Genomic DNA, 56842 nt, shown 5'->3' with positions numbered 1-56842 from the left:
TCCGCCCCGGGAGCGGCCCCCCGCCGGCCCCGATGACGAGGGAGGACGCGGTCTCCAGCTCGTCGCCTGCACGGCCCGGCGGTGGGGTACGCGTCATGGCAGAACGGGCAAGACGGTGTGGTTCGAGCTGGCTCTCCCTGGTTAGAAGAGTGAAGGGACAACGATCACCCGGCGGACTTCCTTCCCGGCCGAAAAGGAACGAGACCGTGCTGTGATCGTGAACGCCGTGCGGGTTGTGACCGTAGTGCTGAATACTGCGGGCAGGACCGGTCCGGTGCGTGGAGCTGGAGGGGACGGTCGTGTGAAAGAGATACCAGCGGCAACGGGCGACGTGACGTGGCAGAGCAGCGCGCCCGGTTCGATCTACGACTACATCAGAGTCGCCTCGTTCTCGATCGGCCCCGGCGGACTGGTGGAGCAGTGGAGTCGGCGTGCCGAAGAGCTGTTCGGCCTGGTCGCGCACGATGTCGTGGGCAAGGACCCGGTCGAGGCGTTCCTGCCTGCCGAGCTGCGGTTGCGCGGACACCGCCGGGTCGCGGAGATCCTCGACGGCAGGGAGTGGACGGGCCTCGTCCCCTTCCGGATGCCCGAGCGCGACGGTGCGCACGGGATCGCCGAGATCTACGTGATGCCCAGCACCACCGCCGACGGCGGACGAGCCGCGCTGTGCATCGTCGTGGACGTCCGCGCGCTGCGCCGGATTGAGACCGACCTGGCCTCCTCGCAGGCCATTTTCGGCCAATCTCCCTTCGGATTCCTGCTGTTCGGTACGGACCTCACCGTCCAGCGCGCCAACAAGCGCTTCGCCACCGTCTTCGGCGGCGGCGCGGAGGACCACCGCGGCCGGACCGTGCACGACTTCCTCCCGCGCCCCGAGGCCGACCGGTTGACCGCTGCCCTCAAGCGGGTTCTGGCCACGGGGGAGTCCGTCACCGACATGCAGATCGTCGGTACGACGCCCACCGAGCCGGGGCCCAGGCACTGGTCGGTCAACCTCTACCGGGTGCACAGCGGATCGGGCCGGCCCATCGGCGTCGCCGGGCTCGCCACGGATGTGACCCGCCGCCAGGTCGCCGCCCGGGACGCCGCCGACGCCCGCCGCAACCTCGCGCTGCTGAACGAGGCCGGCGCTCGTATCGGCAACTCCCTTGACCTGGAGACCACTGCCCGCGAACTCCTCGACGTGGCCGTCCCCGGCTTCTGCGACCTCGCGTCCGTCGACCTCTACCAGGGCCTCCTCGCCGGTGACGAAGCGCCGCCCGGCCGAGCCGACGCCAGCGCCGAGCTGCGCCGCGTCGCGTTCGCCAGCGCCGTGTCCGACGGGCCGCTGACCGCGCCGGGCCGTCTCGCCGACGCCGAAGCCGACGGCGACGGCGATGAACCGGGCCCTGTCGAGGTAGGCGACGTACACCGCTACCCCTTCAACTCGCCCTGCGCGAGCGCCCTGCGCACCGCCCGCCTCCAGGTCGTGTCCGGCGAGGACGGCAGCCTCGTCCACACCACGCTCGCCGTGCCGATGGTCGCCCACGACACCGTCGTCGGGCTGGCCCAGTTCTCCCGCGCCAAGGGCAGCGAACCCTTCGGAGACCGCGACCGGGCCCTGGCCACCGAACTCGCCGCCCGCGCCGCCGTCTGCATCGACAACGCCCGCCTCTACCGGCGCGAACACGAACGCGCCCTCATCCTCCAGCGCAGCCTGCTGCCGCCCGGAGACCCCGAGGCCGCCGGACTGGACATCGCGTGCCGCTACCTGCCCGGCAACACGGCGACCGAGGTCGGCGGCGACTGGTTCGACGTCATCGAACTGCCCGGCCACCGCACGGCGCTGGTCGTCGGCGACGTCATGGGCCGCGGTCTGCGCGCCGCCGTCGCCATGGGCGAACTGCGCACCGCGGTGAGGACGTTGGCGCTCCTCGACCTGGAGCCCGCCGAAGTCCTGTCCGCGCTCGACGAGATCGCCCGCGGCCTCGGCACCCCCAGCGGCGCACAGCACGCCTCCCGCGCCGCGCACAAGGCCCGCGAGGCCGACCTCTCGGAGGTCTATCTCGCGACCTGCGTCTACGCCGTCTACGACCCGGTCACCCGCCGCTGTACGTTCGCCAACGCCGGCCACCTGCCGCCCATCCTGGTCGAACCCGGCGAGGAGGCGCTGCTCCTCGACGTACCGCCGGGCATGCCGCTTGGCGTCGGTGGGGAACCCTTCGAGGAGGTCGAGGTCGAAGTGCCCGAGGGCGCCCTGCTCGCGCTCTACACGGACGGGCTCGTCGAGTCCCGGGACCAGCCGCTCGACGAGGGGCTGCTGGCCTTCCGGGCGGCCCTCGCCGACCCGGTGCGCCCCCTGGAAGACGTCTGCGACCACGTCCTGAGCACCCTCGACACCCGGCACGGCGAGGACGACATCGCCCTGCTGCTGGCCCGCATCCAGGGGCTGCCCGCCGGATCGGTCGGCGACTGGTCGCTGCCGCGCGAACCGCGCTCGGTCGGCCGGGCGCGCGAACTGGCGCGCGGACAGCTGCTGTCCTGGGGCCTCGAAGACCTGGTGGACACCACGGAGCTGCTGGTCAGCGAGCTGGTCACCAACGCGTTGCGGTACGGCGAGGGGGAGATTCGGCTGCGGTTGCTGCTGGACCGGACCCTGGTGTGCGAGGTCTGGGACTCCGGCCTGGTGCAGCCGAGGCGCCGCCGCGCCCGTGAGACAGACGAGGGCGGGCGCGGGCTGCAGCTGGTGGGACTGCTCAGCGCCGCGTGGGGGTCACGGCGTACCCCTCGCGGGAAGACGGTCTGGTTCGAACTCGCCCTGCCGAACGGACAGGTGGCGCAGGGCGAGCTGACCGCCGACCAGCTGCTGAGCCTGTTCTGACGCACGTTCTGGTGCTGACGCAGTACGGCGGCAGGCGACCGTCAGGCCGTGGCCTCAGGCTGTGACCTCAGGCTGTGGCCTTCATCGCGGCCAGCCTCGCCGTGATCTCCGCGCCGTCGTCCAGGCTGTCCAGCTGCTCGAACTGGGCGTCCAGCGACGAGGCGGCCAGCTCCTGCTTGCCCATCGCCCGGGCCTCCTCGCGGCGCACCTTGTCCTCGAACCGGCTGAGCTCGCTCGTCGGGTCCAGGACGTTGATGTTCTTGACGGCGTCCATCATCTGGTTCTGTGCCTGTGCGGACTTGGCGCGGGCCACCAGCTCGTCGCGCTTGGAGGTCAGCTCGACAAGCTTCGCCTTCATCTGGACCAGACCGGCCTTCAGCTTGTCGACGACCTCCGTCTGCGCGGCGATGACCGGCCCGGACGTCTTCGCCTCCTTCTCGGACTGGAGCTGGCGCTGCAGGGCGACCTTGGCCAGGCCGTCGAAGGTGTCCGCCTCGGCGGCCGACCCCGCCGCGCGCAGCTGATCGGCCTTCTTACTGGCGGCGAGCGCCTTGCCGCCCCACTCGCCGGCCGCCTCGACATCCTCCTTGTGGTCCAGCTCCAGCAGCCGCAGGTTGCCGATGGTCGACGCGACGGCCTCCTCGGCCTCGGTGATGTTGTTCGAGTAGTCGCGGATCAGCTGGTCCAGCATCTTCTGCGGGTCCTCGGCCTGGTCGATGAGAGCGTTGATGTTGGCCTTCGCGAGCTGGGTCACGCGGCCGAGGATGGTCTGCTTGGTCATGCCGTGTCTCCTTGGGTGAGTGGTGTACGCAGTCGCTGGTACGGGGGGCGGGGGGTCAGAAGCGGCCGCCGCCTCCCCTGCGGCCCCGCGTGCCGCCGCCGCCGAAGCTGCCGGGACCGCCGCCGAAGCCGCCGCCGCCCATGCCTCCGCCGCCCATGCCTCCGCCGAAGCCGCCGCCGAACCCCCCGCCCCGGCCGCCTCCGCCGCCCAGCAGACCGCCGAGGATGATGCCGCCGAGGACGGCCCCGTTCAGGCCGCCCCCTCCGCCGCCCATGCCGCCGCCGCGCTGGTCCCCGTATCCGCCGTAGCCGCGTACGTCCTGTTCGGCCAGGCTCTGCGCCTGGCGGGCCAGCGCGTCCGCCTGCTGGGCCTCGGCGAGCGCGGCCGGGGCGTCGGACGGCTCGGCGGCCGCCGACTGTTCGAGGTGGCGCTGTGCCTCCGCGAGCCGGGTACGGGCCTCGCTGCCGACCGCGCCCCGGTGGGTGGTGATGTAGTCCGCCGCCGCCCCGATCGTCGCCCGCGCCGTGAGGGTGGCCTGGCTGAGCAGGGCGCGGGCCCGCTGCCCCGAAGCCTCCCGCTGCCGGGCCCCCGCGAGCGCCTCGTCGAGCACCGCGTCGGCCTCCTCGACCCGGCGCAGGGCGTCGATCGGGTCGTACCGCCCGGACTGCTCCTCCTGGCGTACGTCGGCGACCACCGTCCGGGCGCGCGCGATACGGCCCTGGAGGTCGGCCGTCGAGACGCCGCCGCTGCCCACCGCGTCTTTCAACCCCGCCAGCAGGCCGAGTGCGTCGGCCAGGTCCGTCTCGGTCTCCGTCAGCGCGCCTGCGAGCCCGCCCGCCGCCTCCGCGAGTTCGCGGGCGCGCCGGTCGACCGCGTCGACGAGCGTCGCCGCCTGGCCGACGGCGCCCTCCACGGCCCGTACGAACACCGCCGCCTTCCCCGTCTCGCCCGCCGCGACCGCCTCCCTGGCCCGGTCGAGGCTCCCGGACGCGAAGAGCAGCCGGTCCTCGGCCTGCGTGGCGTGACCGGCGACGGGCGCCGTGGCGGAGTCGGCGTACCGCGACCGCAGGGCGGTCAGGGTCGCCTCCGCCGTGTGGGTACGCCCGCTCAGCTCGCGGAACGCGGTCTCGGCGGCGGCCAGCGCCTGCGGGGCGTTCTTCTCCAGGGCTCGCAGCCGGTCGAACGACTCGGACTCGGCGTCGAGCCGGGCGTTCGCCTGCTCGCAGCGGGCCACGATCTCGTCCAGCATGCGGCGCCGGGTCGTGTCGTCCTCCGGGTAGGCGTCGTCGAGTTGCTGGCGGACGCGGAAGGCGGCGCCCAGTTCGTTCTTGGCGTAGCTGAGGGCGTCCTCGAAGGGGCGGGCCGCTTCCTCGCCGAACTGGGCGGAGGCGAAGCCCAGTTCCTCCTCGCTGGTGCGGATCGCGTCGTCCGCCTCCACCAGCTCCCGCTTGGCCCGGGAGTCGAGCTCGGGCAGCGGGGTCGGTGGCGGGGCCGGCGGCGGAGCGGCGGGGGAGCCGACGCCGGGCCCGCCGGGCGTGGTGCGGGTGGCGGCGCGCCGCTTGCGGCGGGTGTAGGCGTACGCCGCCAGCACCCCGGCCGCGCCGACCGCGACCACCGGCAGCAGCAGGTCGCCACCGCCACCGCTGCCGCTGCCGCCCGGGTCGGCGACGCCGGGGGTGATGGTCGGCGTGGGCACCGGGTCTCCGACGAGCACTGCGTTGTAACCGTTCGCCGCGCCGACGGCCGCGCCCGCCCAGTCGTTCTCCCGCAGGGCGGGCTCGATCGCGGTCCTGGCGACGTCGGCGAGCGCGGCGTCGGACAGCCGCGCGTCCTGGTCGACGGAGTAGGCGTACTGGCGGTCACCGGTGGCGACGGCCAGCAGCACGTCGTCCCGTCCGAGCCCGCTGCGCTCGGCGGTGGCGTCGGCCCAGCCCTGCGGGGACCTGCCGGAGAAGTCCCGGACGTACGCGACGAACAGCTGGACGCGCCGGTCGTCGTAGAGCCGGTCGAGCGCGGTCTCCACGTCGTTCGTGCGGGCGCCGAGCGCGTCCACCCGGTCGGTGACCTGGCTGTCGCTCGACAGCCGCAGAGGGTCGTCGGCGTGGGCCGCCCGGGTGCCTGTGCCCTGCGGGCCGGGCAGCGCGAGGCAGCAGGCCGCGGCCAGTGCGGCGAGGAGGAGCCGGGCGGCTGTTCGCGTCACGTTCGTGAGGCTATGTCCCAGTGTGGGGGTGCGCGACCGGACGCCCGCGGCCGTGTCCTCAAAGGCCTCACAGCCCTCACAGCCTCAAACTCCGGACGAGCTCGCTGCTGCCTCCTGCGCGCCCCGGCGTTCGAACTGGGTGCGGTACAGCTCCTCGTAACGGCCGCCCGTGGCCAGCAGTTCCGCGTGCGTACCGCGTTCGGCGATCCGGCCGTCCTCGACGACCAGGATCAGATCGGCGGCCCGTACGGTCGACAGCCGGTGGGCGATCACGACGGCGGTGCGGCCCGCCAGGGCCTCCGTGAGGGCTTCCTGGACGGCCGCCTCGGAGGTCGAGTCGAGGTGGGCGGTCGCCTCGTCGAGGATGACGACCCGCTGGCGCGCCAGCAGCAGCCGGGCGATGGTCAGGCGCTGCCGTTCGCCGCCGGACAGCCGGTAGCCCCGCTCGCCCACCACGGTGTCCAGGCCGTCGGGCAGTGACGCCACCAGCTCCTCCAGGCGGGCCCGTCGCAGGGCGTCCCAGACGTCGTCCTCGGTGGCGTCGGGCCGGGCGAGCAGCAGGTTGGCGCGGACGGATTCGTGGAAGAGGTGGCCGTCCTGGGTGACCATGCCGACCGTCGCGCGGATCGAGTCCGCGGCGAGGTCGCGTACGTCGACGCCGTTCAGCCGTACGGAACCGGTGTCGGCGTCGTACAGCCGCGGCAGGAGCTGCGCGATCGTGGACTTGCCCGCGCCCGACGAGCCGACCAGCGCGACCATCCGGCCGGGTTCGGCACGGAAGCTGACATCGTGCAGCACCTGTGTGCCGCCGCGGGAGTCGAGGGTGGCGACGTCTTCGAGGGAGGCGAGGGAGACCTTGTCGGCGGAGGGGTAGCCGAAGCGGACCCCGTCGAATTCCACGGACACCGGCCCGTCCGGCACCCGGCGGGCGTCCGGCTTGTCGGCGATCAGCGGCTTCAGGTCGAGGATCTCGAAAACCCGCTCGAAACTCACCAGGGCGCTCATCACCTCGACGCGGGCACCGGCCAGCGCAGTCAGCGGGGCGTAGAGACGGGTGAGGAGCAGGGCGAGGGCGACGACGGCGCCCGCGTCCAGGCTGCCGCGCAGCGCGTAGTAGCCGCCGAATCCGTAGACCAGGGCGAGCGCCAGCGCGGAGACCAGGGTGAGAGCGGTGATGAAGACGGACTGCGCCATCGCGGTACGGATGCCGATGTCGCGCACCCGGCGCGCACGGGCGGCGAACTCGGCGGACTCCTCGGCGGGCCGCCCGAAGAGTTTGACGAGGGTCGCGCCGGGTGCGGAGAAGCGTTCCGTCATCTGCGTGCCCATGGCCGCGTTGTGGTTGGCGGCCTCGCGCTGCAGCCCCGCCATGCGGGCGCCCATCCGGCGGGCGGGGATGACGAAGACCGGCAGCAGGACCAGGGCGAGCAGGGTGATCTGCCAGGAGATGCTGAGCATCACGACGAGCGTAAGCAGCAAGGTGACGAAGTTGGAGACGACACCGGAGAGGGTGTTGCTGAAGGCCCGCTGCGCGCCGATGACGTCGTTGTTGAGCCGGCTGACCAGTGCCCCGGTGCGGGTACGGGTGAAGAAGGCGACCGGCATCCGCTGCACATGGTCGAAGACCGCGGTGCGCAGATCGAGGATCAGCCCCTCGCCGAGCGTCGCCGACAGCCAGCGCGTGACCAGACCGAGCGCCGCCTCGGCGACCGCGATGCCGGCGATCAGCAGCGCGAGCCGGGTGACCGTACCGGTGTCCCTGCCCTGCACGATCGCGTCGACGACCCGGCCGGCCAGCAGCGGCGTGGCCACCGCGAGCAGGGCGGTGACCACGCTGAGCAGCAGGAAGCGGTAGAGCTGCCGGCGGTGCGGCCGCGCGAAGGCGGCGATACGGCGCAGGGTGGCCCGGGAGAAGGGCCTGCGGTCCTGCTGAGCGGTCATCGCACTGTGCATCGATGTCCACGCGGTGACTTCCATGCTCACGGGGTGCCTCCGGTATCTGGTCGGGACGACGCGGTTCCCGTCGGCCGGTGTGGCCCGGGGCGTACACCGAACGCTAGAACCTGAAGCGGACTTGAGGTCAACTGGCGGGCGTCAGTCGGTCAGTTTCGCGACCAGCAGTCCCGCGTCCGCAGGGGTGAGCTCGACACCGAACACGTCCGCGATGACCTTCGGCACCTCCGCCGCCTTCAGCTCCCGCACCTCCGGCGGGCCCGGTGTGCCGGCCCGGCCCGGTCGGATCGTTGTCAGCGTGCGGTTGTCCAGGACATGCAGGCGGTCGGGGTGGACGCGCTGGAGGAAGGGGCGGGTGCTGAAGGGGGAATTCGGGCTCGTGGCGATGAAGTGGTTCGCCATCCGGAAGTCGACCGGGTACTGCGGGTCCAGGGTGAAGGTGTGCCGCGCCATCCACCCGTCCCCGGTGTCGTGACTGCCGCCCTCGCCGGCCGGCTGGTAGAGCGTCCACCCCTCGGCCCCCGGCGTGACCTCGCCGCTGCGCAGCCGGTACGCCCACACCCCGTCCGAGGTCTCGGCGCCGTCCGTCAGCTCGATCGGCTCCAGCGGGCTCGCGCCGAAGCCGATGTCGCTCAGCCAACGCCGGCCGTCGTCGAACTCGACGATCATCATCGCGTGCGTGGTGGGCAGCAGTTTGGGCGCGCCCATCCGGACCCGCCCCAGCACCGCGAAGAACCGGAAGCCGAGCCGCTCCAGGGCGGCGGCGTACAGCATCGCGTGTTCGAAGCAGTAGCCGCCGCGCGGGTTGCCGACCAGCTTGCTCTGGAGTGTGGCCAGGTCGAGCGGTACGTCGCCCCGCAGCAGCGCCTCCAGGTTCTCCCAGCGCACCGACAGCACGTGCGCGCGATGCAGCGCGCGCAGCGTCCGAAGGGTGGGTGCGCGGTCCCCGTCGTATCCGAGGTGGGCCAAGTAGGCGTCCAGATCGAGTGCGTCACCGTTCCACATGTCAGATGCAGCGCGGCGGGGGCCCCCGCTATTCCGGCTGTGATGGGCCGCACGGGTGGGTTTGAGGGGGCGCCCCGCCGTGTCGCCGACGGCTCACGCGCGAGGTCCCTTTCATTTGAAGAGCAGTAGATGTGATCAGCTGCATATGCCGCCAAAAGCGAAAAACCAGGCCCATCCCGGCAGGGGGTGGGCCGGGCCGGCCCCGGAGGTACCAGCCATGTTCCACGTCGGCGTCCCAGGCGGGACGGCATCCCGCAGGCCCGAGCGAACCCGGCTCGTCCGCTGCCTCGCGCTCGTCACCGCGGGGGTCCTCGCGGTGCCGCTGCTGGCCGGATGCACGTCGGACGACGACGACACGGTGCGGGCGCTGGCAGCCCCCCAGGACATCGCTCCGGCCGCCCGCGAACGGCTCGCCGACGGTGGCACCATGCGCTGGGCCGTCGACACGACGCCCGCCACCCTCAACGCCTTCCAGGCCGACGCGGACGCCTCGACCACACGGATCGCGGGCGCCGTACTGCCCTCGCTCTTCACCCTCGACGACCGCGGCCGCCCGCAGCGCAACCCGGACTACCTGGAGTCCGCCGAGATCGTCGAGCGCGAGCCCCGGCAGGTGGTGCTCTACAAGCTCAACCAGAAGGCCGTCTGGAGCGACGGCCGGGGGATCGGGGCCGCCGACTTCGTGGCGCAGTGGCGGGCGCTGAGCGGCCGGGACTCCGCGTACTGGACGGCCCGCAACGCCGGCTACGAGCGGGTCGAGAAGATCGAGCGCGGCGCCAACGACCTGGAGGTCAGGGTCACCTTCGGCAAGCCCTACGCGGACTGGCGCTCGCTGTTCACGCCGCTCTACCCCAAGGACGTGATGGGCAAGCCCGACACGTTCAACGACGGGGCGCGGGGCAAGCTCGCCGTGACGGCCGGGCCCTTCACGCTCAAGGAGCTGGACCGGCCGGGCGGCACGGCGACGCTCGTACGCAATCCCCGCTGGTGGGGGGAGCCCGCCAAGCTCGACACGCTCGTCTTTCGCACCATGGCCCGCGACAAGCGCACCGCCGCACTCGCAGCCGGTGAACTCGACCTCGCCGACATCGGGCGCGGTACCGCGGACCGGGTCGCCCTCGCCGACCGGGACGGCGGCGCGGCCGGGCAGCCGCTGAACCACGGCCCCGGCGGGGCGATCACCCCCGCCTCCGCGCTCAGATCCTGGGCCGTCGCCAACGGCTCGTCCGAGGAGGAGGCCGAGGCCGAGCAGGAGGCCCGCGAGAAGACCCGCGCTGCGGTCACGAAGTACGCCGTGGAGCAGTCCGCCCTGCGCGGCTTCGACATTCGCAAGTCCCTCGAACCGGCCTACACGCAGCTCGCCCTGAACGGCACCTCGGGCCCGCTCACCGACGCCCGGGTGCGCCGCGCGGTGGCCCGCGCGCTCGACCGCAAGGAGCTCGCGGAGGTCGTACTGAAGCCGCTGGGCCTGCCCGCCCAGCCGCTGGGCAGCCATCTGGCACTGGCCGGCCAGGAGGCCTACTCCGACAGCAGCGGTGCGCTCGGCGACCAGGACACCCAGGCCGCGCAGGCGCTCCTCGCGGACGCGGGCTGGACACGGGGCGGCGCGTCGGGGCGGACGGAGGACGGCACGAAGGCCGGCAGCGAGCCGCAGGCGTCGGGGAAGCCGGGGGCATCGGGTGAGCCGGGTGAGCCGGGTGCGTCGGGTGAGTCCGGTGAGTCCGGTGAGTCCGGTGAGTCCGGTGAGTCGGAGAAGCCGGCGGAAAAGAAGAAGAACACGGAAAGCGAAGCCGACGACGGCATGTACATCGTGGGCGACGAGGACGACACCGACCCGAAACCGGGCGACCGCGCCCCCGCCCTGGACCCCGGCACCTACATTCTCGCCCCGCCGCCGTTGGCCGACCGCCAGGACCGCCGCCCCCTGCGCCTGCAGGCGTACTTCACGGACCACGGTCAGACCGGGCCCGAGGTCACGCAGAAGAAGCCCGAGGTCACGCAGGAGAAGAGCGGCGTCGCCGGCGCCTACGCCCCGCGCGGGACCGCCGCGCCCGCCCCGGCCGTCGCCCCGCGCGGCCCACTGACCAAGAACGGCAAGGAGCTGACCCTGCGCTTCGTCCTTCCGTCAGGGCCTGGCTCGGAGTCGCTGCGCGCCGTCGGCACCAAGATCGCGCAGATGCTGGAGGGGATCGGCGTACGGGCGGACATCATCAAGGTCGCCGACGCCAGCTACTTCAAGGACCACATCGCCTCGGGCGACTACGACCTCGCCCTGTACTCCTGGCCGGCCACGGCCTACCCGGCCACCGACGCCCGCCCGATCTTCGCCAAGCCGGAGCCGGCCGCCGACGGATCGCTGCTGGTCGAGCAGAACTACACCCGGGTGGGCACCGACCACATCGACCAGCTCTTCGACCAGGCAATGGCCGAGCTGGACGACAAGGTGGCGCGTGACCTGGTGAAGCGGGCCGACGCCCGGATCTGGGCCGCGGCCGGATCCATCCCGCTCTACCAGCGCCCCGAGGTGGTCGCGGCCAAGCCGTCCATCGCCAACGCGGGCGCCTTCGGCTTCGCGACCCCGCGCTACCAGGACATCGGCTTCAAGCGGGCCGGGGCCGCGGGGGCCCCGTAAAGAAGAAGTAGCAGGTCACAACCCTCAGAATTGCCTCAAGTCCCTTGCCCGCCGGAGCCCCCGGCGGGCAAGCTTGCGTACACCCATTGACCCGTGGCCCTGCCCCCTCACCCACCCCCACAAGCACCCACCGGCCGACGCCGGGTTGTCCGGGCCCGTACCATGGGGGGTAGCCGTGGCGCGTCCGCCCGGCGGGCGTATGAGGAACGAACCGAATACGACGCCCGATCCCACGATCGAGAGAAGCGCAAGTCACCCATGCCCACGCGCCACGACATCCGTAACGTAGCCATCGTCGCCCACGTCGACCACGGCAAGACCACTCTGGTCGACGCCATGCTCAAGCAGGCCGGCGCCTTCGCCGCGCACGCCGCCGAGCACCTCGACGATCGCATGATGGACTCGAACGACCTGGAGCGTGAGAAGGGCATCACGATCCTGGCCAAGAACACGGCCGTGAAGTACCACCCGAAGGCCGGCGGCGACGTCATCACGATCAACATCATCGACACCCCCGGCCACGCCGACTTCGGTGGTGAGGTCGAGCGCGGCCTGTCGATGGTCGACGCGGTCGTGCTGCTCGTCGACGCCTCCGAGGGCCCGCTGCCGCAGACGCGTTTCGTGCTCCGCAAGGCCCTGCAGGCCCGGATGCCCGTCATCCTGTGCATCAACAAGACGGACCGCCCCGACTCCCGGATCGACGAGGTCGTCAACGAGACGTACGACCTGTTCCTGGACCTGGACGCGGACGAGGAGCAGATCGAGTTCCCGATCGTCTACGCCTGCGCCCGTGACGGCGTCGCCTCGCTGACCAAGCCGGAGAACGGCACGGTCCCGCAGGACAGCCAGAACCTGGAGCCGTTCTTCTCCACGATCCTGGACCACGTCCCGGCCCCGCAGTACGACGAGTCGGCCCCGCTCCAGGCGCACGTCACCAACCTGGACGCCGACAACTTCCTCGGCCGTATCGCGCTGTGCCGCGTCGAGCAGGGCGAGCTGCGCAAGGGCCAGACCGTCACCTGGATCAAGCGTGACGGCACGCAGTCCAACGTCCGCATCACCGAGCTGATGATGACCGAGGCGCTCACCCGCAAGCCGGCCGAGAAGGCAGGACCGGGCGACATCTGCGCGGTCGCCGGATTCCCGGACATCATGATCGGTGAGACCCTCGCCGACCCCGAGAACCCGATCGCGCTCCCGCTCATCACCGTCGACGAGCCCGCGATCTCCATGACCATCGGTACGAACACCTCGCCGCTGGTCGGCAAGGGCGGCAAGGGCCACAAGGTCACCGCCCGCCAGGTGAAGGACCGCCTGGACAGGGAGCTCATCGGAAACGTCTCGCTCCGCGTCCTCGACACCGAGCGCCCCGACGCCTGGGAGGTCCAGGGCCGCGGTGAGCTCGCGCTGGCCATCCTGGTCGAGCAGATGCGCCGTGAGGGCTTCGAGCTGACCGTCGGCAAGCCCGTCGTTGTCACCAAGCAGGTCGACGGCAAGACGTACGAGCCGATCGAGCGCATGACGATCGACTCCCCCGAGGAGCACCTCGGCGCCATCACGCAGCTGATGGCGACCCGTAAGGGCCGCATGGAGACCATGACGAACCACGGTTCGGGCTGGATCCGCATGGAGTGGATCGTCCCGTCGCGTGGCCTCATCGGCTTCCGTACGGAGTTCCTGACGCAGACCCGCGGTACGGGCATCGCGCACTCCATCTTCGAGGGCCACGAGCCGTGGTTCGGCGAGCTGCGCACCCGTAACAACGGCTCGCTGGTGGCGGACCGTTCGGGCTCCGTGACGCCGTTCGCGATGATCAACCTGCAGGAGCGGGGTGTCATCTTCCTGGAGGCCGGCACCGAGGTCTACGAGGGCATGATCATTGGTGAGAACTCGCGTTCCGACGACATGGACGTGAACATCACCAAGGAGAAGAAGCTCACCAACATGCGTGCGGCTGCCGCCGACAACACGGAGAACGTGGTGCCGGCTCGCAAGCTCTCGCTGGAGCAGTCGCTGGAGTTCTGCCGCGACGACGAGTGCATCGAGGTGACCCCGGAGACCGTGCGTATCCGCAAGGTCGTCCTGGACCAGAAGGAGCGCGGCCGCACCGCGTCGCGCGCCAAGCGCTAGTCAGGCTGGAGTACTGGCCGTCTGGTCGGTCAGCTCGGCCGAGGCCGGTTCCCTTCACCCCTTGCGGGGTTGGGTGCCGGCCTTCGCCGTGTCCGGATGTCACCACCGGAAGGAGCCGGGGCTGGTGACACCTGTGATCTTCGCAGTCAAGTGCATTTCGCACAGCAGGTGTCCGGATATCGGCCGGCGCTCTCCGGAAGCTGGGTTAACAGTCCGTTTCGCGGGTGTCTGTCTGGGCTCATTTTGTCCGGATTTCGGGCAGGTCTGCCCGGTCGATGTTGTCAAAACGAGACCCTTTAGGTGTGGTTTACGGCCCGGTGTTACTCAATAGTTGGCTCCATTGAGCTCGGGTCAATGGGTCAAGCACTGTGGGGAGTGCGACTCACGAGCACACTCGGGGTACATGCGACTCGTTGCCGTCAGGGGTGTCGGCGACCGTCTGCGTACCCCTCTTGTAGTGATCAGTGGACTCATGAGGAGGAACCCATGCGCGGTGCCAACAGCGCCAAGTGGGTCGCAGGTGCGATAGTCGTGGCTCTGGCTGCGACGGCATGTGGCGGCAGCGACAGCGGCAACGAAGACGCCAAGTCGACGGAGAAGGGCAAGCCCGCGGGCTATGTCTCGATCGACGTCGGTGAGCCGCAGAAGCTGCTCGTCCCGTCCGACACGAACGAGTCGCTCGGCAGCTACGTCGTCCAGTCGCTCTTCACCCAGCTGCTGGACTTCGACTCCAAGGGCGAGATCGTCTACACGAACGCCGAGTCGGTGGAGACCACCGACTCCAAGACGTGGACGGTCAAGCTCAAGAAGGGCTGGAAGTTCCACAACGGCGAGGACGTCACTTCCGAGTCCTACATCAAGGCCTGGAACTGGGCCGCGAACATCAAGAACAAGCAGCAGAACTCGTTCTGGTTCGAGGACATCAAGGGCTACGAAGACGTCGCCCCGGCCAAGGGAGACCCCAAGGCTGACGCGATGTCCGGCCTCAAGGCCGTGGACGACCACACCTTCACGATCGAGCTCTCGAAGCCGGTTCCGTACTTCAACTACAAGCTCGGCTACGCCACTTGGGCCCCGCTGCCCAAGTCGTTCCACGACGACCCGAAGGCCTTCGGCCTGAAGCCCGTCGGCAACGGCCCCTACGTCTTCGAGAAGTGGGACCGCAAGAAGAAGATCCAGGTCAAGGCCAACCCGGACTACACCGGTCCGAACAAGGCCAAGAACAAGGGTGTCCTCTTCAAGAACTACGCGACCGTCGAGGCCGCGTACCAGGACCTCCTGTCCGGCAACCTCGACATGATCCGCCAGGTCGGTCCGAAGGACCTGCCGAAGCTCAAGTCGGACCTGGGCGACCGCGCGATCGAGCAGGAGTACGCGGCGATCCAGTCGCTCGTCCCGACCTTCTACAGCAAGACCTTCAAGGACATCGACCCGAAGGTCATCCAGGGTCTGTCGATGGGCATCGACCGCGACACGATCACCAAGACGGTGCTCAACAACACGCGTACGCCCGCGACGAGCTTCACGCCGAAGGGCGTCCAGGGCAACCAGGCCCTCGACACCGAGATCTTCACGTTCGACGCGAAGAAGGCCAAGGCTCTGGTCGAAGAGGGCGGCGGCGTCCCCGGCAACAAGATCTTCATCCAGTACAACGCCGACGGTGGCCACAAGGAGTGGGTGACCGCGGTCTGCGAGTCCATCCGCAACACCACCGGGGTCGACTGCCTCCCGGACGCGAAGCCGGACTTCCAGACCGACCTGGAGGCACGTGACAACGACCAGGTCAAGTCCTTCTACCGTGGTGGCTGGGTGGCCGACTACCCGCTGAACGTCAACTTCATGCGGGAGCTGTACGGCACCACCGCCGAGGCGAACAACGGCCGCTTCTCCGACAAGGAGGTTGACGCCGCGTTCAAGAAGGGCGACAACGCCAAGTCGTTGGAAGAGTCCATCAAGCTCTACCAGGAGGCCGAGAACCTCCTCGTCGAGAAGATGCCGGCCATCCCGCTGTGGGAGTACCGCATCAACGGTGGGCACTCCAAGTCCGTCAACAACGTGGAGGTCGACTTCCACGGCGACTTCGAGATCACGGGCGTCACCACCAAGTAGTCCGCCCGCGGACCACCCCCCACTCGGTCTGTACCCGCCACCGCACCGGCGGTAGGCACGGGGGCCGCTCCCTCGATCAGGGAGCGGCCCCCGTCCCGCAGTTATCCACACGGAGGCAAACATGGGGCGTTATGTCGCGCGGCGACTGCTCCAGATGATCCCGGTCTTCATCGGGTCAACCTTGCTGGTCTTTATGATGATGTACGCCCTGCCCGGCGACCCCGTGCGCGCGCTCGCCGGCGAGCAGGCCGTGAATCCCGCGCAGATCGCCGCGGTCAAGAAGGACCTCGGGCTCGATCTGCCGATCTGGCAGCAGTACTGGAACTACCTGATCGGTCTGTTCCAGGGCGACTTCGGCACCCAGATCGCCACCCAGCGCCCGGTCGCCGACGTGATCGCGGACGCGTTCCCGATCACCATCCGGCTGGCGCTGTTCGCGTTCGTCTTCACGGCGGTCGTCGGCATCTCCCTCGGCATCTTCGCCGGTCTGAAGGCCGACACCTTCAGGGACCGGGGACTGCTGGTGCTGACGCTCCTGCTGATCTCCGTGCCTTCCTTCGTACTCGGCTTTCTCGCCCAGTACTTCTTCGCCCACAGCCTGGGCTGGGTCGAACCCAATGTGAGCGCGGTGGCCGATTCGCAGGAGCTGATCCTGCCCGCAGTCGTCCTCGGTTCACTCTCCCTGGCCTACGTCGCCCGGCTGACCCGTACGGCGATCGCGGAGAACCTGCGGTCCGACTACATGCGCACCGCGGTGGCGAAGGGCCTGCCCCGCCGCCGCATCATCGGCGTCCACCTGATGCGCAACTCCATGATCCCCGTGGTCACCTTCCTCGGCACGGACATCGGTGCCCTGATGGGCGGCGCGGTCGTCACCGAGGGCATCTTCAACGTCCAGGGCGTCGGCTACGCCGTCTTCCAGGCGCTGAAGTCGCGCGAGGGCTCCACCGTGGTCGGCATCGTCACCCTCATCGTGGTCGTCTATCTGGCCGCCAGCCTGCTCGTCGACCTGCTCTACGCGGTCCTGGACCCGAGGATCCGTTATGCCTGACGCGCTCGAAGCAACCGTCATGGACGACCCGGCGAAGGCCGCAGACGCCCAGGCCAAGGCCGCCAACGTCTCCAAGGCCGAGAAGCCGCGCAGCCTGTGGTCCGACGCCTGGCACGACCTGCGCCGCAACCCGCTCTTCTTGATCTCGGCGATCCTGATCGCGCTGCTGCTGACCATGACCGTCTTCCCGGGCCTGTTCACCAGCGCCGACCCCCGGTACGCGGACCTGGCCAAGCACTACCTGCAGCGGCCCAACTGGGGCAACTTCTTCGCCGAGGACTGGTTCGGTTACGACGTCCAGGGCCGTTCCGTCTACGCCCGCGTCATCTACGGCGCCCGCGCCTCGATCACGGTGGGCGTCGTCGTGACGCTGCTCGTCACGATCGTCGGAACGATCACCGGCATGCTCGCCGGCTACTTCGGCGGCTGGTTCGACTCCGTGATGTCCCGCGTCACGGACATCTTCTTCGGCATCCCCTTCATCCTCGGCGCGATGGTGGTCCTGACCTCCTTCGAGGACCGTCAGGTGTGGGTCGTGATCCTCGCGCTCGCGTTCCTGGGCTGGACCCAGATCGCCCGAGTCGCCCGCGGCTCGGTGATCACCATCAAGCAGGCCGACTACGTGATGGCGGCGAAGGCGCTCGGCGCCTCCACCACCCGCATCCTGCTCCGGCACATCCTCCCCAACGCGATGGCCCCGGTGATCGTGGTCGCCACCATCGCGCTCGGCGGCTACATCTCGGCCGAGGCCACGCTGTCCTTCCTGGGCATCGGCCTGGAGGCGCCGACCGTCTCGTGGGGTGTGGACATCTCGTCGGGCCAGGAGCAGCTGCGCAACGAGCCGTTCGTCCTGATCATCCCGTCGATCTTCGTGTCGATCACGGTCCTGGCCTTCATCATGCTCGGCGATGCGGTACGCAACGCCCTCGACCCCAAGCTGCGCTGAGGGAGGCGTACGTACATGACGATCATCGACAAGACGGCGGATGTTCCCGCCCCCCGAGGTTCGGTCGACAGCAGCGGACCGCTGCTCGACGTCCGTGACCTGCACGTGGAGTTCAAGACCCGCGACGGCGTCGTCAAGGCCGTCAACGGCGTCAACTACAGCGTCTCGGCCGGCGAGACCCTCGCCGTCCTCGGCGAGTCCGGCTCCGGCAAGTCCGTGACGGCGCAGGCCATCATGGGCATCCTCGACATGCCGCCCGGCCGTATCCCGCAGGGAGAGATCCTCTTCCGCGGCGAGGACATGCTGACCATGGGGTACGAGGAGCGGCGCAAGATCCGCGGCCAGAAGATCGCCATGATCTTCCAGGACGCGCTGTCCTCCCTCAACCCCGTGCTCACCGTGGGCTACCAGCTCGCGGAGATGTTCCGCGTCCACCAGGGCCTGTCCAAGAAGGACGCCAAGGCCAAGGCCATCGGCCTGATGGACCGGGTGCGTATCCCGGCGGCGAAGGAGCGGGTCGACGACTACGCGCACCAGTTCTCCGGCGGTATGCGCCAGCGCATCATGATCGCGATGGCGCTGGCCCTGGAGCCCGACCTGATCATCGCGGACGAGCCGACCACGGCGCTCGACGTGACCGTGCAGGCGCAGGTCATGGACCTGCTCGCGGAGCTTCAGCGCGAGTACAACATGGGCCTGATCCTGATCACCCACGACCTCGGCGTGGTCGCCGACGTCGCGGACAAGATCGCGGTCATGTACGCGGGCCGGATCGTCGAGACCGCCCCGGTCCACGAGCTGTACAAGCGCCCCGCGCACCCGTACACGCGTGGTCTGCTGGACTCGATCCCGCGCCTGGACCAGAAGGGCCAAGAGCTCTACGCGATCAAGGGCCTGCCGCCCAACCTGCTGAGGGTCCCGTCCGGTTGTGCCTTCAACCCGCGCTGCCCGAAGGCGCAGGACATCTGCCGTACGGACATCCCGGCCCTGCTGCCCGTCACGGAGCGGGACGGCGGCGAACTGCCGGGCCGCGGCAGCGCGTGCCACTTCTGGAAGGAGCAGATCCATGGCTGACCTCAGCAAGAACGGCGAGGCCCTGGACGCGACCCCCAACGTCACCGCCGTCGAGACCTTCGACGCCTCCACCACCCAGGAGGCCGTCGCCGCGATCGAGGCGCCGGTGGAGCGCGGGGAACCGATCCTCCAGGTCCGCAACCTGGTCAAGCACTTTCCGCTGACCCAGGGCATCCTGTTCAAGAAGCAGGTCGGCGCGGTCCGGGCGGTCGACGGCATCTCCTTCGACCTCTACCAGGGCGAGACGCTCGGCATCGTCGGCGAGTCCGGCTGTGGCAAGTCCACCGTCGCCAAGCTGCTGATGACGCTGGAGACGGCGACGGCCGGCGAGGTCTTCTACAAGGGTCAGGACATCACCAAGCTGTCCGGGCGCGCGCTGAAGGCGGTCCGGCGCAACATCCAGATGGTGTTCCAGGACCCGTACACCTCGCTCAACCCCCGTATGACGGTGGGCGACATCATCGGGGAGCCGTACGACATCCATCCGGAGGTGGCGCCGAAGGGCGACCGCCGCCGGAAGGTCCAGGAGCTGCTGGACGTCGTCGGGCTCAACCCGGAGTACATCAACCGCTACCCGCACCAGTTCTCCGGCGGGCAGCGGCAGCGGATCGGCATCGCGCGCGGCCTCGCGCTCCAGCCGGAGATCATCATCTGCGACGAGCCGGTGTCGGCGCTGGACGTCTCCGTCCAGGCCCAGGTCATCAACCTGATGGAGAAGCTCCAGGACGAGTTCAACCTGTCCTACCTCTTCATCGCGCACGACCTGTCGATCGTCCGGCACATCTCGGACCGGGTCGGCGTCATGTACCTCGGCAAGATGGCCGAGATCGGTACGGACGCGGAGATCTACGACCACCCGACGCACCCCTACACCCAGGCGCTGCTGTCGGCGGTCCCGGTCCCCGACCCGGAGGCCCGCGAGGGCCGCGAGCGGATCATCCTCACCGGCGACGTGCCGTCCCCGGCGAACCCGCCGTCGGGCTGCCGTTTCCGTACGCGCTGCTGGAAGGCGCAGGACAAGTGCGCGGAGGAGATCCCGCTGCTGGCGATCCCCGAGCGTTTCAAGTCCTCGGACACCCCGGCGGCGCACGAGTCGGCGTGCCACTTCGCCGAGGAGAAGAACGTCGTGCACGCGGTGTAGCTGCCTCACCCTTGAGCCCCGACGGGTTCAGACCGACGCTCGGCTGGGGTTTCCCGGCCGAGCGTCTTGCTTGGGCGGCTGCTGAGTTCGGCGCCGACGCCTTCCCTCGCGCGTCAGTCGTCGATTCGCTCGTCGTCGATGTCGACGGTCACGGTGCCCGGGGGGTAGTCGTCGACGCGGTCGGTTTCGATGTGCGCGCGCGGACGGGTGCGGTCGGCGTGCGTTGCATGCCCGTTCGGGGTGCTATGGGTGCTACGTGAGACCTCAAGGACCCCAGGAGGGATCCCCATGCGCGGAGCCACGCAGGTCAAGTGGGCCGCAGGTGCCGTAGCCGTCGCGCTCGCGGCGACGGCGTGCGGCGGGAGCGACGACGGTGGTGGCAGTGGCACGGCGGGGGTGGTCAGTTCGTCGTGGGGCGACCCGCAGAACCCGCTGGAGCCCGCCAACACCAACGAGGTGCAGGGCGGCAAGGTCCTCGACATGGTCTTCCGCGGCCTCAAGCGGTACGACCCGAAGACCGGCGAGGCCCAGGACTGGGTGGCCGAGAAGATCGACACCACGGACTCGCGGAACTTCACCGTCACGCTGAAGGACTGGACGTTCAGCAACGGCGAGAAGGTCACCGCCAAGTCCTTCGTCGACGCCTGGAACTACGGCGCCGCCCTGAAGAACAACCAGAAGAACGCCTACTTCTTCGGCTACATCGAGGGGTACGAGGACGTCCACCCGGAGGAGGGCAAGGCCACCGCCGAGACCATGTCGGGGCTCAAGGTCAAGGACGACAAGACCTTCACCGTGAAGCTGACACAGAAGTTCTCCACCTGGCCCGAGACCCTCGGTTACGCCGCCTTCGCCCCGCTGCCCAGGGCCTTCTTCGACGACCACGACGCCTGGCTGTCCAAGCCGGTCGGCAACGGCCCGTACACCGTCGACTCCTACGCCAAGGGCTCCCAGATGAGCCTGCGCACCTGGAAGGAGTACCCGGGGCCGGACAAGGCGCGTAACGAAGGGGTGGATCTGAAGGTCTACACCGACAACAACACCGCCTACACCGACCTCACCGCCGGAAACCTCGACCTCGTCGACGACGTGCCCGCCTCGCAGCTGAAGAACGTGCAGGCCGACCTCGGTGACCGGTACATCAACACCCCGGCCGGCATCATCCAGACCCTCTCCTTCCCCTTCTACGACAAGAAGTGGGACGCGGACGGCGTGGAGAAGGTCCGCAAGGGGCTGTCCATGGCGATCAACCGGGAACAGATCACCGACACGATCTTCCAGAAGACCCGCACCCCCGCCAAGGACTGGACCTCCCCCGTCCTCGGCAAGGACGGCGGCTTCGACGACTCGCTGTGCGGCGAGGCCTGCGAGTTCAACGCGGCCGAGGCGAAGAAGCTGGTCAAGGAGGGCGGCGGGATCCCCGGCGGCACGATGACGATCACGTACAACGCGGACACCGGCTCCCACAAGGAGTGGATCGACGCCGTCTGCAACAGCATCAACAACGCCCTGGACCAGGACAGGGCCTGCACCGGCAACCCCGTCGGCACCTTCGCCGACTACCGCAACCAGATCACCCAGCTCAAGATGTCGGGTCCCTTCCGGGCCGGCTGGCAGATGGACTACCCGCTGATCCAGAACTTCCTGGAGCCGCTGTACTACACCAACGCCTCGTCCAACGACGGCAAGTGGACCAGCGAGAAGTTCGACAAGCTGGTCAACGCCGCCAACGCCGAGGAAGACCCCGCCCGGGCCGTCGAGAAGTTTCAGCAGGCCGAAGAGGTCGTACGCGACGAGATGGCCGCCATCCCGCTCTGGTACCAGAACGGCAGCGCAGGCCACTCGGACCGGATCAGCAACGTGGAGCTGAACCCGTTCAGCGTGCCCGTCTACGGCGAGATCAAGGTCGGCTGACACGGCGAGAAGCTGACACGGCGAAGAGGCGGTCGGTCCGGCGTACCCCGGCGCGCCGGGTCCCCGCGCTTCCCCCGAGACATTACGACCCCCGGAACCGGACGGAGCCCTCATGGGACGCTATGTGATCCGGCGTCTGCTGCAGATGATCCCGGTCTTCTTCGGCGCCACCCTGCTGATCTTCCTGATGGTGAACGTGATGGGCGACCCCATCGCGGGCCTGTGCGGCGACCGGCAGTGCGCCCCCTCCACCGCGGCTCAGCTGCGCGCCGATTTCGGCCTCGACAAGCCGGTGTGGCAGCAGTACCTGACGTACATGGGCAACGTCTTCACCGGCGACTTCGGCACCGCCTTCAACGGCCAGGAAGTCACCGAGCTGATGGCGACCGCGTTCCCCGTCACCATCCGGCTCACCCTCGTCGCCATCGTCTTCGAGATCGTCATCGGCATCACCCTGGGCGTGCTCACCGGCCTGCGCCGCGGCCGCCCCGTCGACACCGGGGTGCTGCTGCTGACGCTCGTGGTGATCTCGATCCCCACCTTCGTCACCGGCCTGCTGCTCCAGCTGCTGCTCGGAGTGAAGTGGGGGCTCATCAAACCGGCCGTCTCGCCCCAGGCCACGATCGACGAACTGCTGATCCCCGGCCTGGTCCTGGCCTCGGTCTCGCTGGCGTACGTCACCCGCCTCACCAGGACCTCCGTCGCCGAGAACCGCCGCGCCGACTACGTCCGCACCGCCGTCGCCAAGGGCCTGCCCAGGCGCCGGGTGGTCTCGCGCCATCTGCTGCGCAACTCGCTGATCCCCGTCGTCACCTTCATCGGGACCGACGTGGGCGCACTGATGGGCGGCGCCATCGTCACCGAGCGGATCTTCAACATCCACGGGGTCGGATACCAGCTCTACCAGGGCATCGTCCGCCAGAGCTCCCAGACCGTCGTCGGCTTCGTCACGGTCCTGGTGCTGGTCTTCCTGCTGGCGAACCTGGTCGTCGACCTCTTGTACGCCGTACTCGACCCGAGGATCCGGTATGCCTGAGCCCCGCCATGAACCGGACGAAGCGATCTCCGCGGCCGGCGCCGGCGGTGCGATTGACCTCGCGATGCAGGAGGGGGAGGCGATCGAGGGCGCGGCGGGGACGCCGGGCGGCCCACAGGGCACCGGGCCGGCGAACAAGCCGCGCAGCCTGTGGTCCGACGCCTGGCACGATCTGCGCCGCAACCCCGTCTTCCTCGTCTCCGGGCTCGTCATCGCCTTCCTCGTGGTGATCTCCCTGTGGCCCTCACTGATCGCGAGCGGCAACCCGCTCCAGTGCGATCTGGCCAAGGCACAGGAGGGCTCCCAGCCCGGCCACCCCTTCGGCTTCGACGGCCAGGGCTGCGACGTCTACACCCGGACCGTGTACGGCGCCAGGACCTCGGTGACGGTCGGCGTCTGTTCCACGCTCGGGGTGGCCCTGATCGGCAGCATCCTCGGCGGGCTCGCCGGGTTCTTCGGGGGCGGCTGGGACGCCCTGCTGTCCCGGATCACCGACGTCTTCTTCGGCATCCCCGTCGTCCTCGGCGGCCTCGTCTTCCTGTCGGTCGTCACCAGCACCACGGTCTGGCCGGTGATCGGGTTCATCGTGCTGCTGGGCTGGCCGCAGATCGCCCGCATCGCGCGCGGCTCTGTCATCACGGCCAAGCAGAACGACTACGTGCAGGCGGCGCGGGCGCTCGGCGCGAGCAACGCGCGGATGCTGCTGCGGCACGTCACGCCCAACGCCATCGCCCCGGTCATCGTCGTGGCGACGATCGCCCTGGGTACGTACATCGCGCTGGAGGCGACCCTCTCCTACCTCGGCGTCGGCCTGAAGCCCCCCGCGGTGTCCTGGGGCATCGACATCTCGGCGGCGTCCCCGAACATCCGCAACGCACCCCACATGCTGCTCTGGCCGGCGGGCGCGCTGGCGATCACGGTGCTGGCCTTCATCATGCTCGGCGACGCGGTACGCGACGCCCTCGACCCCAAGCTGCGCTGAGGAGCCCGGATGCCCGCGACGCCCGTCACGCCCGCCACGCCCGCCACGCCGGCCGGTCCCGCCACGCCCGCCTCGGCGGCGCTGCTCGAAGTGCGCGATCTGCACGTGGAGTTCCGGATGCGCGACGGGGTCGCCAGAGCCGTCAACGGGGTCACCTACTCGGTGGCGGAGGGCGAGACGCTGGCGGTGCTCGGCGAGTCGGGGTCCGGGAAGTCCGTCACCGCGCAGGCGGTCATGGGGATCCTCGACATGCCGCCCGGGAAGATCACCGGCGGCGAGATCCTCTTCCAGGGCCGCGATCTGCTGAAGCTGGGGGAGGACGAGCGCCGGAAGGTCAGGGGCCGCGAGATGGCCATGATCTTCCAGGACGCGCTGTCCTCGCTGAACCCCGTGCTGAGCGTGGGCGCACAGCTCGGCGAGATGTTCGTCGTCCACCAGGGGATGTCCCGCAAGGACGCCAAGGTGAAAGCCGTCGAGCTGATGGACCGGGTGCGCATCCCGGCGGCCAAGGAGCGGGTGGGGCAGTACCCGCACCAGTTCTCCGGCGGTATGCGCCAGCGCATCATGATCGCGATGGCGCTGGCCCTGGAGCCCTCGCTGATCATCGCGGACGAACCCACGACCGCGCTCGACGTGACCGTACAGGCGCAGGTCATGGACCTGCTCGCGGAGTTGCAGCGCGAGCTCGGCATGGGGCTGATCCTGATCACCCACGACCTGGGCGTCGTCGCGGACGTCGCCGACAAGATCGCGGTCATGTACGCGGGGCGGATCGTCGAGACCTCCCCGGTGCACGAGATCTACCGGGCACCGGCCCACCCGTACACCAAGGGCCTGCTGGCGTCGATCCCGCGCCTCGACCAGAAGGGGCAGGAGCTGTACGCGATCAAGGGCCTGCCACCGAACCTGATGCACATCCCGCCGGGCTGCGCCTTCAACCCGCGCTGCCCGCTGGCCCGGGACGTGTGCCGCAGCGAGGAACCGCCGCTGTACGAGGTGTCCGAGGAACGCGGAAGCGCGTGCCACTTCTGGCAGGAGGCGCTCCGTGGCTGAGCCGATTCTTCAGGTGCGCGACCTGCACAAGCACTACCCGCTCACCCAGGGCGTCCTGTTCAAGAAGCAGGTGGGCACGGTCCGGGCGGTCGACGGCGTCGATCTCGACCTGGCGGCGGGCGAGACGCTGGGCGTGGTGGGGGAGTCGGGCTGCGGGAAGTCCACCCTCGCCAAGATGCTGGTGCACCTGGAGCGTCCGACGTCCGGGTCGATCCGGTACAAGGGTCAGGACATCACCAAGCTGTCCGGGCGCGCGCTGAAGGCGGTCCGGCGCAACATCCAGATGGTGTTCCAGGACCCGTACACCTCGCTCAACCCCCGTATGACGGTGGGCGACATCATCGGGGAGCCGTACGACATCCATCCGGAGGTGGCGCCGAAGGGCGACCGCCGCCGGAAGGTCCAGGAGCTGCTGGACGTCGTCGGGCTCAACCCGGAGTACATCAACCGCTACCCGCACCAGTTCAGCGGCGGGCAGCGGCAGCGGATCGGCATCGCGCGCGGCCTCGCGCTCCAGCCGGAGATCATCGTGGCGGACGAGCCCGTGTCGGCGCTCGACGTGTCGGTCCAGGCGCAGGTCATCAACCTGCTGGACAAGCTGCAGAGCGAGTTCGGTCTGAGTTACCTCTTCATCGCGCACGACCTGTCGATCGTGCGGCACATCTCCGACCGGGTCGCGGTGATGTACCTGGGGCGGATCGTCGAGACCGGCAGGGACGCGGAGATCTACGACCACCCGACGCACCCGTACACCCAGGCGCTGCTGTCGGCGGTCCCGGTGCCGGATCCGCAGGCGCGGGAGCACCGGGAGCGGATTCTGCTGTCGGGCGACGTACCGTCGCCGGCGAACATTCCGTCGGGGTGCCGGTTCCGCACCCGGTGCTGGAAGGCGCGGGACCGGTGCGCGCTGGAGGTGCCGTTGCTGGCGGTGCCGGCGGAGTTCCGGGATACGCGGGGACCGGCGGCGCACGACTCGGCGTGCCACTTCGCGGAGGAGAAGCGGGTGGTGCCGGCGGAGGGGGCGGGCCCGTAGCCGGGCCCCTCGGATCCGGGCCCCTCGGACCCGGCGCCGCGCCCGAAGGACGCCCCGGGAGCCCGCTAACCCAACCCCAGCGACCGCTTCAGGAAGTCCACCTGGAGCAGCAGCAGGTTCTCCGCGACCTGCTCCTGCGGCGTCATGTGCGTCACCCCGGACAACGGCAGCACCTCGTGCGGCCGCCCCGCCGCCAGCAGCGCCGACGAGAGCCGCAGCGTGTGCGCCATCACCACGTTGTCGTCGGCCAGGCCGTGCACGACCATCAGCGGCCGATACGGACCGACTTCGGCAGCCCCGGACAACCCCTCGTCGGTGACCAGCGAGTTCGCCGCGTACACCTGCGGCCGCGCCCCCGGATCACCCAGGTAGCGCTCCGTGTAGTGCGTGTCGTACAGCCGCCAGTCGGTGACCGGCGCACCCGCGATGCCCGCATGGAAGACGTCCGGCCGGCGCAGCACCGCGAGGGCCGCCAGGTAGCCGCCGTACGACCAGCCGCGGATCGCCACCCGCCCGAGGTCCAGCGGAAAGTCCGCCGCCAGCCCCCGCAACGCCTCGATCTGGTCGTCGAGCGTCAGCGTGAGGTCGTCCCTGACCGCCTTCTCCCAGCCGGGGGAGCGGCCGGGGGTGCCACGACCGTCGGCGACGACCACCGCGAAGCCCTGGTCGGCGAACCACTGCGAGGTGAGGTGGGCGTTGTGCGCGGCGACCACGCGCGCACCGTGCGGCCCGCCGTACGGGTCCATCAGCACCGGAAGCGGCCCGTCCCCTTCCGTGTACGTCGAGGGGAGCAGGACGGCGCACGGGATCCGCCGCGCGCCCCCCTCGGTGAGCCGCACCCGCGCCCGCAGCACCGGTTGATCGGCGTACGACGCGACCTCCGCCTCACCCTTGCCGTCCCGCAGTACCCGAACCACCGTGCCGCTGCTTTCCGGCCGCGCCGACGCCAGCACCGTCACCCCGCCCGCCCGGACCGCCGTGTGCACCCCGGGGCCCTCCGAAAGCCGCTCCACGCCCAGCTCGTTGACCCGGTAGACGTGCACCTCTCCGGTCTGCGCCTCGGCCGCCTCCGCGCCCGCCGACGCCGAAATCAGCACGTCACCGTCCGATACGTCCAGCACCGCCCGCACCTGCAACTGCGGGCCCGTCAGCGCGCGGTCGCCCACGGCCAGCACCCGCGCCCCGCCCTCGTCCGCGATCCGTACGAGTCGCCCGTCCGGCGCCCAGACCGGGACCCCGTCGAAAAGATCCAGCCATACCGGGTCCTCGTCCACGTGGACCATCCGGGTGGCCCCGGACTCCGTGTCCACCGCCAGGTGCAACTGGCTGCGCTGATCGCGCGCCTGGACCAGCAGCAGCGGTGCCCCCGCGTCCGACCAGTGGACCCGCGCCAGATACGGATACCGGGCGCGGTCCCACACCACCTCGGTGCGGGCCCCGTCCAGCCCGTACACGAAGAGCCGCACCTCGGCGTTGGGCGTCCCCGCCGCCGGGTACGCCACCCGCTCCGGCTCGCGCTCCGGATGCGCCGGGTCCGCGATCCACCAGCGGCCCACGGCGGCGTCGTCCGCGCGGGCGACCAGCAGGCGGTCCGAGGCGGGCGACCACCAGAAGCCGCGCGAGCGGGACATCTCCTCCGCCGCGACGAACTCCGCGAGCCCGTACGTCGTGTGCGCGTCCTCCGGCTCGGCGAGCACCCGGTCCCCGTCGCCCTCCGCGCCGATCACCCGCAGGGCGCCCCCGGCGACGTACGCCACCTGCCGCCCGTCCGGCGAGGGGCGCGGGTCGAGAACCGGCCCGGCCGCGGGCAGCTCCCGCGCGCTGCCGGCCCGCAGCTCGGCCGCGAACAGCCGCCCCGACAGGGCGAACACCGCCAGCTCGACGGCCGCGTCCACGGCGTACGAGACGATCCCCGCCGCCCCCTCGCGGCTGCGCTCACGGCGGGCCCGCTCCCGCGCGGACAGCCGTTCCGCCGCGCCCCCGAGCAGCTCGGCGGGGTCCGCGGCGATGCGCTCCCGCGCGCCCCCCTCCAGGCCGAGCACCCAGAGCTTGTTGGCCCGGTCGGTGCCCGATGAGGAGCGGAGGAACACCACACGGGTCCCGTCCGGCGACACCGTGAACGCGCGCGGCGCCCCGAGGGTGAACCGCTGGGTCCTGGCGTGCTGCCGGGGGAAGGAGAGCTGCTGCGACATCATGCGCCCGAAGCTACCGCCCCGGCCCGGGGGCGCCCCCTCCCATGCGCCCCTCGTGCTGCTGTGCACCGAACAATGCGTAGGCACGGATAGTTATGATCCGTAGCGCTTGGTGGGTATGAACCCGCCGGCGACTGACGTCATGCCCGATCCATGCCTGATCCGGCCGGAACAAGTGGAGGTGAACCGCCGTGGCACTCTCGATTTCGGCGGTAGTGCTGTTGGCGATCATCGTCATCCTGATGGTCAGGAAGTCGGGCCTGAAAGCCGGACATGCGGTGGTCTGCGTCCTGCTCGGCTTCTACCTCGCGAGCTCGTCCGTCGCCCCGACGATCAACGAACTGACCACGAACGTGGCAGGGATGCTCGGCGGCATCAAGTTCTGAGCGGAGCCTCGTAGGGTGGTCCCCATGACGGACCACCCTGCCCGTCGTCTGCTTCTGGTGCACGCGCACCCGGACGACGAGTCGATCAACAACGGCGCCACCATGGCCAAGTACGCCGCCGAGGGCGCCCAGGTCACCCTGGTGACCTGCACCCTCGGCGAAGAGGGCGAGGTCATCCCGCCCGCCCTCGCCCACCTGACGGCCGACCGCGACGACACCCTCGGCGCCCATCGCATCGCCGAACTGAGGGCCGCGATGCGGGAACTGGGGGTCACCGACCACCGCTTCCTCGGCGGCCCCGGCCGGTTCCGCGACTCCGGGATGATGGGCACCGACCAGAACCGCCGCGAAAACGCCTTCTGGCGCACGCCGGTGGACGAGGCGGCGGCGTACCTCGTCGAGGTGATCCGTTCCCTACGCCCGCAGGTCCTGGTCACCTACGACCCGAACGGCGGCTACGGCCACCCGGACCACATCCAGGCCCACCGGGTGGCGATGCGCGCCGCGGAGCTGGCGTCCTACGCCGAGTTCCGCCGCGACCTCGGCGCACCGCACACCATCGCCAAGATCTACTGGAACCGGGTCGAGCGTGCCTTCGCCGAGGACGGCTTCGCACGGCTGCGCGCCACCACGGACTTCCCCGCCGCCGGCGCGGTGGACGACATCCCCGGCGTGGTCGACGGCGCGGAGATCACCACGGAGATCGACGGTACGGCGTACGCCACCGCGAAGACCGACGCGATGCGCGCCCATGCCACCCAGGTCGCCGTCGACGGCGCCTTCTTCGCACTCTCCAACAATCTGGGACAGCCCATCCTCACCACGGAGTTCTACGAGCTGGCCCGCGGCGAACGCGGCGACAACCCCGCCGACGGCCGCGAGAGCGACCTCTTCGCCGGAGTCACGCCGTGACCCCGGCGCGCGTGGCCGCGTACGCCCTCCTCGTCCTCATCGGCGCACTCGCCGGCGCGGCGGGCGTACTCGTGCACGCGGCGTGGGCGCCCGGCGGCCTGCTGCTCGCGCTGCTCGCCACGGCGGCCGCCTTCTACGGCGGCATGTCCGCGATGGGCGCCAAGTCCGGTGTCGGCGCGGCCGCAACCGGCTGGCTCGTCGCCGTCATCGCGATGACCGTCAGCCGCCCCGAAGGCGACCTGCTCATCGGCGGAACCGGTATCTCGTACGCCTACATGCTGGGCGGCATGGGCATCGCTGTGATCTGTGCCACGGTGCTGTCGCTTCCCCAACCGGCCATGGGGAGCGCCCGACTTGGCAAATGACGCACCACTTGAGTCCGTGAACAGACCGTGAATTCGTCGCGAATCGACCGCTCGTGCGACGCGCCCGAGCAGCCGCCGGAGCCCCGCGGGCCGGGGTACGGGGCGCCTTTCGGCCTCGGCCAGTATGGTGGTGCGCGCCGCCGAGCCGCCCGCAGTACCAGGTAAGAGCGGGCGAGCGGAGCTAACCGGGAGAACCTGCCTTGAGTCGTGAAACTGACAGTTCGTCCTCCGGCCCCCAGGGGCGTGGCGGAGCCGCGTACCCCTCGGGCACGCCGCCGTACGGATCCCGCCAGTATCCGTCGCCGCATCCCGCGCAGGACGCTCCGGAGGAGACGCCGGTGGAACCGGACGAGCCCAGGACCGAGACCACGCTGACCACGCGCATCCGGATCAACATTCCCGGGTCGCGGCCGATCCCGCCGGTCGTCATGCGTACGCCCATGGGTGACGTCGATCCGCCGTCATCACCCACCTCGGCCGCCACGCCGTCCGCCCGCGCCTCCGCGCCTTCCGCGGGCCCGCGTGTCGGACGCCCCGCCGGGGAGGGCGAGCACACCGGAAGCCCCCCCCGCCCGCCCGAGCCGAAGCGCGACGCGCCGCCCGCCGCGCCTGCGGCAGCGCAGCGGACCGAGACCGGGCCGGGGGAGGACCTGCCGCCGGCCAGCGACTGGTTCGCCCCGCGCAAGTCGTCACCGGGTCCCGTCGCGGCCTCGGCTGCCCCATCCGCCCCGGCGCCGGGCGGCGACCGCCCCGACCTCCCGTACTTCACGCCGGAAACCCCGCAGGGCGGGGCCGAGCCACCGCTGCCGCGCCGCACCGCCGGTCCAGTGGGTGCCGCGGGTCCTTCCGGTCCCACGACGGGCCCCGTGACCGGCAGCTCGCCCTTCGCGGGCCCTGGCGCCTCCGCCGCCGCTGCCTACCCCGGCCCCACGCTCGACGACGCGCCTGCCCCGGCGGGTTCGCCCTACCGCGGCGGCCCGGTGGCCGCCGACGCCCCGTCCGCGCGGCCCCTCGCCGGGCCCCGCCCGGCCGATGGCGTACGTCCGCCGGGCGCCTCCGGCGCTCCCGTCCCGCCCCGGATGTCCGACGACACGGCGGTACTGACCCCGCAGACCCCGGCGCCCGGCGCCCCGGCGGGCGGCAACGTCTCCGGTGACACGCTCACCAGCGGCGTTCCCGTGGTCCCGTCGGCGGGCCGGCCCTCCCCCTTCGCCACCACCCCGATCCCGCACCCGGACGACCGCACGGCCGCGCCTGCCACCCCCACCACACCCCCCGCCACCACCTCCCGCCCCTCCGCCAAGCAGGGCCGCTCCAAGCTGGTCCTGGCCTCGGTGGGTGTGGTGGGCCTCGTGGGTGTCGCCTACGGTGCGGGGCTCCTGATGAACCACTCCGACGTACCCAAGGGCACCACGGTCCTGGGCGTCGACATCGGCGGGGGCACCCGGGAGGAGGCGGCCGGCAAGCTCGACGCGGCCTTCGGTAAGCGGGCCGCGGCGCCGCTCGTGCTCACCGTCGACGGCAAGCAGACAGAGCTTCCGCCGTCCAACGCGGGCCTCACCCTGGACAGCCAGGAAACCGTGCGGGGCGCGGCGGGCAGCGATTACAACCCCGTCTCGGTGATCGGCTCCCTCTTCGGCCGTGAGCGGGTCGCCGAACCCGTCATCCCCGTCGACGAGGAGAAGCTGAGCGTCGCGCTGGCGGACCTGGCCGGCAACTCGGGCACGGCCGGCGAGGGCACGATCAAGTTCGTACCCGGCAAGGCGGTCGCCGTACCCGGCAAGGCGGGCAAGCAGCTCGACGTGGCCCGGTCCATGATCTCGGTCAAGGACGCGTACCGCGCCCAGGTGGAAACGGGCAGGCCGAACACGGTCGAACTCCCCGTCGTCGTCAAGGAACCGTCGATCGGCCAGGTCGAACTCGACCGCGCCATGGCGGAGTTCGCCACACCGGCCATGTCCGGTCTGATCACGATCAAGGCGGGCGGCAAGCAGATCCAGTTCGGCCCGGAGAGGTCACTGCCGAAGATCCTCTCGATGAAGCCGATCGACGGCCGCCTGGTGGATGTCTACAACAAGCCGGCGATCGAGCAGCTCCTGGAGGGGGTGTTCGACGGCGTCGAGATCACCAAGGGCGACGGCAACAAGTACCCCGTGACGGCGGACGACGTAGCCCAGGCGATGCGCCCCGCACTCCTGGGCAAGACCCCGGCGGACCGCATCCAGGAGATCAGCCTCAACCCGAACTGACGGGCCGGGGTTTTCCTGCGGGTCCCGCCCGCACGGCTGCGGCGCGATGAACGGCCCCCGCGGGGGCGGGAGCAGCCCGGCCCCCGCCCGGGCGGACGCCGCCGCACTGGCGAGTAGCACCTCTGCCCGGGCAGCTCCGTGTCCCGCACGTGTCCACCGGCGTGAGGGGGTGGGTCGCGGAGGGGGTGGTGTTCGGGACGTAGAGCGTGATGTGTGGCGCAGGGAGTGGGCGTCGCCTTCCGTGCCCCCGGATCGCGCCTAAATCATGCAGTCCCGAATACCGCCCCCGTAGCGGCCCGCCCCCGCCACCCCCACCGGGCCCGCCCCGCCACCCCACCGGGCCCGCCCCGCCACCCCACCGGGGCCCACACCGGGCCCGCCCCCGGCACCTGGGCCACCCAGGGCCCGCCCCCCACCGGGCCCAGCCACTCGCAGCCCGCCGCTCAAGGCGCCCGCTCAGTTCAGGCGGGCCCGCGCCGCTCCCGCCCGCCTCCGCACCGACTCCGCCGCAGCAGGCTCCGCCTCCGCCAGGATCTCCGCGTACGCCTCCATCTCCGCCGCCCCGCCCAGGAAGTCCCCCCGCTGCGCCAGCAGCTGCCCGCGTTCGTACCGCAGCCGCGCCGGATGCGCCGGCAGCAGCAGTGACAGCTCCACCGCCCACAGCTGTACGTCGGTACGCTCCGGCCGCGCCGCCGCCCACGCCCGGATGTTGTTCAGGATTCGCAGCACGATCTCCAGCGGATCCGCCGGCCCCAGCATCGAACGGTCCAGCGGCACCCCCGTGGCCCCCGCCACCAGCAACTCCGCATCCGCCCCCGTCAACAGCCGCCCCCCGTCGAAGGGGTCTACCAGCACCTGGTCCTCGGCCGCCCCGGAGCCCGCCGCCCCGAAGCCCACCACGAAGTGCCCCGGCAGCGCGACCCCGTACACCGGCGCCCCCGCCCGCCGCGCGACCTCGATCCACACCACGGACAGCAGGATCGGCAGGCCGCGCCGCCGCCGCAGCACCTCGTGCAGCAGCGAGGACTCCAGCCGCTGATAGTCGCCCGGCGTCCCCCCGAACCCGCACTGCGCCCCCAGCAGCCGGGACACCGCGTCGGCCCACCCCCGCGCCCCGCCGGGCCCGAACGGCAGGAGCCCCGCCAGCCGGTCGAGTTCGATCTCGACCGCGTCCATCCCGGCCTCGTCCAGCGAAGCGTCCCCCTCCGCCCCCACCAGAAGGCACAGCAGCGCGAGGTCGGGCCGCTCGGAGCGGGCTTCCTCGGCGAACCGTCGGCGCCGCTCGGATTCGGTGGGTCGCATGCGTCTCGTACCGCCTAGGCCGGTCGGAAGTGGTGGTAGCTGTGGTGGGTGGTGAAGCCCATCCGGTCGTACAGGGCCCGCGCCGCCTCGTTGTCCGACTCGACCTGGAGCCACGCCGCGGAGGCCCCCTCGTCCAGTGCCTGCCGGGCGAGCGCCGTCATGACGGCGGAGGCCAGGCCCCGGCGCCGCTGGGCAGGGTCGACCTCGACGGCCATGAACCCGGCCCACCGCCCGTCCACCACGCACCGCCCGATCGCCGCGGGCACCTCCCCGTCGCCCGGAACGGACGCGAACCACACGGAGGGCCCGGCCCCGAGCACCTTCAGGACGTGGACGGCCGGCTCGGCGGAACGCTGGTAGCGGGCGAGCCAGGCCGCGTCGCAGGTCCGGTCGAGACGTACCCGCGAGGTGTCCGCGTCCAGGTCCCCGATCGGTGCGAGCGCGGCGATCCGTACCTCCGCGCTGACTTCGCGCGTCCATGCGAGCCGCTCCAGCTCGGCGACGAGACGTTCCTGCGTGCCCTCGGCCCCGGTGGACACCTGGATGTACGGGGGAAGCCCGCGCGCCGCGTACCACTCACGTACCCGCCCCAGCGCCGCGCCGACCGGCATCCCGGGATCGCCGAGGGGCAGCGCAGAGTTGGCGCGCCGGGTGAAGCCGCCGGCGGCCCGCAGCTGCCACTGGCCGAGCGGCTCGCTCTCCAGCGGCTGCCAGGCGCGTGCGCAGGCCTGAGCAAGCTCCGCGAAGTCCGCCGCGGGACCGCGCCGCCGCGCCGGAGCGGCGGGGACGACCTTGCCGGCGACCAGGGCGGATTCGTCGATACGGACCGACTCACCGCCGCGTCGTGTGATCGACAGCACACCGTCGTCCCAGGATGTGAGAACACCGACCGTGTCGGTGAACTTCGCGCCGGGAGCCCCGGCTTCGTCGAGACGCCTGACTGATACACGTTTGCCCACGTCGGAAGGCGCAATACGGACCTCAAGCCGTCCGCCGGTAGTGAATTCCACAGCTCTGTCCGCCCCTCCTGTTCGGATCGTGCCCGGGAACGGAGATACTAGAGGCGGGCATCGACGACGCCGCGCTCCCGCGCGCCACGCGACGGAGCCGCAGATCGGCCCGCCGCGCCCTATCGAGGAGGAACGACAGCGTGACCTACGTCATCGCGCAGCCTTGTGTCGACGTCAAGGACAAGGCGTGCATCGAGGAGTGCCCGGTCGACTGCATCTACGAGGGCTCCCGGTCCTTGTACATCCACCCGGACGAATGCGTCGACTGTGGTGCCTGTGAGCCGGTCTGCCCGGTTGAGGCCATCTTCTACGAGGACGACACCCCGGAGGAGTGGAAGGACTACTACAAGGCGAACGTCGATTTCTTCGACGAGCTCGGCTCTCCCGGTGGTGCTTCCAAGCTCGGCCTGATCGAGCGCGACCACCCCTTCATCGCAGCGCTGCCGCCGCAGAACCAGTAACGGCCTGGTGCGCGATAGCGCACCAGGCCGTAAGCGGCGAGGCAAGTGCGCCGCCCCGGTCCCGTACGGCCTCATCGCTGTACGGGACCGAGGCGTTTCCAGAGCCCGTACGAGCACGAGAAAGCGATCCACCGTGTCCGCAGTCACTGACCGTCTGCCCGTCTTCCCCTGGGACAAGCTGGAGCCGTACAAAGCGACCGCGGCCGCCCACCCGGACGGCATCGTGGACCTGTCCGTCGGCACGCCCGTCGACCCGGTTCCCGAGCTGATCCGCCAGGCACTCGTCGCGGCCGCGGACTCGCCGGGCTATCCGACGGTGTGGGGCACGGCGGCGCTGCGGGACGCGCTGACGGGCTGGGTGGAGCGGCGGCTGGGTGCGCGGGGGGTGGCGCACCGCAACGTCCTGCCGGTGGTCGGTTCGAAGGAGCTGGTGGCCTGGCTGCCGACCCAGCTGGGGCTGGGGGCGGGGGACCAGGTCGCGTACCCCCGGCTCGCGTACCCGACGTATGAGGTGGGCGCACGGCTGGCGGGCGCCGAGCCGGTCGCGTACGACGATCCGACCACCGACCTCGACCCCGCGCGCCTCAAGCTGCTCTGGCTCAACTCGCCGTCGAACCCGACGGGCCGGGTGCTGGCCAAGGACGAGCTGACCCGGATCGTGGCGTGGGCGCGCGAGCACGGTGTGCTGGTGTTCAGCGACGAGTGCTACCTGGAGCTGGGCTGGGAGGCCGAGCCCGTTTCGGTACTGCACCCCGATGTCTGCGGCGGTACGTACGAGGGAATCGTCGCCGTCCACTCGCTGTCCAAGCGTTCCAACCTGGCCGGCTACCGGGCCGCGTTCCTCGCGGGCGACGAGGACGTCCTCGCCGACCTGCTGCTGATCCGCAAGCACGGCGGCATGATGACGCCGGGGCCGGTGCAGGCGGCGACGGTGGCGGCGCTCGGGGACGACGCGCACGTGGCCGAGCAGCGCGAGCGGTACGCGGCCCGGCGAGCGGCGCTGCGCGGCGCGCTGGAGGGGCACGGTTTCCGGATCGAGCACAGTGAGGCGAGCCTCTACCTGTGGGCGACGCGCGACGAGCCGTGCTGGCAGACCGTGGCCCACCTCGCGGACCTGGGCATCCTGGTGGCGCCGGGCGACTTCTACGGCCCGGCGGGGGACCGCTTCGTACGGGTGGCGTTCACGGCCACCGACGAGCGCGTCGCGGCGGCGGTCGAGCGCCTCGGCGGCTGAGCGGGCGGCCAAACACGACGGGCGGTATACGCGACGAAGGGGCCCGGGGAGTTCGTGCTCCCCGGGGCCCCCTCAGCTCTGGGTACGGACTAGCCGAGCGGAAGCCCGTTCAGCGGCAGGCCGCCGCCCGCGGTGGGCAGCGAGTCCGTGGGCAGCGAGTCGGTGGGCAGGCCGCCCTTGGCCGGCAGGCCGCTGCCGGACGCGGTCGAGGTGGTCTCGCCCACGACTTCCCCGGCGGTGCCCGCGACATCGCCGGCGGCCTTCTGGGCGGCGGGGGTGGCCGTCTTGCCGGCCTTGCCGACGGTCTTGCCCGCGGTCGGGACGGCCTTCTTGACAGCCTTGCTGCCGCTGTCGCCGGCCATGTTCGTGGTCTTCTGCGCCGCTCCGTCGACGGCGTCACCGAGACTTGCGCCGTCCAGGGCGCTCACGCCGGCCAGGTCCGTGGCCGCGGGCAGGCCGGCGGCGCTCGCGGAGCCGGCCGCACCGACCACAGGGGCTGCGCCGGCCGCGATGAGAAGTGCGGCGCGGGCGATCCGACGGGTCAGGGGGAGGGACATTGTGCTCCTTAGCGGGAATACGTTGACGAGAATGACGAGAATCACGAGGCTGACGAGGACTTTCGGTCCGACGGTCAGACGCCATGACAACAGCTCGAAGGGAGGGAGAGGTTGCGGTGAGCCAAGGCAAAGAGTTGGTAATGCGTCGCATTATCGGCTCAGGAGGAATCCGGGCAAATGATCTGCGGCGGGGGGTGGCGCAGGGCCGCCGGTTCCCTTTGCCCGCAAGGAAAATGCGGAAAAGCGGGGCTACCGGAGAATGCGTGCGCGAGTTCGACCGCCGCACCCGGCGAAAGACGCCTTGCTTACTGCTTTCGGGTGACCATCCGCACTATTGTGCGGTGGTGATCCGGACCGCTCCGGTGTCGGCTCCGGAGCCTTTTCGTACGCTTTCCGGCTGCCATTTCTCGCCGGAATCCCCGGCCGACCACACCTTGCCCGCGTAGGCGACCCGCTCTATGCGCAGCTCCGACGCATGGGCGACCGCCCAGTGCGCCAGCTCCCAGCCCCGCCGATCCCCTGCGGCCCCGCCGCGACCCGCCGCGCGGGCGGGTACGGGCACGGTCACCGTCGTCGCCGCGGGGGCGCCGAGCTGCGACTTGGGGTCCGCCGCGCCCGCCGAGCCGCGCCCCGCAGCACCGTCCGCGGACCCCTCGGCCCGCGCCCCGCCCAGCACCTCGGACCCGAAGTCGCGTGCCAGCGCGGCCCGTACGTCGGCCGGCTTGCCCGACTCCGCGCCCCGGGGTGCCGCACACGTCAGCGACGCCGCCGCCCGCCCGGTGAGCGCGGCGGCCAGCAGCGCCGCGTCCGGCTCGTGTTTGGCGTACGCCTGCGGGAAGCCACTGCGCTGGACGCGCTGCGCGGCGACCGTGAGCGGCAGCCGCGAGTAGCCGGGCACCTTCTCCAGGCGCTCGTAGAACTTCGTCGCCGAGTATCCGGGGTCCAGGATCTGCTTCTCGGTGCCCCAGCCCTGTGAGGGGCGCTGCTGGAAGAGGCCCAGCGAGTCACGGTCGCCGTGCGTGATGTTGCGCAGCGCGGATTCCTGGAGCGCGGTCGCGAGCGCGATGGTCACCGCCCGCTCCGGCAGACCGCGCGAGGTGCCGACGGCGGAGATCGTGGCCGCGTTGACGGCCTGCTCGGGGCTGATCTCGTACGTCTCCCCGTCGCCCTCCGCCGAACGCACCGCGCACCGCGGCGCTCCGCCGCCGCCCGTCACGTACTGCGCCACCAGATACCCGGCCAGCGCCAGCAGCACGACGAGGCCCGCTGCGATGCGCAGTGGGCGGCCGCGAGTTGTGGAAGTGGTCGACTCAGGCACGTTGCCCAAGGTACTGGAGAGGTCCGACAGCCAGGCTTCGGAGGGCCTCCCACCCGGCCGTACGACCCTCTGCGGACGCGGCCGTTAGGCTCGGGGCATGGACGAAACACCGCTCGATCTCACTCTGGACGCCCCCGCGCTGACCGCCCGTCTCGTCGACTTCCCGTCGGAGAGCGGCAACGAGAAGCCGCTCGCCGACGCCATCGAGCAGGCCCTGCGCGCGCTCCCCCACCTCACCGTCGACCGGCACGGCAACAACGTGGTCGCCCGTACGAACCTGGGGCGCCCCGAGCGGATCATCCTGGCCGGTCACATCGACACCGTCCCGATCGCCGGCAACGTGCCGTCCAGGCTCGACGAGAACGGCGTGCTGTGGGGCTGCGGGACGAGCGACATGAAGTCCGGGGTCGCGGTTCAGCTGCGTATCGCCGCGACCGTCCCCGCACCCAACCGGGACCTGACCTTCGTCTTCTACGACAACGAAGAGGTCGCCGCCCACCTCAACGGCCTCGGACACGTCGCCGAAGCCCACCCCGACTGGCTGGAGGGCGACTTCGCCGTCCTCCTCGAACCGTCCGACGCCCAGGTCGAGGGCGGCTGTCAGGGCACGCTGCGGGTGCTGCTGCGCACGGCGGGTGAGCGGGCCCACTCGGCGCGCGGCTGGATGGGCTCCAACGCGATCCACGCGGCAGCGCCGATCCTGGCGGCGCTCGCGGCGTACGAACCGCGCCGGCCGGTGATCGACGGCCTGGAGTACCGCGAGGGGCTCAACGCCGTGCGTATCGAGGGCGGAGTCGCCGGCAACGTGATCCCCGATGCCTGCACCGTGGCGGTCAACTTCCGGTACGCCCCCGACCGCAGTGAGGCCGAGGCCGTGGCGCATGTGCGCGAGGTCTTCGCCGGCTGCGGCGTGACGGAGTTCGTCGTGGACGACCACTCGCCGGCGGCCCTGCCGGGCCTGTCGCACCCGGCCGCGGCGGCCTTCATGGCGGCGGTGGGCGGCACGGCGAAGCCCAAGTTCGGCTGGACGGACGTCTCGCGCTTCAGCGCGCTCGGCGTTCCGGCGGTCAACTACGGGCCGGCCGACCCGCTGTACGCGCACAAGCGGGACGAGCACGTCGCCGTCGAGCGCATCACGCACTGTGAGGAACGACTTCACGCTTGGCTGACCGCCTGAATTTCACTTTTCGTCACGTCTGTGGACCTACGCTGGTCCGACCAGGTTCGGCAGCGGAAGGAGCACGGCATGACGTTTCCTGAAGAGGAGCAGGCACCGGAGGAGAGGCGTCTGGGCCCCGTGGTGCGCCGCCGCGAGCAGATCCAGCCGGGCACGACGGACCAGCGACTGCTGGACTCCGAGGGTGACTCCGGGTGGGTGCACACCGACCCCTGGCGGGTCATGCGGATGCAGTCCGAGCTGGTGGACGGCTTCGGCGCGCTCGCCGAACTGCCGCCCGCCATCAGTGTCTTCGGCTCGGCTCGTACGCCGCCGGGCTCACCCGAGTACGAGAAGGGCGTGGAGCTCGGCAGGGCCCTGGTCGACGCCGGCTTCGCCGTGATCACGGGCGGGGGGCCCGGGGCGATGGAGGCCGCGAACAAGGGGGCGCGGGAGGCCAAGGGCGTCTCGGTCGGCCTCGGGATCGAGCTGCCGTTCGAGCAGGGGCTCAACCCGCACGTCGACATCGGCGTGAACTTCCGCTACTTCTTTGTCCGCAAGATCATGTTCGTGAAGTACGCGCACGGCTTCGTGGTCCTGCCGGGCGGCCTCGGCACCCTGGACGAGCTCTTCGAGGCCCTGACCCTCGTCCAGACCCGCAAGGTGACCCGCTTCCCGATCGTGCTCTTCGGTACGGAGTACTGGGGCGGCCTGGTCGACTGGCTGCGGAACACGGTGATCGCCCAGGGCAAGGCGTCGGAGCACGACCTGACGCTGTTCCACGTCACGGACGACGTGGAGGAAGCGGTGTCCCTGGTCTCGAAGGAATCGGGCATCTAGTGCCGCGACCGGCAATGTTTGCCCCATAAGGAGCGTCGTCCAGTGCGTGCGATCGCAAGGCGGCCGGGAGTCCTTGGAGGGGGCCCCTGGCCCTTAAGGCCTTGGGGGAGGAGCTACCAGGGCTTTTGGCCAATGCAGCGAGCGTGCGTGCTGGGCGGCGCGACGGGGCAAAGCTTGCCGGGGAGCGGCACTAGGTCCTGTCTGGAGTCCGAATCATGAATGTGGTGCGATGCTGCGGAGCCAGAGCATCGCACCACATAGATGCAGGCCGGCCTCGTAGCTCTCTGGAGTCTTGTCGAAGCGGAACGCGATGCCGCGCCAATTCCGCAGCCGGTTGATGCACCGCTCCACGGTATTGCGCTCCTTGTACAGCTCCGCGTCGTGGGAAACCGGCCGACCTCCGGCGCTGCCGCGCTTCTTGCGGTTCGCGGCCTGGTCGACCTTCTCCGGGATCACCGCCCGAATCCCGCGTTGCCGCAGATAGTGGCGGTTGCGCCGAGATGAGTACGCCTTGTCCGCAGCCACGGCGTCCGGCCTGGTCCGGGGGCGCCCGAGGGGACCGCGCATCTTGACCCGCTCCAGCACCGGGGTGAACTGTGGGCTGTCGCCGGCCTGTCCGGGCGTGAGCACGAAGGCCAGTGGGCGGCACCGCCGGTCGGCCGCCACATGGATCTTGCTGGTCAGTCCGCCCCGGGAACGTCCCAGTTCAGCGCCTTTCAAGCGGGCCCGGTGTCGTCGGCGGACCCGTCGCCGCTCGGCGCGTGCTTCGTCCTCGACCTGTCCGTCCTGCAGCTTTTGTCCCTTTGTGCCGCCCCCTTTTCGGACTCGACAGCAGCCTCCAGGGCCGCCAACTGTTCCGGGTCCAGGGCCATCCCGGCAGCGTGGTGGTGGGCCCGGGCGGTCGCGGAGTCCACGCTGACCAGACCCATATCGGTCTGGCCGCGGGCGGCGGCCTCAGCGATCACCGCCTCCATCAGGTACTGGAAGACGCCCTGCCTCGCCCAGATTCGGAAGCGGTCGTACGCACTCTGCCAGGGCCCGAACTCGGTCGGCAGGTCGCGCCAAGGGCTGCCCGTGCGGAATCGCCACATCACCGCATTGAAATGTTTCCGCAGGTCGGGGATAGGACCGACCTCAGCCATAGGGCAATGCCGGGAAGCTTGGCTTGATCATCTCGTGTGGCTGTCGGGCTCCGCGGTGGTCGGCGGGGTTGTGTCGAGTGGGATGATTTCGATCCCGTATCCGGTGATTTTTGTGCTGCGGCTGGCCGGCCCGGCGGGTTTCGAGGGGAAGATGGAGCTGGGGCGTTTCACGGTCCGGGGGCAGACCCGCAGGCGTCGCTCGGCCGATCGCAGGTTCGCCAGCAGCGACGTGGTCATCTCGGCGAGGTGGGTGCCGATCCGCGCCGTGGTGCGGATCACGGTGTCCCGGGCGACGGTCAGGGCGACAGTGAAGGAGAGCCGGTCGGCATCGAGCCCGTGGCCGGCGGCGGTGGAACTGATCGTGCGGCGGATCGCCTGGTGGGTGACGAGATACGCCCAGATCTCCTGGTTGACAGCGCGGGTGTCTTCGATCTCAGGACGGCGCGTGCCCCGCGCTGAGTGATCTTCAAGTCCCGGAATTCGAGCTCGGATTCCCACCGCTGGGAATACAGTGCGGCCAGTTCACCGGCGGGGAAGGCCGCAGGGTCGAGCAAGGTGGTGATGAGCCGGTAGGGCTCATGGCGTCGTGACCCGTCGGCGGCCTCGATGACGACCACCATCTCGATCACCCGGATCCGTACCGACCGGGGCCGCCCCGCCAGGGCTTTCGTGATGTTCTTGTGCGCGTGCCGGGTCGCGAGCCAGGAGCCGTCGGGCAGGACCTCGTCGGGGACCAGCCGCACCGCCGCCGAGATCCGCCACAACAGATCCGCCCCGCCGGCGGCGGCATCGACCCACAGCAGCCAGCCCGGGAATCCCCGGTCGGCCAGGACCAGCATCCCGGGGCGCATCCGGTCCAGCAGGCGCCGTGTCAGGTCCTGCTCACAGACCCGGCGGATGTCGAACGCCACCCCGAGCAGCGCCCGGGTCCCGCACTCGATCAGCGCGACCAGGCGGACCTGGGGGAACGCGGCGATCCGCCGCTGATTGCGGGTCCGGCCGAACACCGCGTTCACCGCGGTGTCGGCGACCTCGAGAAACGTGCCGTCCACCGAGGCCAGCCGAAGCCCCCGCCAGAACACCCCCGGCATCGCGACCGTGCCGACCGGCCCGGCGATCCGCTCGAACAGTAACCGGAACGGCTCCGGGCCCAGCGTGACGCGGCGCTGCCGCAGCGCCGAGGAGGAGACCAGCTGGCCCCGCGCGGCCAGCCGCGCCGTCCCACCGGCCAGCTTCGACAGCACCGACCGGTAGCCGTCTCTCGGGAACAGCGTCAACGCGAGCACGAAGAACACACACGTCACCGCGCAGAGTTTGCCGTCACTACGCCGGTCCCCGCGGCCGGAAGCCGCCAGCACATCCGTGACCATCCGCCGTGTCACAACCTGGCGCAACACACCCAGCTGCCCCGTCTGTCCCGCGCTCGCACGCGACGACCCCTCTATGCCAGACTCCCCAGACAACGAAGCTCCTGTTCCGAACAAGTCGATCGTGGTAGATCGCTCGTTCTACAGGAGCTTCGCTGCATCCAGCGCCCGCACACGAGATGATCAAGCCAAGCTTCCCGGCATTGAGCCATAGGGAGATGGGGTTCGATCAGAGTCCACTGCTCGTCGTTGAGATCGCCTCGCGCCATGACTGATGCCCTATCAAGACCGAGCCCCTGTGCGCAGGCGATCTACCGAACTCATGATTCGGACTCCAGACAGGACCTAGCGCCCCCGGCGGGCTGGATGTGCCGCTTTCGGCACATCCAGCCCGCCGGCGTTTGAGGAGCAGGGTCTGGGGCGGAGCCCCGAGCGCACCCCCGCCGCACCGCGCCCGCCCCCGGCTACGCCAGCCCCCGCCGCGCCACCGCCGGCGGACGGTGCCCGGCGATCGACGCCACCATGTCCAGCACCTGCCGCGTCTCGGCGACCTCGTGCACCCGGTACACCCGCGCCCCCAGCCACGCGGAGACCGCCGTCGTCGCCAGCGTCCCGACAAGCCGCTCCTTCACCGGCCGGTCCAGCGTCTCGCCGACGAAGTCCTTGTTGGACAGCGAGACCAGCACCGGCCACCCCGTCTCGACCATCTCGCCCAGCCGCCGTGTCGCCTCCAGGCTGTGCCGGGTGTTCTTGCCGAAGTCGTGCCCGGGGTCGATCAGGATCGCGTCGCGCCGGACCCCGAGTTTGTGGGCGCGCTCCGCCAGGCCGACGGTGACGTCGAGGATGTCCGCCATGACGTCGTCGTACGCGATCCGGTGCGGCCGGGTCCGCGGCTCCGCGCGCCCCGCATGCGTACAGACCAGGCCCACGTCGTGGCGCGCGGCGACCTCCGCCAGCCGGGGGTCGACGCCGCCCCAGGCGTCGTTCAGCAGGTCCGCCCCCGCCTCGCAGACCGCCTCGCCCACTTCGCTGCGCCAGGTGTCGACGCTGATCACCACATCGGGGTGGCGCCTGCGCACCTCGGCCACGAAACCGACCGTGCGGCGGGCCTCCTCCGCGGCGCTCACGTCCTCCCCTGGGCCGGCTTTCACGCCACCGATGTCGACGATGGCGGCCCCGTCCGACACCGCCTGCTCGACCCGGGCGAGCGCGGGCTCGTCGCGGAACGTCGCGCCCTGGTCGTAGAACGAGTCGGGGGTCCGGTTCACGATCGCCATGATCACCGGCTCATGCGCTCCGAACTCGCGCCGTCCCAGCCTGAGCACCGTGTTTCCTCCTCGCATAGGTCGCCTGCGACCTTAACTGTCAGCGCCGCATGGCACGATCGGAGCTGGACAGATTCCGCTTTGCGCGTGGCCGGGGAGACGCTCGTGTTCTTGTTCTTGGTGGTGGCGATGGTCGTGGTGGTCGCCGCGGTCACCTTCGCCGTGGTCGGCGGAGGCGGCAGCGACAGCGGGGGAGTCCTGCCGGAGGCCGCGCCGCAGACGCTGGTGGACCCGCTGGCGGTGGCGCGCCCGGTGGGGCGCGCGGATGTCGAGGCGCTGCGCCTGCCGATGGCTCCCCGTGGCTACCGCATGGGCGATGTCGACGACGTGCTCGGCAGGCTCGGCGCGGAGCTGGCCGAGCGGGACGCGCGGATCGCAGAGCTGGAGGCGGCGCTGGCCGGGGCCCAGGCCGGAGCGGTCGGCGGCACGGACCTCTTCAAGCCCGGCCGGGGCGCGCCGGAGGCACCCGGCGTCCCGGGTGAGGGGCCCCCGTCATGACGGCGGCCGGCCTCGGAGTGATGCCCGGGCCCGACGGGGGCCTGCGCTGCCCGTGGGGCCTCGCCGCCGAGGAGTACGTCGCCTACCACGACACGGAGTGGGGCCGCCCGCTCCACGGCGACGACGCGCTCTACGAACGCCTGTGCCTGGAGGCGTTCCAGTCCGGTCTGTCCTGGCTGACGATCCTGCGCCGGCGCGAGGGCTTCCGTACCGCCTTCGCCGATTTCAAGATCGCGTCGGTGGCCGGTTTCACCGACGCGGACGCCGAGCGTCTGATCGCCGACCCTGGCATCATCCGCAACCGCGCCAAGATCGACGCGACGCTCGCCAACGCGAGGACGCTCGCCGGCTGGCGGGCCGGCGAGCTCGACTCGGTGATCTGGTCGTACGCACCGGACCCCGCGACGCGCCCGGCCCCACGGGCGATCTCGGACGTCCCGGCGATCACCCCGGAGTCCCTCGCCCTGTCCAAGGCCCTCAAGAAGCGCGGCATCCGTTTCGTCGGCCCGACGACGGCGTACGCCCTGATGCAGGCGTGCGGCCTGGTCGACGACCACCTGGAGCAGTGCCTGGCGCGCGGCAGGAGCTGACCAAGCCTGTCCTCGCGGTGTCCCAGCGATGTCCAGCGGTGTCCTAGCTTGAGATTTAACCTCCGGATTCGAACAGCTCCGACCAGCCCTTCCTGCCGCACGAGCAGGCTCCGCGGCACAGTCGGAAATCTAAGCAAGTCGGGACAAACGGTGCGCATGCTGGTTCCGTGAAGCCGACTTGCGGTCGTGTTCGAGCGGCGAGGTTAAATCTCAAGCTAGTGCTACCGCCTGGAAGTCCTGCGGGGGTCATGGAGCTGTGTTGGCGGCATCCCAGCGTTGGCGGGATGCCGCGATGGCTTCGCGGTGGTCGGCTGACCAGTCGGCGAGCGACTTGACCAGGAAAGTGAGGCTGTGGCCCATCGGGGTCAACTCGTACTCGACCCGGGGCGGGACCTCGGGGTGGACGGTTCTGGAGACCAGGCCGTCGCGCTCCAGGCGGCGGACGGTCAAGGTGAGCATCCGTTGGGAGATGCCGGAGATCGCGCGTTGGAGCTGGCTGAATCGGCGTACTCCCTGGGCCAGTTCGACGATCACCAGGACCGACCACTTGTCCCCGACCCGGTCGAGGACGTCGCGGATTCCGCAGTCCTCGTGTTCCTGGCCGCAGGAGACCACAGGAACTGTGGTTACTGCCATGTGCCCCACTGACATTGAAGTGCCTCCTTACGAAATGTTCTCCGGTTATCGATGATGGTGTCAGTTACCGAAGAGAACCACTAGCGAGGGGATGAACCGATGATCCTTGTCACCGGTGCCACGGGTGGCCTGGGGAAGCTCGTCGTTGAGCGTCTGGCTGGGCGTGACGACGTGGTGGTCGGCACGCGGACTCCGCAGAACATTCCGGCAGGGGTACCGGTGAGGCGCATCGACTTCGACGATCCGACTTCCTTGAGGGACGGCTTCGCCGGCGTCGACACGCTCTTGCTCATCTCGGCCGGGTACGGCGAGGACGACGTGGTCATCGCACGTCACGGCGCGGCAATCGAGGCGGCGGAGAAGGTCGGGGTCGAGCACATCGTCTACACCAGCCTTTCCGCCGCAGGGGATCATCTGACCTATGCGCTGCCCCACCGCTGGACCGAGCTCAGGCTGATGAGGGGCACCACGCGCTGGACGATCCTGCGCAACGGCCTCTACGCGGAGCTGCTTGCGATGTTCGCCGTCACGGACCCCGGCGGTAAGCTCACCGTTCCGCTGGGGGATGGGCGGCTGGCCGCAGTGGCTCGCGAGGATCTGGCCGACGCTGCCGTACGGGTTGTCACCGACGTGCCCTCGCACGTGGGACGGTCCTACGAGCTGGTCGGGGAGCAGGCGATCGGCGGCGACGACCTCGCTCGGCTCGTCGCCGAGGCTACCGGGACCTCCGTCTCCTTCGAGCCGGGCACCCTGGCCCAGGCTCGCGCATCGATCGCTGCCTCTGGAGCGGCCGCCTTCCAGGTCCCGATGCTTGTGGGCACCTTCTCCGCGATCGCGGGGGGTTTCATGGGCGGCACCGAGAACGATCTCGCCAAACTGCTTGGCAAGACCCCGCGTTCCGCCCTCGGTGTCATCACCGCCGCGGTGAACGCGCGGCAGTGATCGCTGAGTGCTTTCACGCCGCTTTGAGTGGGCTGCCGTCGTAGGTCCAGCGGAACGGGTGAGCGTCCTCGTTGTACGCGATGGTGAAGCCGTCGATGCGGTCGAGGAGGTTCTGGCGGGAGTTGAACTCGCCGCGCCGGATGAGCCGACGACCGAGGATCGAGAAGAAGATCTCCACCTGGTTCAACCACGAAGCGTGCTTGGGCGTGTGGTGGACCACGAACCGGGGATGGACCTTGAGCCAGGCCCGGGTGGCCTTGGAGGTGTGCGAGGAGCCGTTGTCGATCACCAGGTGGATCGTCAGTTCCTTGTTGATCCAGGTGTCCAGGCGGTGCAGGAAGCGGATGAAGTGCTTGGAGTCGTTGCGGGGCAGCTCCTCGGTGATCACCTCGCCGGTGTGCACATTGAGCGCGGCGGTGATCGAGGCGGTGCCGTGGCGGCGGTACTCGAACTCCACCCGTTCCGCACGGCCGGGCGCGGGCGGGACGGTGGGGTGGCGGCGCGAGCGGGCACCCATCGCGGTCTTCTCGTCCACACTGATCACCACCGAGTTGGCGGGGCAGTGCCGGTACAGGTCGCAGACCTCCGCCGCGCGGGTGAAGAACGCCGGGTCCTGCGGGCGGGTCAGCCAGCCGCGCACCCGGTGTGGCTTGAGGTCCAGGTCCCGCAGGATCCGTCCGACCTGGGATCGGGAGATCCCGGTGTCGGACAGGAAGGTGGCGATGCCGGCCTGGGTCCACTGCGAGTCGCCCTCGGGACGCTGGGAAGTCACCGTGGCCACGATCCGCAACCGGTCCTCGGGCGTGTACCTCCGCGGGCGGCCCGAGCGTTTGCGGTCGGCCAGGCCGTCCATGCCCTGCTCGCACCAGCGCCTGCGCCACCGCCGCACGGTGTCCACGCCGCACCGAAGGTCGTCGGCGATCGCCTCGTTGCTCGTGCCGTCGGCGGCGGCCAGGACGATGCGGGCGCGCTGCACCTGGCGGGCCTGGGCGGTCGCCTTGCGGGCGACCGCCTCCAGTGCCACCCGCTCCGCCCCGCCGAGTGTGACCTGCCACGGGCTGGGCACCCCCACCGCCACCGCTCCCCACCGCCGGTCGATCATGACAAGCGGGCAGGGTATCGGCCACCCTGGGCACCATGCCCGCCAAACCCGTACCGGAGTTCACCAAGCTCGCCGTCGCCTCCCGACTGCGCGACCACGCCGCGACCCGCTGGCCGCAGCTGACCGACCTGACGGTGCGCTGGCGGGGCCAGTTCGTCTACGCGGCCGCCACCCTGCCCGGCGAGGACGAACCCGCACCCCTGTTCCGCCTGCGCTACCTCGGCACGCCCGACCTGTGGGACTTCGCCATCCACCTGGGCAGCAGCAACGCCTACGAAGACTCCCTCCTGCCCTCCGGCAGCCCCGAGGGCACCCCCGAAGAAGCCCTCGATTGCGCCTGCGGGCTGTACCTCAGCGACCCCTCCGCATGGCTCCAACCACCCCAGCAGGACTAACGCGCGGTAGCACTAGCGGCCCAGATACCTAGCGACCCAGATACTTCGGCTTCTCCTTGGCGATGAACGCCTGGACCGCGATGGCGTGGTCCGCGGACCCGCCCGCCTTCGACTGGAGTTCATCCTCTTTCTCCAGGGTTTCCGCCAGGCTGTGGCCCGCCCCGTACGCGAGGGACTCCTTGAGCGCCGCGTAGGCCAGGGTGGGCCCGTCGGCAAGGGTGCGTGCGACGGCGGCGGCCTCGGCGGCGAGGTCGGCGGCGGGTACGAGCTTGTTGGCGATCCCCAGGTCGAAGGCCTCCTGCGCGGACAGCGAGCGCGGGAAGAGCAGCAGGTCGGAGGCGCGGCTCTGGCCGATCAGGCGCGGCAGCGTCCAGGAGACGCCCGAGTCGGCGGTCAGGGCGACGCCCGCGAACGACGTGTTGAACGCGGCCGTATCGGCGACGACCCGGTAGTCGGCGGCGAGCGCGAAGCCGGCGCCCGCGCCCGCCGCGACACCGTTGACCCCGGCGACGACGGGCTTCGGCATACCAGTGAGGGCCCGCACGATCGGGTTGTAGTGCTCGCGCACGGTGCTCATGGTGTCGCCGGTGCCCGCCTCGCGGTCGGCGGCCAGCAGCGCGGTGTGCTCCTTGAGGTCCTGGCCCACGCAGAACGCCCGGCCGGTGGCCGTCAGCAGCACCGCCCGCACCGCGGGATCGGCCCCAGCGGCCTGCACAGCGTCCCTCAAGGCGACCTTGGCCTCGATGTTCATGGCGTTCATGGCCTCGGGACGATTGATGGTGATCGTCGCGAGTCCTTCGGTCACCTCGTAGAGCACGGTGTCGGCCATCGTCAGGTCCCCTTTTGCGGCTCGGGCAGGCATGTCGTGCCCAGCATGGCGGAGATCACCAGGGCTGCACATGTGACCTGCGTCTAACAAAGTGAGGGTCCCGGGTGCCCGGCGGCGGCGAAGTATCGCAGGCGGAACGCCGAATTGGGTGGTTTTGAGATCGCGCGTTGCACAAGCGATGCCGACTGATGTTGGTCATTGGGTCCTGCGATGCGGGATAATGGCCTGGAAGCAATGTGTTCGATGCCGGTGACACAGCACCTCTATTGGGGCCGCCGGCTGCGATGAGCTGGTTTCAGGAAGGGGAACGAGCATGGCGGCCATGAAGCCGCGGACGGGCGACGGCCCGCTCGAGGTGACCAAGGAGGGGCGGGGCATCGTCATGCGCGTTCCGCTCGAAGGCGGCGGTCGACTTGTTGTCGAGCTGACTCCGGATGAGGCCGATGCGCTCGGCGACGCTCTGAAGAAGGTCGTCGGCTAAGAAGCGGAACGCCCGATTTTCTCCACTGCCCCGGTACGCACGCTGTGCGCCGGGGCAGTGGTGTGTCCGGCCCCGAAGGCGAGCCCGCCCGTACGCGTACGGGCGGGCTCAGCCGCGCACGACCGCGCAGAGCAGCCCGTCACCGACCGGTAGCAGCGTGGGCACCAGCCGCCGGCTCTCCCTTACCTCTCGCAGCAGCTCCCGAAGCTTCAGCACCTCGGCCGGCTGCGCCGCGGAGTCGACCGTGCGGCCGTCCGCGAAGACGCCTTCGAACACCACGATTCCGCCGGGCCGCAGCAGGCGCAACGATTCAGCGAGATAGTCCAGGCTCTCCAGCCGGTCGCCGTCGCAGAAGACGAGGTCGTACCCGCCGTCCGCGAGGCGCGGCAGTACGTCGAGGGCGTGCCCCGGAATGAAGCGGGCCCGGTTCGCGGCGAAGCCGGCCGCCCGGAACGCCTCGCGGGCGAACTGCTGGCGCTCCGGTTCCGGGTCCACCGTGGTCAGTACGCCGTCGGGCCGCATGCCGCCCAGCAGGCAGATGCCGGACACGCCCGTGCCCGTGCCGATTTCCGCCACCGCCTTGGCATCCGCGGTGGCGGCGAGAAGCCGCAGCGCGGCGCCCGTTCCGGGTGACACCGAGGGCAGTCCTGCCTCCCGGGACCGGTCACGGGCCCACCGCAAGGCGTCGTCCTCGGCGACATAGGCGTCGGCGAACGCCCAGCTCGTCTGCCGGTTGGCGGTAATGGCCCTCTCCTGTCCCCGTAGTTGGCGCAACCGTGACTGTATCCGCTGACGTCGGGAACCCGCAGATGGGACCGGGCGTTAGGAGAGGACGGGGGGAGACATGGATCAGGACCGTATGCGGGTTCCAAATTCACGTAAAGATGCTTATCCGGAGCTAACGGGCGAGGTGGCTATGGTAGGGGCTCCGCTGGACACCACCAGAGCCGATAGGGGAGGTGCGGCTGCGCCTGTGGATCGGGGAGGAGTGCTGCGGCGCTTTCTCAGGTCGTCGGGTGAGCCGAAATCCGTGACCGACACTGCTGACCGCGCAGGTTCCGCCGCCCATCCCGCACAGACTGCGACTTTCGCCTCCGATGCGGAATCCCAGGCGTGGACACCTCCCACCTGGGAGGAGATCGTCAGCACGCACAGTGGTCGCGTCTACCGCCTTGCCTACCGCCTGACCGGAAATCAGCACGACGCCGAGGACCTCACCCAAGAGGTCTTCGTCCGTGTCTTCCGTTCCCTCTCGACGTACACACCGGGTACGTTCGAGGGCTGGCTGCACCGGATCACCACCAATCTCTTCCTGGACATGGTCCGCCGCAAGCAGCGCATCCGTTTCGACGCGCTCGGCGACGACGCGGCCGAGCGGCTGCCCAGCCGCGAGCCTTCCCCACAGCAGGTCTTCAACGACACCCACTTCGACGCGGATGTGCAGCAGGCGCTGGACACTCTCGCGCCGGAGTTCCGTGCCGCCGTCGTGCTCTGCGACATTGAGGGCCTGTCGTACGAGGAGATCGCCGCCACGCTCGGCGTCAAGCTCGGGACCGTGCGCAGCCGGATCCACCGGGGCCGCTCCCACCTGCGTAAGGCGCTCAAGCACCGCTCCCCGCAGGCCCGTGCCGAGCAGCGCTCGCTTGCGACGGTGGGGCTCGGTGGACCTGCTTCCGGCGGAGAGGGCGGAGTCGAGTGAATGGCACCCGGCCCACCTCTGCCGAGCAGCACCTGGGGGACCGGCTGGCCGCCCTGGTGGACGGCGAGCTGAGTCATGACGTCCGCGAGCGCGTCCTGTCGCATTTGGCCACGTGTACCAAGTGCAAGGCCGAAGCCGACGCCCAGCGCCGCCTGAAAAGCGTCTTCTCCACCTCCGCACCCCCGCCGCCTTCGGAGGGCCTGCTCGCACGTCTTCAGGGGCTGCCGGGTGGCGGCTCCGGCACGGACGGCAACGACGACGCGCGGCCGTTCGGCCAGGGCGGCTTCGGGCAGGGTGTGTTCGGCACCGGAGCCTCGGACGGCAGGTCTTCCGGCACTTTCGATTTCGCGTACGCGCCGGCCACCGGGCACACCGGCGGTTTCCGCGTCCATGACGTGCGCCGCGCGGAGGCGGAGCGCTCCGGCGGGCGCACCCGGCGGCTGGCCTTCGCGGCGGCCAGCGCCGTTTCGCTCGCCGCGTTCGCGCTCGGCGGCGCCGTGCCCGTCGGCTCGGCGGGCGATCCGGCCGGCAGAGGTTCGGGTACGGGCAACAACGTCACGCCGCTGCGTACCGCCGGACCGAGCGCCGCGGCTTCGGACACCACGCGCCGCCGCGGCTCCGGGCAGAGCCTCCTCGCCGCCTCCGGGAAGCGCCCGGCGCGGCCGGGCTCCGAGGTCGGCACCGCTGCCGTCCCGCCCGCGTTCGTTTCGCCCGGAGCGGCCCGTGGCGGAGCGCAGGGCGTCGCGCTCAGCCGGCCCTTCCCGGCGCCTCCGCTCTCCAGCCAGGTCCCGTTGCCGCTCATACGCCCGTCGGCGTCCCTGCTGTCGCTCAGCTCCGTGACCGACCGCGGTCCGGCACTGACGGTGCCGCCTTCGCCGCTCCAGCTTGCGGCCACGTCGTCTTCCGGGCTGCCCGTTTCGCGCTGAGGCTGGTTGAATCCTGGGTGTGGCGCCTTAATCCGGGGCGCGGAACAACGAATTGGCACCGCCCGAGGGCGTGCTCGTGGGTTGCGGGGAGAGCATGGACGAGGGCAGGCCCACCGGGCCGAAGGCGAAGTGGTGGAGTCGTCCAGCGCCGGTCCGCCGGACACCGGACGCCCCGGAAGCCGAGGCCGAGGTGCAGCCGGCCGCCACCGAAGTGGCCGCCACCGAAGTCGCCGACGCGCCTGCGGCCCCCCAGGCCCCGGCGGCAGCCCAAGGCCCCGAGCCCGCGGCAGTGCAGGCGCGTCCGGAGCCGCTGCATGCTCCGGATCCTTACGCCACCCCGCCCTACGGCGGCCCGGGGCCCTGGGCACCCGCGCCGCCCGTGCAGCGGCCGGTGCCGACGCCGCCGCAGGGCACGTTCGTACCCCCCGGTGCGCCCGTCGGCGGGGACGGCGCCGGGTTCACCGCGCCACCACCACCGCCCCTGCAGCCCCAGCCCCAGCCCCTGCCCCAGCCCCAGCCCCAGCCTGCGGGGCCTCAGCCTTCCCACTGGCTCCAGTACGACCCCTGGGGCGCGCCCCAGCAGCCTCTGGTCCACCACGGAGACCCGGCGGACGGCGGGGGAGGCGGCCGGAAGAGAAAGGGCCGCAGGGGCGCACTGCTCGCGGGGGCTCTGCTGATCGCGCTGGTCGCCGGAGGCGTCGGCGGAGGCATCGGGGCGTACACGGAACGCTACGGCGGCATCACCCGCGTCGAGCTGCCCCAGGCGCAGCAGGACGACGGCAAGGGCCGGGCCCCCGACAGCGTCGCGGGCATCGCCGCCCGCGCCCTGCCGTCCGTCGTCACCCTGCATGTCAACGGCGCCGGTGAGCAGGGCACGGGCACCGGCTTCGTGCTCGACGCCAAGGGCCACATCCTCACCAACAACCATGTGGTGGACCCCGCCGGAGCGAGCGGCACGATCACCGTCACATTCAGCGGCGGCCAGACCGCCAAGGCCGAGATCATCGGCAAGGACAGCGGTTACGACCTCGCGGTCGTCCGGGTGCTGGGTGTCGACGGACTCAAGCCACTGCCCCTGGGCAACTCGGAGAATGTCCGGGTCGGTGACCCAGTGGTCGCCATCGGCGCACCGTTCGACCTCCAGAACACCGTGACGTCCGGAATCATCAGCGCCAAGGAACGCCCCATCACCGCAGGCGGCGAGAAGGGCGACGGCAGCGACGTCAGTTATGTGAACGCGCTCCAGACCGACGCCCCGATAAACCCCGGCAACTCCGGTGGCCCGCTGCTCGACGCGCAGGCCCGTGTCATCGGCATCAACAGCGCGATACGCGCGGCGGACGGCGGCGCGGGTCTCGAAGACAGCCAGAGCGGCAGCATCGGCCTGGGCTTCGCCATCCCCGTCAACCAGGGCAAGCGCGTCGCCGAAGAGCTGATCAACACCGGTCGAGCCACCCACCCGGTCATCGGAGTGACCCTCGACATGCAGTTCACCGGCGACGGCGCCCGCGTCGGCAGCAAGGGCGCGGACGGTCCGCCGGTGACGCCCGGCGGTCCCGGAGCCAGGGCCGGGATCGAGCCGCGGGACGTTATCACCGAGGTCGACGGTCAGAAGGTGCTCAACGGCCAGGAGCTGATCGTGAAGATCCGCTCCCACCGCCCCGGCGACCGCCTGGAGCTGACCGTGGTGCGGGCCGGCAAGGAGCGGGCCGTCACGGTGACCCTCGGCTCGGCGGACGGCCCCTGACAGGGCCGGGGGCCGCCGCATGAGTGTCACGTGAAGGTACCGCCCGGACAGATTGGCCGGGTACCGTGGACGGGGCCCGGACCGGTCCTCTGCCCGCGGCGGGGAGACACACCCGAACCGCGGGCGCGGAGAGCCAAGGAGCGACAAGGTGTTCACTGACATAGGCGCACTCGAGATCGTGACGCTCGTGGTTCTCGCCGTGCTCGTCTTCGGTCCCGACAAGCTGCCGAAGCTCATCCAGGACGCGTCCGCGATGATCCGCAAGATCCGCGAGTTCTCGGAGAGCGCGAAGCACGACATCCGCTCCGAACTGGGCCCCGAATTCAAGGACTTCGATTTCGAGGACCTGAACCCCAAGACCTTTGTCCGCAAGCAGCTGATGGACAACGACGACTTGGGGCTCAAGGAGATCCGCAGCAGTTTCGACCTCAAGAGCGAGATGGCCGAGGTCGCCGACGCCGTCCACGGCCGCGACAGCGGACAGGCCGCCAAGCCCGACCTTTCCAAGGACTCCGCCGGCGCCCCCGACCTGCGCAAGAAGAGCGAAACGCCCGCCGCCGGCGAGCGCCCGCCATTCGACGCGGACGCCACCTGAGGCCCGCCCTTCCGTACGAGCCGCATCAAGGTGGCTAAGCTCCATCTGTCCGGGTGCCAGGACGCCCGAGGGGGGCGGGCCGCCCCGGACGCCACAGATCTCAGGAGGCGGCCGGACAGATGGAGACCACAAGTCGGGTCGGAGCGCAGGGAGCATCCCTGACGCCCAGCACATCCACAGCGGAGGGGGTGCCCGCAGCCCGGCGTACGGTCGACGGCTATCTGCGCGCATCCTTCCCCTGGTACGGGCTTGACGAGGCTTTCACCGGGCCTCGCTGGCTGATGCAGGTCGCCACCGCTGCCGACGGCACGGTGCAGCACGGGGCCACGGGGCACGGCGAGGAGCCGACGATAAGGCCCGCTGTCGAGGACGGCAACGGCCGTCAGGACGCCGAACGTTTCGCGGCGGTCGTCACCGTCGCCAGCAGCCCGGTGCGACGCACCGGCGACGGTACGGGCGTACTGGAGGCCACGTCGGTGTCCTCCGCCGCCTGGCTCGCCGGGTCAGGTCTGCTCTCGGCCACTTGGCCCGCGCACCTCGACCACACCCTGCGCGACAACTGGCTGGACCAGCAGACGGAAGCCGCGTTCGACCTGGCCGACGACCTGTCCGGGCCCCACTGGTCGCAGCTGTCGCTGCCGGTGGACGGCGTCCCCACGCCGTTCCATTACCGGGAGTCCGAGTTCGGCTGGGTGCTCGCCGGCTCCACCGCGTCCGGGGTGCACCTGGGGGCGTACGGGCGGGGGATGAGTGCGTACGGGCTGGGCTTCTCGGTGATCGAGGACATCAGGTCGTACGCCCACGACTGAGCGGGGCCGCACGACGCGGGGAACGCATGACGCGGGGCCGCATGACGCGGGGCCGCCGCTCGACAAGAGCGGCGGCCCCGCGTCATGCGGCCCCGGCCTCAGCTCAGCTCAGAACTTGTTGCGCGGGGTGATGCCCAGCGACATGCCCGACAGGCCGCGTGCCCGGCCGCCCAGCTTGCCCGCGATCGAGCGCAGCGCCGCCCCGGCCGGGGAATCCGGGTCGGTGAGCACGACGGGCTTGCCCTCGTCGCCGCCCTCCCGCAGCCGTACGTCGATGGGGATGGAGCCCAGCACCGGGACGGCCGCGCCGGTGGTCTTCGTCAGCCCGTCGGCGACCCGCTGGCCACCGCCCGAGCCGAAGATATCGACCATCTCGTCGCAGTGCGGGCAGGGCAGGCCCGACATGTTCTCGACGACACCGACGATCTTCTGGTGGGTCTGCACGGCGATGGAGCCGGCCCGCTCCGCGACCTCGGCCGCGGCCTGCTGCGGCGTCGTGACGACCAGGATCTCGGCGTTCGGCACCAGCTGCGCCACCGAGATCGCGATGTCGCCGGTCCCCGGCGGCAGGTCGAGCAGCAGCACGTCGAGGTCGCCCCAGTACACGTCCGCGAGGAACTGCTGCAGCGCGCGGTGCAGCATCGGTCCGCGCCACACCACCGGGGCGTTGCCCGGGGTGAACATGCCGATGGAGATGACCTTCACGCCGTGCGCCGACGGCGGCATGATCATGTTCTCGACCTGGGTGGGGCGGCCGTCCGCGCCGAGCATGCGCGGCACGCTGTGCCCGTAGATGTCCGCGTCGACGACGCCGACCTTGAGTCCGTCGGCGGCCATCGCGGCGGCCAGGTTGACCGTCACCGAGGACTTGCCGACACCGCCCTTGCCCGAGGCCACCGCATAGACCCGGGTCAGTGATCCCGGCTGGGCGAACGGCACCTCACGCTCAGGGGTGCCGCCGCGCAGGGCGCCCGCGAGTTCCTTGCGCTGTTCGTCGCTCATCACGTCGAGCTCGACGGAGACGCTTGTCACACCCTCGACGCGCTCGACCGCCGCACGCACGTTGTTGGTGATGGTCTCGCGCATCGGGCAGCCGGAGACGGTGAGATAGACCGCGACGGCAACCGCGCCGTCCGCCCCGATCTCGACCGATTTGACCATGCCGAGTTCAGTGATCGGTCGGTGGATTTCGGGGTCGTTCACCGTCGCCAGTGCTTCGCGCACCGCGTCTTCCATAGCCATACCGTCGATGGTACGGCGCGCACTCCCGCACCGGGGAAGCCCCGTCAGCGGTCGCCTTCGTCACGCCCGGGAACGGGCTGAACGGGCTCGTGCGGGAAGAGGGGCCGCCGCTCCTGAAGTTCCTTCGCCATCTCCTTCATGACGTCCTCGAGTTCGGAGCGGATCCAGTCCCGGGTGGCGACCTCGCCGAGGCCTATCCGCAGCGCGGCGATCTCCCGCGTCAGGTACTCCGTGTCCGCGATGGACCGCTCGTTCTGCTTGCGGTCCTGCTCGTGTGTGACGCGGTCCCGGTCGTCCTGGCGGTTCTGCGCGAGCAGGATCAACGGGGCGGCATACGACGCCTGGAGGGACAGCATCAGGGTCAGGAAGATGAACGGGTACTCGTCCCAGCGCATGCCCACGGGCGCGAAGATGTTCCAGAGCACCCACAGGATGATGATCAGCGTCATCCAGACGATGAAGCGCCCCGTCCCCAGGAAGCGCGCGATCCGCTCCGAGAACCGGCCGAACGCCTCCGGGTCGTACTCCGGCAGCAGCCGTTTGCGCGCGGCGCGCGGCTGGTCCAGGCGGGTGCGCGAGCCGCGCGGCAGGGCGCTGGAGCCCGTCGCGGTCCGGCCGCGCTCGCGCGTCTCGAT

51 protein-coding genes and 1 pseudogene (1 of these 52 only partly in view) are annotated in these 56842 nt (G+C 70.6%); 32 read left to right on the top strand and 20 right to left on the bottom strand.

The window, feature by feature from the left end; genetic code table 11:
- Nucleotides 1-145, top strand: partial view of an ATP-binding protein gene (locus ACU6WZ_RS08595; protein WP_447032526.1) — the final stretch only. Its footprint begins 320 nt before the window's first position; only the last 145 of its 465 coding nucleotides appear in the window; its start codon lies off the left edge, out of view; it ends in the stop codon at nt 143-145.
- A gap of 156 nt (nt 146-301) precedes the next feature.
- Nucleotides 302-2860, top strand: coding sequence for a SpoIIE family protein phosphatase (locus tag ACU6WZ_RS08590; RefSeq protein ID WP_447032525.1), 2559 nt, complete (start codon nt 302-304; stop codon nt 2858-2860).
- Between the two features lie 67 nt (nt 2861-2927).
- On the opposite strand, the gene ACU6WZ_RS08585 is transcribed toward ACU6WZ_RS08590, so the two are convergent.
- The 4 genes from ACU6WZ_RS08585 to ACU6WZ_RS08570 all read right to left on the bottom strand — a co-directional run bounded on the left by ACU6WZ_RS08585 (nt 2928) and on the right by ACU6WZ_RS08570 (nt 8799).
- Complete coding sequence (locus tag ACU6WZ_RS08585) at nt 2928-3641, bottom strand: PspA/IM30 family protein (protein WP_447032524.1); 714 nt, start codon at nt 3639-3641, stop codon at nt 2928-2930.
- Nucleotides 3642-3696: 55 nt separating this feature from the next.
- On the bottom strand, nt 3697-5841 hold the full coding sequence (locus tag ACU6WZ_RS08580) for a TPM domain-containing protein (RefSeq protein ID WP_447032523.1): 2145 nt from the start codon (nt 5839-5841) through the stop codon (nt 3697-3699).
- An 84-nt stretch (nt 5842-5925) separates the two neighbouring features.
- The gene (locus tag ACU6WZ_RS08575; RefSeq protein WP_447032522.1) at nt 5926-7824 is read right to left on the bottom strand and encodes an ABC transporter ATP-binding protein; all 1899 of its coding nucleotides are present in this window, start codon (nt 7822-7824) and stop codon (nt 5926-5928) included.
- Between the two features lie 111 nt (nt 7825-7935).
- Nucleotides 7936-8799, bottom strand: a complete 864-nt coding sequence (locus ACU6WZ_RS08570; protein WP_447032521.1) for an arylamine N-acetyltransferase family protein — start codon at nt 8797-8799, stop codon at nt 7936-7938.
- Nucleotides 8800-9016: 217 nt separating this feature from the next.
- Here ACU6WZ_RS08570 and ACU6WZ_RS08565 point away from each other — a divergent pair, with 217 nt between their 5' ends.
- The 7 genes from ACU6WZ_RS08565 to ACU6WZ_RS08535 all read left to right on the top strand — a co-directional run bounded on the left by ACU6WZ_RS08565 (nt 9017) and on the right by ACU6WZ_RS08535 (nt 19882).
- Nucleotides 9017-11431 carry an ABC transporter family substrate-binding protein gene (locus ACU6WZ_RS08565; RefSeq protein ID WP_447032520.1) on the top strand — a complete coding sequence of 805 codons (2415 nt, stop codon included), beginning with the start codon at nt 9017-9019 and terminating at the stop codon, nt 11429-11431.
- A 258-nt stretch (nt 11432-11689) separates the two neighbouring features.
- A complete protein-coding gene (gene typA, locus ACU6WZ_RS08560) occupies nt 11690-13561 on the top strand; it encodes a translational GTPase TypA (RefSeq protein WP_447032519.1) in 1872 nt (623 codons plus the stop codon).
- A 486-nt stretch (nt 13562-14047) separates the two neighbouring features.
- Nucleotides 14048-15670 carry a peptide ABC transporter substrate-binding protein gene (locus ACU6WZ_RS08555; protein WP_447032518.1) on the top strand — a complete coding sequence of 541 codons (1623 nt, stop codon included), beginning with the start codon at nt 14048-14050 and terminating at the stop codon, nt 15668-15670.
- Nucleotides 15671-15791: 121 nt separating this feature from the next.
- Nucleotides 15792-16721, top strand: a complete 930-nt coding sequence (locus tag ACU6WZ_RS08550; protein ID WP_447032517.1) for an ABC transporter permease — start codon at nt 15792-15794, stop codon at nt 16719-16721.
- Complete coding sequence (locus ACU6WZ_RS08545) at nt 16714-17667, top strand: ABC transporter permease (RefSeq protein ID WP_447032516.1); 954 nt, start codon at nt 16714-16716, stop codon at nt 17665-17667. Before ACU6WZ_RS08550 ends, ACU6WZ_RS08545 begins: the two co-directional genes overlap by 8 nt.
- A 15-nt stretch (nt 17668-17682) precedes the next feature.
- Nucleotides 17683-18741, top strand: coding sequence for an ABC transporter ATP-binding protein (locus tag ACU6WZ_RS08540; protein ID WP_447032515.1), 1059 nt, complete (start codon nt 17683-17685; stop codon nt 18739-18741).
- Nucleotides 18734-19882: an ABC transporter ATP-binding protein gene (locus ACU6WZ_RS08535; RefSeq protein WP_447032514.1), complete on the top strand. Its 1149-nt coding sequence runs from the start codon at nt 18734-18736 to the stop codon at nt 19880-19882. The genes ACU6WZ_RS08540 and ACU6WZ_RS08535 overlap by 8 nt, the downstream gene beginning before the upstream one ends.
- A 113-nt stretch (nt 19883-19995) precedes the next feature.
- On the opposite strand, the gene ACU6WZ_RS08530 is transcribed toward ACU6WZ_RS08535, so the two are convergent.
- Nucleotides 19996-20172: a hypothetical protein gene (locus ACU6WZ_RS08530; protein WP_447032513.1), complete on the bottom strand. Its 177-nt coding sequence runs from the start codon at nt 20170-20172 to the stop codon at nt 19996-19998.
- On the opposite strand from ACU6WZ_RS08530, the gene ACU6WZ_RS08525 reads away from it, so the two are divergent.
- The 5 genes from ACU6WZ_RS08525 to ACU6WZ_RS08505 all read left to right on the top strand — a co-directional run bounded on the left by ACU6WZ_RS08525 (nt 20171) and on the right by ACU6WZ_RS08505 (nt 25900).
- Nucleotides 20171-21796, top strand: a complete 1626-nt coding sequence (locus ACU6WZ_RS08525) for a peptide ABC transporter substrate-binding protein (protein WP_447032512.1) — start codon at nt 20171-20173, stop codon at nt 21794-21796. The two genes, ACU6WZ_RS08530 and ACU6WZ_RS08525, sit on opposite strands and share 2 nt — an antisense overlap.
- Before the next feature lie 112 nt (nt 21797-21908).
- On the top strand, nt 21909-22832 hold the full coding sequence (locus tag ACU6WZ_RS08520; protein WP_447032511.1) for an ABC transporter permease: 924 nt from the start codon (nt 21909-21911) through the stop codon (nt 22830-22832).
- On the top strand, nt 22825-23814 hold the full coding sequence (locus ACU6WZ_RS08515) for an ABC transporter permease (RefSeq protein WP_447032510.1): 990 nt from the start codon (nt 22825-22827) through the stop codon (nt 23812-23814). The genes ACU6WZ_RS08520 and ACU6WZ_RS08515 overlap by 8 nt, the downstream gene beginning before the upstream one ends.
- 117 nt (nt 23815-23931) lie before the next feature.
- Complete coding sequence (locus tag ACU6WZ_RS08510; protein ID WP_447033931.1) at nt 23932-24867, top strand: ABC transporter ATP-binding protein; 936 nt, start codon at nt 23932-23934, stop codon at nt 24865-24867.
- The gene (locus ACU6WZ_RS08505) at nt 24860-25900 is read left to right on the top strand and encodes an ABC transporter ATP-binding protein (protein WP_447032509.1); all 1041 of its coding nucleotides are present in this window, start codon (nt 24860-24862) and stop codon (nt 25898-25900) included. Before ACU6WZ_RS08510 ends, ACU6WZ_RS08505 begins: the two co-directional genes overlap by 8 nt.
- A 65-nt stretch (nt 25901-25965) precedes the next feature.
- Here the strand turns inward: ACU6WZ_RS08505 and ACU6WZ_RS08500 are convergent, their stop codons facing one another.
- Nucleotides 25966-28095, bottom strand: a complete 2130-nt coding sequence (locus tag ACU6WZ_RS08500; RefSeq protein ID WP_447032508.1) for a S9 family peptidase — start codon at nt 28093-28095, stop codon at nt 25966-25968.
- A gap of 188 nt (nt 28096-28283) precedes the next feature.
- On the opposite strand from ACU6WZ_RS08500, the gene ACU6WZ_RS08495 reads away from it, so the two are divergent.
- The 4 genes from ACU6WZ_RS08495 to ACU6WZ_RS08480 all read left to right on the top strand — a co-directional run bounded on the left by ACU6WZ_RS08495 (nt 28284) and on the right by ACU6WZ_RS08480 (nt 32004).
- Nucleotides 28284-28478: a hypothetical protein gene (locus tag ACU6WZ_RS08495; protein ID WP_447032507.1), complete on the top strand. Its 195-nt coding sequence runs from the start codon at nt 28284-28286 to the stop codon at nt 28476-28478.
- A 24-nt stretch (nt 28479-28502) separates the two neighbouring features.
- Nucleotides 28503-29390 carry an N-acetyl-1-D-myo-inositol-2-amino-2-deoxy-alpha-D-glucopyranoside deacetylase gene (gene mshB, locus ACU6WZ_RS08490; protein WP_447032506.1) on the top strand — a complete coding sequence of 296 codons (888 nt, stop codon included), beginning with the start codon at nt 28503-28505 and terminating at the stop codon, nt 29388-29390.
- On the top strand, nt 29387-29755 hold the full coding sequence (locus ACU6WZ_RS08485) for a DUF6113 family protein (protein ID WP_447032505.1): 369 nt from the start codon (nt 29387-29389) through the stop codon (nt 29753-29755). Before mshB ends, ACU6WZ_RS08485 begins: the two co-directional genes overlap by 4 nt.
- A 200-nt stretch (nt 29756-29955) precedes the next feature.
- Nucleotides 29956-32004 (top strand): peptidoglycan binding domain-containing protein, encoded by a 2049-nt coding sequence (locus ACU6WZ_RS08480; RefSeq protein ID WP_447032504.1) that lies wholly within the window; start codon nt 29956-29958, stop codon nt 32002-32004.
- A 456-nt stretch (nt 32005-32460) separates the two neighbouring features.
- Here the strand turns inward: ACU6WZ_RS08480 and ACU6WZ_RS08475 are convergent, their stop codons facing one another.
- Nucleotides 32461-33306, bottom strand: coding sequence for a transglutaminase family protein (locus ACU6WZ_RS08475; RefSeq protein ID WP_447032503.1), 846 nt, complete (start codon nt 33304-33306; stop codon nt 32461-32463).
- A gap of 14 nt (nt 33307-33320) precedes the next feature.
- Nucleotides 33321-34316, bottom strand: a complete 996-nt coding sequence (locus tag ACU6WZ_RS08470) for a GNAT family N-acetyltransferase (RefSeq protein WP_447032502.1) — start codon at nt 34314-34316, stop codon at nt 33321-33323.
- 140 nt (nt 34317-34456) lie between these two features.
- Between ACU6WZ_RS08470 and fdxA the strand changes: the two genes are divergently transcribed.
- Together fdxA and ACU6WZ_RS08460 are read left to right on the top strand one after the other, a co-directional pair.
- Complete coding sequence (gene fdxA, locus ACU6WZ_RS08465; protein WP_447032501.1) at nt 34457-34777, top strand: ferredoxin; 321 nt, start codon at nt 34457-34459, stop codon at nt 34775-34777.
- 133 nt (nt 34778-34910) lie between these two features.
- On the top strand, nt 34911-36011 hold the full coding sequence (locus tag ACU6WZ_RS08460; protein ID WP_447032500.1) for a bifunctional succinyldiaminopimelate transaminase/glutamate-prephenate aminotransferase: 1101 nt from the start codon (nt 34911-34913) through the stop codon (nt 36009-36011).
- A gap of 89 nt (nt 36012-36100) precedes the next feature.
- On the opposite strand, the gene ACU6WZ_RS08455 is transcribed toward ACU6WZ_RS08460, so the two are convergent.
- The gene (locus ACU6WZ_RS08455) at nt 36101-36568 is read right to left on the bottom strand and encodes an ATP-binding protein (protein ID WP_447032499.1); all 468 of its coding nucleotides are present in this window, start codon (nt 36566-36568) and stop codon (nt 36101-36103) included.
- A gap of 331 nt (nt 36569-36899) precedes the next feature.
- Nucleotides 36900-37886 carry a VldE C-terminal domain-containing protein gene (locus ACU6WZ_RS08450; RefSeq protein ID WP_447032498.1) on the bottom strand — a complete coding sequence of 329 codons (987 nt, stop codon included), beginning with the start codon at nt 37884-37886 and terminating at the stop codon, nt 36900-36902.
- 97 nt (nt 37887-37983) lie between these two features.
- On the opposite strand from ACU6WZ_RS08450, the gene dapE reads away from it, so the two are divergent.
- Nucleotides 37984-39063 (top strand): succinyl-diaminopimelate desuccinylase, encoded by a 1080-nt coding sequence (gene dapE, locus ACU6WZ_RS08445; RefSeq protein WP_447032497.1) that lies wholly within the window; start codon nt 37984-37986, stop codon nt 39061-39063.
- 69 nt (nt 39064-39132) lie between these two features.
- Nucleotides 39133-39882 (top strand): LOG family protein, encoded by a 750-nt coding sequence (locus ACU6WZ_RS08440; protein WP_447032496.1) that lies wholly within the window; start codon nt 39133-39135, stop codon nt 39880-39882.
- Between the two features lie 213 nt (nt 39883-40095).
- Here ACU6WZ_RS08440 and ACU6WZ_RS08435 read toward each other — a convergent pair.
- From ACU6WZ_RS08435 to folP, 4 genes and pseudogenes are all read right to left on the bottom strand, one after another.
- Nucleotides 40096-41024 (bottom strand): annotated as a pseudogene (locus tag ACU6WZ_RS08435) (IS5 family transposase).
- Nucleotides 41025-41051: 27 nt separating this feature from the next.
- Complete coding sequence (locus ACU6WZ_RS08430) at nt 41052-41303, bottom strand: hypothetical protein (protein WP_447032495.1); 252 nt, start codon at nt 41301-41303, stop codon at nt 41052-41054.
- Between the two features lie 17 nt (nt 41304-41320).
- Complete coding sequence (locus ACU6WZ_RS08425; RefSeq protein ID WP_447032494.1) at nt 41321-42394, bottom strand: IS4 family transposase; 1074 nt, start codon at nt 42392-42394, stop codon at nt 41321-41323.
- Between the two features lie 461 nt (nt 42395-42855).
- Complete coding sequence (gene folP, locus ACU6WZ_RS08420) at nt 42856-43716, bottom strand: dihydropteroate synthase (protein WP_447032493.1); 861 nt, start codon at nt 43714-43716, stop codon at nt 42856-42858.
- A gap of 105 nt (nt 43717-43821) precedes the next feature.
- Between folP and ACU6WZ_RS08415 the strand changes: the two genes are divergently transcribed.
- Together ACU6WZ_RS08415 and ACU6WZ_RS08410 are read left to right on the top strand one after the other, a co-directional pair.
- Nucleotides 43822-44214 carry a hypothetical protein gene (locus ACU6WZ_RS08415; protein ID WP_447032492.1) on the top strand — a complete coding sequence of 131 codons (393 nt, stop codon included), beginning with the start codon at nt 43822-43824 and terminating at the stop codon, nt 44212-44214.
- The gene (locus tag ACU6WZ_RS08410) at nt 44211-44804 is read left to right on the top strand and encodes a DNA-3-methyladenine glycosylase I (protein WP_447032491.1); all 594 of its coding nucleotides are present in this window, start codon (nt 44211-44213) and stop codon (nt 44802-44804) included. The genes ACU6WZ_RS08415 and ACU6WZ_RS08410 overlap by 4 nt, the downstream gene beginning before the upstream one ends.
- Nucleotides 44805-45050: 246 nt before the next feature.
- Here ACU6WZ_RS08410 and ACU6WZ_RS08405 read toward each other — a convergent pair whose 3' ends face one another.
- Complete coding sequence (locus ACU6WZ_RS08405) at nt 45051-45455, bottom strand: winged helix-turn-helix transcriptional regulator (RefSeq protein WP_447032490.1); 405 nt, start codon at nt 45453-45455, stop codon at nt 45051-45053.
- 84 nt (nt 45456-45539) lie between these two features.
- Here ACU6WZ_RS08405 and ACU6WZ_RS08400 point away from each other — a divergent pair, with 84 nt between their 5' ends.
- Nucleotides 45540-46382, top strand: a complete 843-nt coding sequence (locus tag ACU6WZ_RS08400) for an NAD(P)H-binding protein (RefSeq protein ID WP_447032489.1) — start codon at nt 45540-45542, stop codon at nt 46380-46382.
- Between the two features lie 13 nt (nt 46383-46395).
- Here the strand turns inward: ACU6WZ_RS08400 and ACU6WZ_RS08395 are convergent, their stop codons facing one another.
- Nucleotides 46396-47484, bottom strand: coding sequence for an IS630 family transposase (locus ACU6WZ_RS08395; RefSeq protein WP_447032488.1), 1089 nt, complete (start codon nt 47482-47484; stop codon nt 46396-46398).
- Nucleotides 47485-47519: 35 nt separating this feature from the next.
- Here ACU6WZ_RS08395 and ACU6WZ_RS08390 point away from each other — a divergent pair, with 35 nt between their 5' ends.
- Nucleotides 47520-47879 (top strand): hypothetical protein, encoded by a 360-nt coding sequence (locus ACU6WZ_RS08390; protein ID WP_269274032.1) that lies wholly within the window; start codon nt 47520-47522, stop codon nt 47877-47879.
- 28 nt (nt 47880-47907) lie between these two features.
- Here ACU6WZ_RS08390 and chcB read toward each other — a convergent pair whose 3' ends face one another.
- Nucleotides 47908-48708: a 2-cyclohexenylcarbonyl CoA isomerase gene (chcB, locus tag ACU6WZ_RS08385; protein ID WP_447032487.1), complete on the bottom strand. Its 801-nt coding sequence runs from the start codon at nt 48706-48708 to the stop codon at nt 47908-47910.
- 313 nt (nt 48709-49021) lie between these two features.
- Here chcB and ACU6WZ_RS08380 point away from each other — a divergent pair, with 313 nt between their 5' ends.
- Nucleotides 49022-49189 (top strand): DUF3117 domain-containing protein, encoded by a 168-nt coding sequence (locus ACU6WZ_RS08380; protein ID WP_003966491.1) that lies wholly within the window; start codon nt 49022-49024, stop codon nt 49187-49189.
- 108 nt (nt 49190-49297) lie between these two features.
- Here the strand turns inward: ACU6WZ_RS08380 and ACU6WZ_RS08375 are convergent, their stop codons facing one another.
- Entirely contained in the window at nt 49298-49963 is a 666-nt protein-coding gene (locus ACU6WZ_RS08375) for an O-methyltransferase (RefSeq protein ID WP_447032486.1), read from the bottom strand.
- A 142-nt stretch (nt 49964-50105) separates the two neighbouring features.
- Here ACU6WZ_RS08375 and sigE point away from each other — a divergent pair, with 142 nt between their 5' ends.
- The 5 genes from sigE to ACU6WZ_RS08350 all read left to right on the top strand — a co-directional run bounded on the left by sigE (nt 50106) and on the right by ACU6WZ_RS08350 (nt 54965).
- The gene (gene sigE, locus ACU6WZ_RS08370) at nt 50106-50888 is read left to right on the top strand and encodes an RNA polymerase sigma factor SigE (RefSeq protein WP_447032485.1); all 783 of its coding nucleotides are present in this window, start codon (nt 50106-50108) and stop codon (nt 50886-50888) included.
- A complete protein-coding gene (locus tag ACU6WZ_RS08365) occupies nt 50885-51814 on the top strand; it encodes an anti-sigma factor family protein (protein ID WP_447032484.1) in 930 nt (309 codons plus the stop codon). The genes sigE and ACU6WZ_RS08365 overlap by 4 nt, the downstream gene beginning before the upstream one ends.
- Before the next feature lie 94 nt (nt 51815-51908).
- Nucleotides 51909-53561, top strand: a complete 1653-nt coding sequence (locus tag ACU6WZ_RS08360; RefSeq protein WP_447032483.1) for a S1C family serine protease — start codon at nt 51909-51911, stop codon at nt 53559-53561.
- Between the two features lie 148 nt (nt 53562-53709).
- Complete coding sequence (locus ACU6WZ_RS08355; protein WP_447032482.1) at nt 53710-54156, top strand: sec-independent translocase; 447 nt, start codon at nt 53710-53712, stop codon at nt 54154-54156.
- Between the two features lie 119 nt (nt 54157-54275).
- Nucleotides 54276-54965, top strand: coding sequence for a hypothetical protein (locus ACU6WZ_RS08350; protein WP_447032481.1), 690 nt, complete (start codon nt 54276-54278; stop codon nt 54963-54965).
- A 108-nt stretch (nt 54966-55073) separates the two neighbouring features.
- Here the strand turns inward: ACU6WZ_RS08350 and ACU6WZ_RS08345 are convergent, their stop codons facing one another.
- Both ACU6WZ_RS08345 and ACU6WZ_RS08340 read right to left on the bottom strand, forming a co-directional pair.
- A complete protein-coding gene (locus ACU6WZ_RS08345) occupies nt 55074-56207 on the bottom strand; it encodes an Mrp/NBP35 family ATP-binding protein (RefSeq protein ID WP_447032480.1) in 1134 nt (377 codons plus the stop codon).
- A 44-nt stretch (nt 56208-56251) separates the two neighbouring features.
- Nucleotides 56252-56842: a DUF1003 domain-containing protein gene (locus ACU6WZ_RS08340; RefSeq protein WP_447033929.1), complete on the bottom strand. Its 591-nt coding sequence runs from the start codon at nt 56840-56842 to the stop codon at nt 56252-56254.

Source organism: Streptomyces hypolithicus, from assembly GCF_052934925.1.
Note: the sequence above shows the minus strand (reverse complement) of the source record. Positions and strands in the feature narration are given on the sequence as shown.

Bases quoted from the DNA above. Each gene is read 5' to 3' on its own strand.
- sigE (WP_447032485.1), top strand. From the start codon at position 50,106: ATGGTAGGGGCTCCGCTGGACACCACCAGAGCCGATAGGGGAGGTGCG.
- ACU6WZ_RS08550 (WP_447032517.1), top strand. From the start codon at position 15,792: ATGGGGCGTTATGTCGCGCGGCGACTGCTCCAGATGATCCCGGTCTTC.
- ACU6WZ_RS08410 (WP_447032491.1), top strand. From the start codon at position 44,211: ATGACGGCGGCCGGCCTCGGAGTGATGCCCGGGCCCGACGGGGGCCTG.
- ACU6WZ_RS08510 (WP_447033931.1), top strand. From the start codon at position 23,932: ATGCGCGACGGGGTCGCCAGAGCCGTCAACGGGGTCACCTACTCGGTG.
- ACU6WZ_RS08535 (WP_447032514.1), top strand. From the start codon at position 18,734: ATGGCTGACCTCAGCAAGAACGGCGAGGCCCTGGACGCGACCCCCAAC.
- ACU6WZ_RS08390 (WP_269274032.1), top strand. From the start codon at position 47,520: ATGCCCGCCAAACCCGTACCGGAGTTCACCAAGCTCGCCGTCGCCTCC.
- ACU6WZ_RS08360 (WP_447032483.1), top strand. From the start codon at position 51,909: ATGGACGAGGGCAGGCCCACCGGGCCGAAGGCGAAGTGGTGGAGTCGT.
- ACU6WZ_RS08440 (WP_447032496.1), top strand. From the start codon at position 39,133: ATGACGTTTCCTGAAGAGGAGCAGGCACCGGAGGAGAGGCGTCTGGGC.
- ACU6WZ_RS08425 (WP_447032494.1), bottom strand. From the start codon at position 42,394: ATGGTCACGGATGTGCTGGCGGCTTCCGGCCGCGGGGACCGGCGTAGT.
- typA (WP_447032519.1), top strand. From the start codon at position 11,690: ATGCCCACGCGCCACGACATCCGTAACGTAGCCATCGTCGCCCACGTC.
- ACU6WZ_RS08405 (WP_447032490.1), bottom strand. From the start codon at position 45,455: ATGTCAGTGGGGCACATGGCAGTAACCACAGTTCCTGTGGTCTCCTGC.
- chcB (WP_447032487.1), bottom strand. From the start codon at position 48,708: ATGGCCGACACCGTGCTCTACGAGGTGACCGAAGGACTCGCGACGATC.
- ACU6WZ_RS08395 (WP_447032488.1), bottom strand. From the start codon at position 47,484: ATGATCGACCGGCGGTGGGGAGCGGTGGCGGTGGGGGTGCCCAGCCCG.
- ACU6WZ_RS08455 (WP_447032499.1), bottom strand. From the start codon at position 36,568: ATGTCCCTCCCCCTGACCCGTCGGATCGCCCGCGCCGCACTTCTCATC.
- ACU6WZ_RS08350 (WP_447032481.1), top strand. From the start codon at position 54,276: ATGGAGACCACAAGTCGGGTCGGAGCGCAGGGAGCATCCCTGACGCCC.
- ACU6WZ_RS08555 (WP_447032518.1), top strand. From the start codon at position 14,048: ATGCGCGGTGCCAACAGCGCCAAGTGGGTCGCAGGTGCGATAGTCGTG.
- ACU6WZ_RS08545 (WP_447032516.1), top strand. From the start codon at position 16,714: ATGCCTGACGCGCTCGAAGCAACCGTCATGGACGACCCGGCGAAGGCC.
- ACU6WZ_RS08345 (WP_447032480.1), bottom strand. From the start codon at position 56,207: ATGGCTATGGAAGACGCGGTGCGCGAAGCACTGGCGACGGTGAACGAC.
- ACU6WZ_RS08500 (WP_447032508.1), bottom strand. From the start codon at position 28,095: ATGATGTCGCAGCAGCTCTCCTTCCCCCGGCAGCACGCCAGGACCCAG.
- ACU6WZ_RS08475 (WP_447032503.1), bottom strand. From the start codon at position 33,306: ATGCGACCCACCGAATCCGAGCGGCGCCGACGGTTCGCCGAGGAAGCC.
- ACU6WZ_RS08520 (WP_447032511.1), top strand. From the start codon at position 21,909: ATGGGACGCTATGTGATCCGGCGTCTGCTGCAGATGATCCCGGTCTTC.
- ACU6WZ_RS08540 (WP_447032515.1), top strand. From the start codon at position 17,683: ATGACGATCATCGACAAGACGGCGGATGTTCCCGCCCCCCGAGGTTCG.
- ACU6WZ_RS08570 (WP_447032521.1), bottom strand. From the start codon at position 8,799: ATGTGGAACGGTGACGCACTCGATCTGGACGCCTACTTGGCCCACCTC.
- ACU6WZ_RS08525 (WP_447032512.1), top strand. From the start codon at position 20,171: ATGCGCGGAGCCACGCAGGTCAAGTGGGCCGCAGGTGCCGTAGCCGTC.
- ACU6WZ_RS08400 (WP_447032489.1), top strand. From the start codon at position 45,540: ATGATCCTTGTCACCGGTGCCACGGGTGGCCTGGGGAAGCTCGTCGTT.
- ACU6WZ_RS08515 (WP_447032510.1), top strand. From the start codon at position 22,825: ATGCCTGAGCCCCGCCATGAACCGGACGAAGCGATCTCCGCGGCCGGC.
- ACU6WZ_RS08565 (WP_447032520.1), top strand. From the start codon at position 9,017: ATGTTCCACGTCGGCGTCCCAGGCGGGACGGCATCCCGCAGGCCCGAG.
- ACU6WZ_RS08530 (WP_447032513.1), bottom strand. From the start codon at position 20,172: ATGGGGATCCCTCCTGGGGTCCTTGAGGTCTCACGTAGCACCCATAGC.
- ACU6WZ_RS08585 (WP_447032524.1), bottom strand. From the start codon at position 3,641: ATGACCAAGCAGACCATCCTCGGCCGCGTGACCCAGCTCGCGAAGGCC.
- ACU6WZ_RS08380 (WP_003966491.1), top strand. From the start codon at position 49,022: ATGGCGGCCATGAAGCCGCGGACGGGCGACGGCCCGCTCGAGGTGACC.
- mshB (WP_447032506.1), top strand. From the start codon at position 28,503: ATGACGGACCACCCTGCCCGTCGTCTGCTTCTGGTGCACGCGCACCCG.
- dapE (WP_447032497.1), top strand. From the start codon at position 37,984: ATGGACGAAACACCGCTCGATCTCACTCTGGACGCCCCCGCGCTGACC.